58 protein-coding genes are annotated in these 57671 nt (G+C 44.5%); 36 read left to right on the top strand and 22 right to left on the bottom strand.

What is annotated here, in order from left to right; genetic code table 11:
- Window positions 1–52: 52 nt before the first annotated feature.
- The 3 genes from J7E37_RS17670 to J7E37_RS17660 all read left to right on the top strand — a co-directional run bounded on the left by J7E37_RS17670 (window position 53) and on the right by J7E37_RS17660 (window position 2939).
- Window positions 53–2110, top strand: a complete 2058-nt coding sequence (locus tag J7E37_RS17670; RefSeq protein WP_215025773.1) for a DUF4179 domain-containing protein — start codon at window positions 53–55, stop codon at window positions 2108–2110.
- Window positions 2111–2183: 73 nt separating this feature from the next.
- Window positions 2184–2441, top strand: a complete 258-nt coding sequence (locus J7E37_RS17665) for a hypothetical protein (RefSeq protein ID WP_215025771.1) — start codon at window positions 2184–2186, stop codon at window positions 2439–2441.
- A 63-nt stretch (window positions 2442–2504) separates the two neighbouring features.
- On the top strand, window positions 2505–2939 hold the full coding sequence (locus J7E37_RS17660) for a hypothetical protein (RefSeq protein ID WP_215025769.1): 435 nt from the start codon (window positions 2505–2507) through the stop codon (window positions 2937–2939).
- Window positions 2940–2972: 33 nt separating this feature from the next.
- On the opposite strand, the gene J7E37_RS17655 is transcribed toward J7E37_RS17660, so the two are convergent.
- Window positions 2973–3131 (bottom strand): hypothetical protein, encoded by a 159-nt coding sequence (locus J7E37_RS17655; RefSeq protein WP_215025767.1) that lies wholly within the window; start codon window positions 3129–3131, stop codon window positions 2973–2975.
- A gap of 454 nt (window positions 3132–3585) precedes the next feature.
- On the opposite strand from J7E37_RS17655, the gene yiaA reads away from it, so the two are divergent.
- Window positions 3586–4056 (top strand): inner membrane protein YiaA, encoded by a 471-nt coding sequence (gene yiaA / locus J7E37_RS17650; protein WP_215026080.1) that lies wholly within the window; start codon window positions 3586–3588, stop codon window positions 4054–4056.
- A gap of 95 nt (window positions 4057–4151) precedes the next feature.
- On the opposite strand, the gene J7E37_RS17645 is transcribed toward yiaA, so the two are convergent.
- Window positions 4152–5174 (bottom strand): serine hydrolase domain-containing protein, encoded by a 1023-nt coding sequence (locus J7E37_RS17645; protein WP_215025765.1) that lies wholly within the window; start codon window positions 5172–5174, stop codon window positions 4152–4154.
- A gap of 273 nt (window positions 5175–5447) precedes the next feature.
- Between J7E37_RS17645 and J7E37_RS17640 the strand changes: the two genes are divergently transcribed.
- Complete coding sequence (locus tag J7E37_RS17640) at window positions 5448–6032, top strand: nuclear transport factor 2 family protein (RefSeq protein WP_215025763.1); 585 nt, start codon at window positions 5448–5450, stop codon at window positions 6030–6032.
- An 82-nt stretch (window positions 6033–6114) separates the two neighbouring features.
- On the opposite strand, the gene J7E37_RS17635 is transcribed toward J7E37_RS17640, so the two are convergent.
- The gene (locus tag J7E37_RS17635) at window positions 6115–6555 is read right to left on the bottom strand and encodes a YtoQ family protein (RefSeq protein ID WP_215025761.1); all 441 of its coding nucleotides are present in this window, start codon (window positions 6553–6555) and stop codon (window positions 6115–6117) included.
- Between the two features lie 514 nt (window positions 6556–7069).
- On the opposite strand from J7E37_RS17635, the gene J7E37_RS17630 reads away from it, so the two are divergent.
- The 17 genes from J7E37_RS17630 to J7E37_RS17550 all read left to right on the top strand — a co-directional run bounded on the left by J7E37_RS17630 (window position 7070) and on the right by J7E37_RS17550 (window position 22621).
- Window positions 7070–7216 carry an FbpB family small basic protein gene (locus J7E37_RS17630; RefSeq protein WP_215025760.1) on the top strand — a complete coding sequence of 49 codons (147 nt, stop codon included), beginning with the start codon at window positions 7070–7072 and terminating at the stop codon, window positions 7214–7216.
- 29 nt (window positions 7217–7245) lie between these two features.
- On the top strand, window positions 7246–8013 hold the full coding sequence (locus J7E37_RS17625; RefSeq protein WP_215025757.1) for a TerC family protein: 768 nt from the start codon (window positions 7246–7248) through the stop codon (window positions 8011–8013).
- 161 nt (window positions 8014–8174) lie between these two features.
- Window positions 8175–8726: a GNAT family N-acetyltransferase gene (locus J7E37_RS17620; RefSeq protein WP_215025754.1), complete on the top strand. Its 552-nt coding sequence runs from the start codon at window positions 8175–8177 to the stop codon at window positions 8724–8726.
- Window positions 8727–8757: 31 nt separating this feature from the next.
- A complete protein-coding gene (locus J7E37_RS17615; protein ID WP_215025752.1) occupies window positions 8758–9012 on the top strand; it encodes a hypothetical protein in 255 nt (84 codons plus the stop codon).
- Between the two features lie 109 nt (window positions 9013–9121).
- On the top strand, window positions 9122–10099 hold the full coding sequence (locus tag J7E37_RS17610; protein ID WP_251009732.1) for an aldo/keto reductase: 978 nt from the start codon (window positions 9122–9124) through the stop codon (window positions 10097–10099).
- Between the two features lie 147 nt (window positions 10100–10246).
- Window positions 10247–10981, top strand: coding sequence for a sulfite exporter TauE/SafE family protein (locus tag J7E37_RS17605; RefSeq protein ID WP_215025744.1), 735 nt, complete (start codon window positions 10247–10249; stop codon window positions 10979–10981).
- 290 nt (window positions 10982–11271) lie between these two features.
- The gene (locus tag J7E37_RS17600) at window positions 11272–12051 is read left to right on the top strand and encodes an ABC transporter ATP-binding protein (RefSeq protein ID WP_215025739.1); all 780 of its coding nucleotides are present in this window, start codon (window positions 11272–11274) and stop codon (window positions 12049–12051) included.
- A 2-nt stretch (window positions 12052–12053) separates the two neighbouring features.
- Complete coding sequence (locus J7E37_RS17595) at window positions 12054–13667, top strand: hypothetical protein (RefSeq protein ID WP_215025736.1); 1614 nt, start codon at window positions 12054–12056, stop codon at window positions 13665–13667.
- 172 nt (window positions 13668–13839) lie between these two features.
- A complete protein-coding gene (locus J7E37_RS17590) occupies window positions 13840–14409 on the top strand; it encodes a TetR/AcrR family transcriptional regulator (protein WP_215025733.1) in 570 nt (189 codons plus the stop codon).
- Between the two features lie 71 nt (window positions 14410–14480).
- Complete coding sequence (locus tag J7E37_RS17585) at window positions 14481–15326, top strand: SDR family oxidoreductase (protein WP_215025730.1); 846 nt, start codon at window positions 14481–14483, stop codon at window positions 15324–15326.
- Between the two features lie 156 nt (window positions 15327–15482).
- Window positions 15483–16394 carry an ABC transporter ATP-binding protein gene (locus J7E37_RS17580; RefSeq protein ID WP_215025727.1) on the top strand — a complete coding sequence of 304 codons (912 nt, stop codon included), beginning with the start codon at window positions 15483–15485 and terminating at the stop codon, window positions 16392–16394.
- A complete protein-coding gene (locus J7E37_RS17575; RefSeq protein ID WP_215025723.1) occupies window positions 16395–17345 on the top strand; it encodes an ABC transporter permease in 951 nt (316 codons plus the stop codon).
- A gap of 75 nt (window positions 17346–17420) precedes the next feature.
- A complete protein-coding gene (locus J7E37_RS17570; protein WP_215025720.1) occupies window positions 17421–18125 on the top strand; it encodes a response regulator transcription factor in 705 nt (234 codons plus the stop codon).
- Complete coding sequence (locus J7E37_RS17565) at window positions 18122–19504, top strand: sensor histidine kinase (protein ID WP_215025717.1); 1383 nt, start codon at window positions 18122–18124, stop codon at window positions 19502–19504. Before J7E37_RS17570 ends, J7E37_RS17565 begins: the two co-directional genes overlap by 4 nt.
- 124 nt (window positions 19505–19628) lie before the next feature.
- A complete protein-coding gene (locus J7E37_RS17560; protein ID WP_215026076.1) occupies window positions 19629–20387 on the top strand; it encodes a class I SAM-dependent methyltransferase in 759 nt (252 codons plus the stop codon).
- A gap of 596 nt (window positions 20388–20983) precedes the next feature.
- Complete coding sequence (locus J7E37_RS17555) at window positions 20984–21715, top strand: YwaF family protein (RefSeq protein ID WP_215025714.1); 732 nt, start codon at window positions 20984–20986, stop codon at window positions 21713–21715.
- 288 nt (window positions 21716–22003) lie between these two features.
- Window positions 22004–22621 carry an acetate uptake transporter gene (locus J7E37_RS17550; RefSeq protein ID WP_215025710.1) on the top strand — a complete coding sequence of 206 codons (618 nt, stop codon included), beginning with the start codon at window positions 22004–22006 and terminating at the stop codon, window positions 22619–22621.
- A 270-nt stretch (window positions 22622–22891) separates the two neighbouring features.
- Here the strand turns inward: J7E37_RS17550 and J7E37_RS17545 are convergent, their stop codons facing one another.
- The 5 genes from J7E37_RS17545 to J7E37_RS17525 all read right to left on the bottom strand — a co-directional run bounded on the left by J7E37_RS17545 (window position 22892) and on the right by J7E37_RS17525 (window position 27074).
- A complete protein-coding gene (locus J7E37_RS17545) occupies window positions 22892–23524 on the bottom strand; it encodes a class F sortase (protein ID WP_215025707.1) in 633 nt (210 codons plus the stop codon).
- Window positions 23525–23587: 63 nt separating this feature from the next.
- The gene (locus J7E37_RS17540; RefSeq protein ID WP_215025703.1) at window positions 23588–24934 is read right to left on the bottom strand and encodes a copper amine oxidase; all 1347 of its coding nucleotides are present in this window, start codon (window positions 24932–24934) and stop codon (window positions 23588–23590) included.
- 124 nt (window positions 24935–25058) lie between these two features.
- Window positions 25059–25568 (bottom strand): CBO0543 family protein, encoded by a 510-nt coding sequence (locus J7E37_RS17535; protein WP_215025700.1) that lies wholly within the window; start codon window positions 25566–25568, stop codon window positions 25059–25061.
- Window positions 25569–25693: 125 nt separating this feature from the next.
- The gene (locus J7E37_RS17530) at window positions 25694–26515 is read right to left on the bottom strand and encodes an anti-sigma factor (protein ID WP_215025697.1); all 822 of its coding nucleotides are present in this window, start codon (window positions 26513–26515) and stop codon (window positions 25694–25696) included.
- The gene (locus tag J7E37_RS17525) at window positions 26502–27074 is read right to left on the bottom strand and encodes an RNA polymerase sigma factor (RefSeq protein WP_215025695.1); all 573 of its coding nucleotides are present in this window, start codon (window positions 27072–27074) and stop codon (window positions 26502–26504) included. Before J7E37_RS17525 ends, J7E37_RS17530 begins: the two co-directional genes overlap by 14 nt.
- A gap of 221 nt (window positions 27075–27295) precedes the next feature.
- Between J7E37_RS17525 and J7E37_RS17520 the strand changes: the two genes are divergently transcribed.
- The gene (locus J7E37_RS17520; protein ID WP_215025692.1) at window positions 27296–28156 is read left to right on the top strand and encodes an AraC family transcriptional regulator; all 861 of its coding nucleotides are present in this window, start codon (window positions 27296–27298) and stop codon (window positions 28154–28156) included.
- A 191-nt stretch (window positions 28157–28347) separates the two neighbouring features.
- Here J7E37_RS17520 and J7E37_RS17515 read toward each other — a convergent pair whose 3' ends face one another.
- From J7E37_RS17515 to J7E37_RS17505, 3 genes are all read right to left on the bottom strand, one after another.
- A complete protein-coding gene (locus J7E37_RS17515) occupies window positions 28348–28548 on the bottom strand; it encodes a YvrJ family protein (protein WP_215025689.1) in 201 nt (66 codons plus the stop codon).
- Between the two features lie 69 nt (window positions 28549–28617).
- Window positions 28618–28836, bottom strand: coding sequence for a DUF2922 domain-containing protein (locus tag J7E37_RS17510; RefSeq protein WP_215025686.1), 219 nt, complete (start codon window positions 28834–28836; stop codon window positions 28618–28620).
- A gap of 36 nt (window positions 28837–28872) precedes the next feature.
- Entirely contained in the window at window positions 28873–29088 is a 216-nt protein-coding gene (locus J7E37_RS17505; protein WP_215025684.1) for a DUF1659 domain-containing protein, read from the bottom strand.
- Window positions 29089–29791: 703 nt separating this feature from the next.
- Here J7E37_RS17505 and J7E37_RS17500 point away from each other — a divergent pair.
- Window positions 29792–31039: an MFS transporter gene (locus J7E37_RS17500; protein ID WP_251009730.1), complete on the top strand. Its 1248-nt coding sequence runs from the start codon at window positions 29792–29794 to the stop codon at window positions 31037–31039.
- Between the two features lie 41 nt (window positions 31040–31080).
- Here J7E37_RS17500 and J7E37_RS17495 read toward each other — a convergent pair whose 3' ends face one another.
- Window positions 31081–32310 (bottom strand): DUF438 domain-containing protein, encoded by a 1230-nt coding sequence (locus J7E37_RS17495; RefSeq protein WP_215025681.1) that lies wholly within the window; start codon window positions 32308–32310, stop codon window positions 31081–31083.
- A 171-nt stretch (window positions 32311–32481) separates the two neighbouring features.
- Between J7E37_RS17495 and J7E37_RS17490 the strand changes: the two genes are divergently transcribed.
- Complete coding sequence (locus tag J7E37_RS17490; protein ID WP_215025677.1) at window positions 32482–33573, top strand: mechanosensitive ion channel family protein; 1092 nt, start codon at window positions 32482–32484, stop codon at window positions 33571–33573.
- 194 nt (window positions 33574–33767) lie between these two features.
- Window positions 33768–34238: a peptide-methionine (S)-S-oxide reductase gene (locus J7E37_RS17485; RefSeq protein WP_215025674.1), complete on the top strand. Its 471-nt coding sequence runs from the start codon at window positions 33768–33770 to the stop codon at window positions 34236–34238.
- A gap of 613 nt (window positions 34239–34851) precedes the next feature.
- Here J7E37_RS17485 and J7E37_RS17480 read toward each other — a convergent pair.
- The gene (locus J7E37_RS17480) at window positions 34852–36417 is read right to left on the bottom strand and encodes a sodium/solute symporter (protein ID WP_251009729.1); all 1566 of its coding nucleotides are present in this window, start codon (window positions 36415–36417) and stop codon (window positions 34852–34854) included.
- The gene (locus J7E37_RS17475; protein WP_215025671.1) at window positions 36417–36779 is read right to left on the bottom strand and encodes a hypothetical protein; all 363 of its coding nucleotides are present in this window, start codon (window positions 36777–36779) and stop codon (window positions 36417–36419) included. The genes J7E37_RS17480 and J7E37_RS17475 overlap by 1 nt, the downstream gene beginning before the upstream one ends.
- Window positions 36780–36978: 199 nt before the next feature.
- Here J7E37_RS17475 and J7E37_RS17470 point away from each other — a divergent pair, with 199 nt between their 5' ends.
- Entirely contained in the window at window positions 36979–38214 is a 1236-nt protein-coding gene (locus J7E37_RS17470) for a helix-turn-helix domain-containing protein (protein WP_215025668.1), read from the top strand.
- A gap of 86 nt (window positions 38215–38300) precedes the next feature.
- Here the strand turns inward: J7E37_RS17470 and J7E37_RS17465 are convergent, their stop codons facing one another.
- Window positions 38301–40040 (bottom strand): ABC transporter ATP-binding protein, encoded by a 1740-nt coding sequence (locus J7E37_RS17465; protein WP_215025664.1) that lies wholly within the window; start codon window positions 40038–40040, stop codon window positions 38301–38303.
- 483 nt (window positions 40041–40523) lie between these two features.
- Here J7E37_RS17465 and J7E37_RS17460 point away from each other — a divergent pair, with 483 nt between their 5' ends.
- Together J7E37_RS17460 and J7E37_RS22330 are read left to right on the top strand one after the other, a co-directional pair.
- Window positions 40524–40853 (top strand): hypothetical protein, encoded by a 330-nt coding sequence (locus J7E37_RS17460; RefSeq protein WP_215025661.1) that lies wholly within the window; start codon window positions 40524–40526, stop codon window positions 40851–40853.
- Between the two features lie 139 nt (window positions 40854–40992).
- Window positions 40993–41115, top strand: a complete 123-nt coding sequence (locus J7E37_RS22330) for a hypothetical protein (protein ID WP_285290365.1) — start codon at window positions 40993–40995, stop codon at window positions 41113–41115.
- A gap of 37 nt (window positions 41116–41152) precedes the next feature.
- On the opposite strand, the gene J7E37_RS17455 is transcribed toward J7E37_RS22330, so the two are convergent.
- Genes J7E37_RS17455 through J7E37_RS17445 form a run of 3 tightly spaced genes read right to left on the bottom strand, consistent with a single transcriptional unit; the run spans window position 41153 to window position 42550 of the window.
- Entirely contained in the window at window positions 41153–41902 is a 750-nt protein-coding gene (locus J7E37_RS17455; protein WP_215025659.1) for a hypothetical protein, read from the bottom strand.
- A 16-nt stretch (window positions 41903–41918) separates the two neighbouring features.
- Window positions 41919–42344 (bottom strand): hypothetical protein, encoded by a 426-nt coding sequence (locus tag J7E37_RS17450; RefSeq protein ID WP_215025657.1) that lies wholly within the window; start codon window positions 42342–42344, stop codon window positions 41919–41921.
- Between the two features lie 2 nt (window positions 42345–42346).
- Complete coding sequence (locus tag J7E37_RS17445) at window positions 42347–42550, bottom strand: helix-turn-helix transcriptional regulator (protein ID WP_215025654.1); 204 nt, start codon at window positions 42548–42550, stop codon at window positions 42347–42349.
- A gap of 215 nt (window positions 42551–42765) precedes the next feature.
- Here J7E37_RS17445 and J7E37_RS17440 point away from each other — a divergent pair, with 215 nt between their 5' ends.
- The 6 genes from J7E37_RS17440 (at window position 42766) to J7E37_RS17415 (ending at window position 52491) form a co-directional block, all read left to right on the top strand.
- Window positions 42766–43755: a LacI family DNA-binding transcriptional regulator gene (locus J7E37_RS17440; protein ID WP_215025651.1), complete on the top strand. Its 990-nt coding sequence runs from the start codon at window positions 42766–42768 to the stop codon at window positions 43753–43755.
- 162 nt (window positions 43756–43917) lie between these two features.
- On the top strand, window positions 43918–45354 hold the full coding sequence (locus J7E37_RS17435) for a PTS transporter subunit EIIC (protein ID WP_215025648.1): 1437 nt from the start codon (window positions 43918–43920) through the stop codon (window positions 45352–45354).
- 69 nt (window positions 45355–45423) lie between these two features.
- Window positions 45424–46914, top strand: coding sequence for a glycoside hydrolase family 32 protein (locus J7E37_RS17430; protein ID WP_215025643.1), 1491 nt, complete (start codon window positions 45424–45426; stop codon window positions 46912–46914).
- Window positions 46915–46927: 13 nt separating this feature from the next.
- Window positions 46928–47914, top strand: a complete 987-nt coding sequence (locus J7E37_RS17425; RefSeq protein ID WP_215025640.1) for a carbohydrate kinase family protein — start codon at window positions 46928–46930, stop codon at window positions 47912–47914.
- Window positions 47915–48050: 136 nt separating this feature from the next.
- Window positions 48051–50231 carry a bifunctional diguanylate cyclase/phosphodiesterase gene (locus J7E37_RS17420; protein ID WP_215025637.1) on the top strand — a complete coding sequence of 727 codons (2181 nt, stop codon included), beginning with the start codon at window positions 48051–48053 and terminating at the stop codon, window positions 50229–50231.
- Window positions 50232–50319: 88 nt separating this feature from the next.
- Window positions 50320–52491, top strand: a complete 2172-nt coding sequence (locus J7E37_RS17415; protein WP_215025634.1) for a beta-propeller domain-containing protein — start codon at window positions 50320–50322, stop codon at window positions 52489–52491.
- A 97-nt stretch (window positions 52492–52588) separates the two neighbouring features.
- Here J7E37_RS17415 and J7E37_RS17410 read toward each other — a convergent pair whose 3' ends face one another.
- Window positions 52589–53005 carry a VOC family protein gene (locus J7E37_RS17410; protein WP_215025631.1) on the bottom strand — a complete coding sequence of 139 codons (417 nt, stop codon included), beginning with the start codon at window positions 53003–53005 and terminating at the stop codon, window positions 52589–52591.
- 116 nt (window positions 53006–53121) lie between these two features.
- On the opposite strand from J7E37_RS17410, the gene J7E37_RS17405 reads away from it, so the two are divergent.
- Complete coding sequence (locus J7E37_RS17405) at window positions 53122–53316, top strand: hypothetical protein (RefSeq protein WP_215025628.1); 195 nt, start codon at window positions 53122–53124, stop codon at window positions 53314–53316.
- A 53-nt stretch (window positions 53317–53369) separates the two neighbouring features.
- Here J7E37_RS17405 and J7E37_RS17400 read toward each other — a convergent pair whose 3' ends face one another.
- From J7E37_RS17400 to J7E37_RS17390, 3 genes are all read right to left on the bottom strand, one after another.
- Window positions 53370–54716, bottom strand: a complete 1347-nt coding sequence (locus J7E37_RS17400; protein ID WP_215025625.1) for a GntP family permease — start codon at window positions 54714–54716, stop codon at window positions 53370–53372.
- A gap of 165 nt (window positions 54717–54881) precedes the next feature.
- Window positions 54882–56417, bottom strand: a complete 1536-nt coding sequence (gene gntK, locus J7E37_RS17395; protein WP_215025621.1) for a gluconokinase — start codon at window positions 56415–56417, stop codon at window positions 54882–54884.
- On the bottom strand, window positions 56410–57138 hold the full coding sequence (locus tag J7E37_RS17390) for a GntR family transcriptional regulator (protein ID WP_215025619.1): 729 nt from the start codon (window positions 57136–57138) through the stop codon (window positions 56410–56412). The genes gntK and J7E37_RS17390 overlap by 8 nt, the downstream gene beginning before the upstream one ends.
- Window positions 57139–57671: the final 533 nt, after the last annotated feature.

Below are 57671 nucleotides of genomic sequence, written 5' to 3'. Positions count from 1 at the left end.
TAAAGGTAAAATAGAGTTAAAGAGAGAGAGCGTGTTAAAAGGGGGGATGAATATGATTCCGGCAAAAATGGATGCCATTACGATCACCACTGTTCAAGAAAAGGGGATTGGTTCTGTCGTGGATTGGTTCGAACGGCATAAGCAATCCTTTTATGCACTAGGCTGGTTTTATCTCCGCAATCATCAGCAAATGGAAGAGTTATTTTACCGGTCGATCATGAAAGTGCACAGGGAATTGCCTCGGTATAAAAAGGAGACTTCATTCGAATTATGGGTTGCTTCAATTTTCATTGATATCTGCAGGGAGCTTTCGGACGATGAAGTCACGCTGGCATCAGAGGAAGATGCATCCCATCATGATTTATTTAAAGCACTGGATCGACTTGAAGATGCGGAAAAGGAAGCAATGGTCCTTACCTATGGCACAGGGTTCTCCCAGGAGGAAACGGCACATATTTTACGAGTTTCAGTGGATAAAATGAAAGAGCTGTTGTTCTCCGGGACTCAGTCGGTCAGAAAACAATTGTACGGGTCAACCTTCAATGGGTGTAAGGAACATCAGAAGAACTACATTGATTATCTGGAAAAAAGAATGGAACGGCCGGAAAAAATAGAGTTCGAGATTCATCTTTACGAATGCCGGGAATGTCAGGAGGATTTGGCTGCCTTTCAGGATGTCACCCTGATGTTACATCATGCTGAGTGGATGAATGATTTGTCAGTGCCTGAGCATATGATTGCGAATATCAAAGAGCGGTTAGCGAAAAAAGAGCAGCAGAGGCAGCAAAAATTTATAAAGCTTAAAAAAGTTGCATTGGTTTTTACAAGTGTTTTTGCCTTCTTGATTGGGATTGGTTATTTTACTGGCGCTTTTGCAAATGTCTACTATACTTGGACCGAAGAGGATGAGCAATTGCGCACCTTCCTGCAACAGGACCTTGGCCAAAGGGTGAACCTGGAAGCAGAAAGCGAGGGTGTGAAAATCGGAATCAAGGGTGTCGTTGCTGATGATTATCAGACACTTGTTTTTTATCAGATAGAAGATACCAAGGGTGATAATAAATATCTTATGAGCTATGAGGATGGACTCCGTGTTGAGAACGAATATAAAATCATGAAAAATCAAGCGTATCCGAGATATTATTTCCCGGACCTTGATTCCGAGATGAATAAACAAAAAAAGAATGTGTTCTACGGGAAGGTCAGTCTGAAGCCGCTAGAAGAAGATCAGGCGGTAATCAAACTCAAAATTACTCACCTTCAGGAATTGGTATCTGATAATATTGAAGCAGGGATGGAAATGGGCTTAAGGACCAATGGGTATAAATCAGGCGAGTGGAATTTCGAGATTCCGGCAACCAAACAACCTTCCACAGAAATAGCTTTAACTGAACAAACAGTGATCGAAGGGATTCCGATTCGCTTTGAGAAGTTAACCATCGCGCCAACAGTAACTATTTTGCAATATGGCATCCGAGAAGTACAGCTAAAGAAGAGGATCGATTCTCTTAACTTGGGAGACCTTGAAGTGAATGGTAAAAAAGTGAAAGTTGACCAATATGGCAGTGTCTTTTCACACACTCAGGAAGATATGGACTGGCGTACTTATCAAACGCAATTTGATCCGCTTTTTGGTGAGAAGCCTGAAGAGGTAAAAATTCATTTAGAAACTGCCTATTTTACATTTGAAGACCATAAAAGCGTCGGATTGGATGTTAACCAACCACTTCCACAGACCTTTGAATATGCAGGAAGCACGATCAGTATTGATAAAATTGAAGTGGGACAGCCGACAAGCGTTGTTATAAGCAATCATGAAGTTGCCGATCGGGCATTTGAAGCCCTTCATCTGAATATTGTCGGTGAAAATGAACAAGAAACGATGTCAACTGGAATGGAACAAGAAAGCGTACTCGTTGATAAAAACGGGGTCGTATACGATCCGTATTCAGGTTCGTTGGATTATGAAAAAATTGAACAGCCCCGTCATTTTATAACAGTTCAAACCATCACATTAGACGGAGAAAACGTCGTTCCTAAAAGACTTGATATTTATGGATATAATTCAATGAGGTATTTGAATGATGTTATGAAAATCACACTGAAGTGATCAGCGCAAAAGGGACAGTTCTTGTGTAAGCCTGCAGAGCCGTCCCATTTAGAAGTTGTTAGGAGGCAAAAATATGAAGCTATTCATACAAGCGGCCGCTTGGTCCATCACACTTCATATCATCTATTTTCTTAGTATGTTTGGAATTGGCTATATCAAAACAATGAATTATACACCGTATATTGAAGGTTCCTGGAAAAGTGTTGATCCGCTTCAGAATGAGGTGGCATTCGGCATGACGGGTTCTCCGTTTTTCTTCTTTTTTACCTTTATCGGGGTAACATTGTTTTTCGAAGTGGTAATCGTTATTTATAGGCAAATTCGGAATTAGAAGAGCGCAGATTTGAATTTTAATAGGCACCTGTAGATGTACTGCGGATTGAGAGGACAGATGATGAAGAAGATAGAAAAGTCATATCTAGGTTGGGGCATTTCTTTGGTTTCTTTTCTCGTTATTATGGTTGTTGATCAAACGGTATATATCGGCGTTTGGCCTTCGACTCTGCCAGTTATACTCCTCGTTACACATGGTCTTTATTTTAGTGAAGAAGGGAAGAGGAGATGGAGAATTCCTTATTGGGTATTTGCATTGCTTTTCTTAACTGTTCTATATTTCTCTATCCCTCAATTTACCTATAACCAGGCGAAGGAAATCGTTTTGGATAAATATGAAGTCATAAACGAAATAGAGCAGATTATACCTGTGATGGATTCCAGGTTTCATCCCTTCGCATATACACACTTCTACTCCTTTAAGGTCAAAACAATGGATGCAGAGCAACGGGTCATGGTCAACCCGGATACAGGAAGGGTCATCGTCCTGAGATAATTTAGCTATAGAAAAAACCACTTAAAGTGGTTTTTAATCGCGCATGGATCCTGCCTCTCGGGAAGTCATGGCCCCTTGCCCTGCCGCTACATCTTTCTGGATCTGCTGCTTTACTTGTTCAGCATCTGTTCCGGAATAGCCAGGTTGCATCACAGCGCCTGTATTTCCTTTAACTTGTTGATTCTTCTGCATAAAAATCCTCCTTCGTTACCAGTCATATTATTTACAAAGCGCTGTTTTTCATTCAGTTTTATGCAGGTATGAGTGCCCATAAGCGGAGAATTTCCGGTTATTGAATAAGAGGACGCTCAGGAAGCAGAATTAAGCGGAGCTATTCCGGTTAACAGCTATAAATAAGACAAAATTCAACCATTTTGATGAAATAGGCGGAAAAATGACCCTTATTTTTAAAGAAATAGGGGGTGTTTTCAATTTAAGCGGAATTTCTCCGTTTATTTTACTAAGACAGTGAATTCAACAGCCTTTTACAAAAGGATGTTCTATCTTTTGCCCTCTTCTTAGGCGAACTTTTAGAAAAAATAACAATTTTATCTATTATTTGTAAACAACTTCTATATAATGTATTTAGGAATATTACTGCAAACTAAATTTTTGTATATACGTTAAAGGCTGGAGGAGAGACATGATGTCTAATGAGCATGATTTATCATTGGATAAAGCAGCAGAAAGAAAGCCGAAAGTGAAGGTGGAAAGGAAAGAGGGAGAACCTACCTCGGCTTTTAAAGGTGCTTCCTGGGGAGCCTTGTTAGTTGGGGTTTCCGCGTATCTGATTGGTTTATTCAATGCGCGTATGGAATTGAATGAAAAAGGATATTATTTTGCCGTATTGGTATTCGGTCTCTATGCTGCGGTATCCTTGCAAAAGGCCGTGAGAGATAGGGAGGAGGACATTCCGGTTACCAATATTTATTACGGGATCAGCTGGTTTGCTCTGATTGTATCGATTTCACTAATGGCAATCGGTCTATACAACGCGGGAAGCATTATTTTAAGTGAAAAGGGATTCTATGGGATGTCTTTCATACTTAGCATATTTGCAGCCATTACCGTTCAGAAGAATATCAGGGATACTCAGCGAGCGAAAGAAAGAGATTGAAGTACAGTGGGGCATGGGCCCGTAGTGAATACATCACGATCGATCCATATAGACAGACAAGGGACGGTGCCATCTGAGGTACCGTCCCTTTTGCGTTAAGCCTTTACCTGCAAAGTCTCTTCAATTGTCTGCAGGATATCGTAGGCACCGCTTGATTTATTGGAGCACACCACAGCAATGGCCTTGGAAGCTGGATAGTAGGCTGAATGGAAGCTGACTCCCGGGTCATAGCCCATGACATGGTATTTCAAAATTTGTTCGTCCTGCTTCTTGATCCAGACTCCGTATCCATAACAGCCTGTTTCGTTTACTTGTACTTGAGGAGCCAGCAGTGTGTCTATGGTCTCCTCCCTTAGTAAAAGCTGTCCGAGAAGCGCCTTCCATAGTTTGCTCATGTCATCTACGGTGACGTACGCGCCTCCGTCCGAGCCGCCCTTTACCGGCAGTGAGTAGATATTGGTTTTCCAGGTCCCGTCAGGCAGGTCGATATAACCCAAAGCTGTATTTGAAGGCAGAGCATCAAATGAGAAATAACCAGAATCCATCATCCCTGCTCTTTTAAAAATTTGTTCCTGTACATACTCAGTGAATTCAATCTTGGAGGTTTGTTCCACGATCAGGCCTAACAAAATATACCCAGCGTTATTGTAGTGAAAGGATTCCCCCGGCGTGAATTTCATCTGCTCATCCTGGAACATAGGCAGGAAATCCTTAAGGCTTCTAATGTGATACATCGGTCTCTTAATCCACAGCTCCTCAAAATCCTCCATGACGTCTTCATCAAAATAGTCAGGAACACCGGAAGTATGCGTCAGCAAATGATGGATTGTGATTTCACCACTGAAACTAGGAAAATCGATATCAAGGCAATCTTTCAATCTTGTATTGAAAGTGAGCCTACCATCCTCCACAAGCTGGCAAATGGCAATTGCCGTGAAAAGCTTACAGCCAGAAGCGATTCCGAAACGAGTTCCCAAATTGTTTTTTGATTGATCAGCCCGATTAGCATAGCCAAAGCTTGCAGTTGAGGCGTCACCGTCCCCATCTACGACCATGACCACTCCTGAAAAATCTGCCCTGGACTGAATCTCATGAAGGGCTTCTTCAAAGTTCTTCATTTTAATCCTCCTAACCTTATCTACTTTAAGGGTACCATTGACCGTGTATAGATTATAGTAAATTATGACAATTAGTGAATGCGGGAATCCAGACAGGCAGAAGCTCAAAGAGAATAGTCCTTTTCCCAATATCAAAAGAATAATGGAATCGAGATCCCCGAGAATCGAGACTTTGAAGAGTTATAGGAATTATATGGGGAAACTATAGTGATGGCGAAGGACTTTTGGGTGACTTGGCAGAACTATATATGTGAAGGAAAGGGGATGAAGAGGGTGAAAAAATTATTGCTGTTGATCGTTTGTTTCATACCAATCATCACAGCTTGTACCGATACAGAAACTGTCGATCAGCTCATGAGTGAGAAAGAGACATTAGCCATGGAACTTACTGAGAATAAAGAGGAAATTGAAAGGTTAAATGCAAAAATAGAAAAGTCAAACGAGAAAATGTCAGATTTGGAAAAACAGCTTGAAACCTATCAAAAAGAAAATGACCTGTTTTCCCAAATAAGCTACCTATCCAGAGAGTTTGTAAAGGCACATACCACAGGGGACAAAGAAGCCGCGCAAGCTCTTCTGTCTGATGAACTGATCCTGGTGGAAAGAGACAATAAATTATTGGTCAAGGGCAAAGATAATTATGAATGGAATCTGTACTCTGCCGATAATGGCCAGCTGGATGACTGGGTTATTCAGGGATTTCAGTATCTTCCAGACCAGGATTCCTATAGGGTTCATATAAGGGAATTTATCATTGATGCAAACGGTGAGCCAGTCATTCCCCCGACATTCTTGAATCTTACATTTAAATTAGTCAATGGCGAGTGGAAAGTTGACGGAGTGGAATTTGATGTATAAAAGGAGCTGAAGCATAGGGCTGGTTGACCCTATGCTTCAATTATATTCTAGAAGCTCAGGGATGCACCCTGCGCTTCCACTCTTATTCATAAATATAACTGATGACATCCAATGCCTGGTCGACAGTTTCTACCGTTACATTCGCTTTATTGGATAGTTCTTTTAAAGGATGAATCAAGGATTCTGGTCTGACGATAATTGTCGGTTTGTTCATTGTGATCGCGGCACTGGCGTCCATCGCTGTGTTCCATTGTTTGTATTTTTCGCCGAACAGGGCGATGACGATATCGGATTTTTGCATTAAAACCTGTGTCCTGAAATTGTTGATATCAGACGCAACATCGTCCTTATACACATTGCCTGGCTGCTGCCCGAGAATATCCTCCCCAATATTATCGGACCGATCATGGTTCGTCTGCGGTCCGACGAATACCAAAGGCAGGTTCTTCTCCTTCGCCTTTTTGGCCACCTGATCCCGCCAATCATCGTGAATCTGCCCAGCTAAATAAACCGTTAATTCCATCGTAACACCCTCCAATTGAATGTATTGTAATTCAATCATATAAAACTTTACTGATAATTCAAAGGAATTAGGATGAGGCGACCATCGCTAGGGAATATGGTGAAGGTGAATACTAAAGAACCCTTTATGTGCCCCAACTCGTCGGATTTGCGAGCTAACCTAGTCCTAAAGCATAGGGACATACTTGCAATGGAAGAAGCAAGTTTTACGCCCGCATGTTACCTATTGACAGAATGCCTGGCTATGAATTATATTGTATTTACATTATTTGAATAGTTCTCCTAAAGGGGAGTAGCTTTTACAACAGAGTCGTCATTTCGGAGGTTTTGATATCTCCCGGCTTTGTTGGCAGCGTTTGACGTTGTTAGCAAGACCTTTACCGTTTTGGTAAAGGTCTTTTTGTTGTTTTGAGACCTTTACCATGTCTGGTAAAGGTCTTTTTCTATATATGGACCGCAGGCACATAAACAGGAACTTTCAATAATAGCAAACTATTGAAAAGGGGCTGGTGAAGGTGAGTAAGAAAAAAGTGACTTTTGAGGAATTGCTGAAGGCTAATAGGCTCGAGCTGATGGAGGATGAAAAGCAGCTGGAAAAAATCGAGGAGCGGATTGAAGCCAGGCGTTTGAGCAATGTCCATAAATCCGGGAATGCATCTTAATAATCAGAATTTTAAAGGGGGATAAATAATTGGAACTATCGATTTTATTTGAATACGGTTGGGTATTGCTGCTGTTGATTGCTCTTGAAGGACTGCTGGCAGCGGATAATGCATTGGTATTGGCGATCATGGTAAAGCATCTTCCTGAAGAAGAGCGCAAAAAAGCACTATTCTATGGTTTGGCAGGAGCATTTGTCTTCCGATTTGCATCGTTATTCATTATTTCGTTTTTGGTCGATGTCTGGCAGGTTCAGGCAATCGGAGCGCTTTACCTGTTATTCATCGCGATTAACCATATTGTCAGGAAGTTTTATTTCAAAGAATTGGAAGACAACAACAATGCTGCTGAGAAAAAGAAATCAGGTTTCTGGGCTACTGTGTTCAAAGTAGAACTGGCTGATATTGCTTTCGCAGTTGATTCAATCCTGGCCGCTGTTGCCCTGGCGATGACTCTTCCGAACACCAACCTTCCAACTATTGGCGGTATGGACGGCGGTAAGTTCCTGGTCATTTTTGCAGGAGGGTTGATCGGTTTGATCATCATGCGTTTCGCGGCCAACCTGTTTGTAAAGCTGCTTCATTCAAGACCAGGTCTCGAAATTGCTGCTTTTGCGATCGTCGGCTGGGTAGGTGTCAAACTTGCGGTGCTAACTTTGGGACACCCTGATATCGGAGTTTTATCCTACGATTTCGCCCATTCGAAGGAATGGAAGCTGTTCTTTTACGGCGTATTAATTACGATAGCAGCAGCCGGCTGGTTCCTGACGAAGGAAAAGAATCCTCAGGAAGCTGTTTGATCGTATGAAAATCTACAAATGAATGATGCCACCGAAGCGCAGGGACATACCCTGTGCTTCTTTCTGTGGAAAAAGGATTTTTCTGCCTTCTTGTTGAATACATTTCTACCGAGGTATACATCCGCGACATGGATGGTTGATTAAGTTGAGGAGGAATTCCGATGATTTATGATGATACTAAAAAAAATATCACTACCGATAGGCTGATCCTAAGATTATTTCAGGAATCGGATGCTCCGGCCGTCACCAGGATGTGTAATAACTATAATCTTTATAAAAGTACCTTGAACCTGCCTTATCCGTACTCTATCGAGGATGCATTAGGCTGGATCTCACAGCATCAGGAAAATTTTAATGCTGATCGATTTTTTGAGTTTGCTGTAACAGATAAGGAAAGCGGAGAGTTATATGGAGCAGTGGCTCTCTCCAATAACCAAAGGTTCAGCAACGGGGAAATAGCCTACTGGATTGGCGAAGAGTTCTGGGGCAAAGGAATTGCGACGGAGGCAGCACAGGCTGTGGTCGATTTTGCGTTTCAGGTTAAGGGCTATCACAAGGTCTATGCCCGTTACTTTCAGTCAAACCCGGCGTCCGGAAAAGTCATGCAGAAATTGGGCATGAAAGAAGAAGGGGTTTTGATTGAACAGGTGAAGAAAGAAGATCGATTTGAAGACCTTGTTTGTTATGGAATCATTAATTCGGTGGCTGATTAAAGATGGGAGTGAGACGGGGATGAAAGAAAGGTTGCAAGGATTTGTGGTCATTGGTGCTTTACTCATTTTACTGGGTGTGATTTTGACTTTTTACAGTGTGACCTTTGGTACATCGATGGCTGAATCGTGGCTGGTCAGTCGCGGAGGGGCCGACACTGGGTATTATCATATCATTGTCACAAGTTATATCAATGCCTTTTTAGTTGCTGGAGGAGTCGCGCTGGGGCTTGGACTGGTGTTGACTAGTTTGACAGCTTACAAACTCATGGGGATATTGGAGAGCTGAAGCGTGGGGGCGTACCCTGCGCTTCTTTTTTGCTTGGCGGCCTTACATTATAGTCTTTTGTTTTAATATGGTAGAATGTCTTGCAAAGAGTTTTAAGGAGGAAGGAAATTTGAAAAAGCTGCCTATTAATGAAAATGGATTGAATGCCTCACAGCTTGTGTTTGGATGCATGGGGCTTGGCGGGGGCTGGGACCGCAGTCCAATCGAGTCGGAACATGTCAAGCAGGCACATGAGGCGGTCGAGGCTGCGTTAGAGTCTGGAATCAATATGTTTGATCATGCTGATATTTATACTTTGGGAAAAGCAGAGAAAGTTTTCGGGCAGGTTTTAAAAGAAAAGCCCGGACTTCGTGAGGATATCATCATTCAGTCGAAATGCGGTATTCGTTTCGCTGATCAGGAATCTGGCCTGCCCGGCAGGTATGATTTTTCAAAATCATACATACTCGACAGTGTGAATGGCATCCTTTCGAGGCTCGGCATCGAGTATCTGGACATCCTATTATTGCACCGTCCTGATCCTTTGATGGAACCGGCCGAGGTGGGCGAAGCTTTTCATCAGCTAAAAGCTTCCGGCAAGGTGCGTTCATTCGGTGTTTCCAATATGAGTGCTGGTCAGATCCGCTTGCTGCAGAAACATACCGATGAGAAAATCATCGTCAACCAGCTGGAAATGAGCTTGAATAAAATCGGCTGGCTTGAGACGGGAGTCCATGTCAACCAGGACGCCGCGCGCCAAAACACCTTCCCTGATGGGACCATGGAATTCATGCAGATGGAAGGAATCCAGATTCAATCGTGGGGTTCGCTTGCCAAAGGGCTTTATTCTGGAAAAAATATCGAGAATGAAGGCGAAAGCGTCAAGCAGACGGCGGCCCTGGTGCAAAAGCTTGCAGAAGAGAAACAAACCACACCAGAAGCCATCGTACTCGCCTGGCTGATGAGGCATCCGGCCGCCATCCAGCCTGTCATCGGCACGGTCAATCCCGCAAGGATCCGAGCTTGTGGTGATGCAGTCAACATCAGCCTCAGCCGTGAGGAATGGTATTCATTGTATGTAAGTTCCCGAGGTGTAAGACTGCCTTAGTCAATTCAATGTTTTTTAGAGTCAGCAGAACTATTCTGCTGCTCTTTTTTTGTTGCTATATAACTAATTCTTATCGATAATTATTAATTTTATTAAATTTCCTTATTGAAAATAAGCGAATATAATAAACGAAGGAGGTGTAAAAATATGGATTATATCATTCTCTTTTTCATTGGAATCATAGCGACGATGGTTGGGACTTTGGCGGGAGGAGGAGGCTTGATCAACTTGCCTTCCATGCTTGTTTTGGGCATTCCGGTTCATTCCGCAATCGCCGCGAATAAAGTATCAAATACGGTCAGCTCGTTTTCGAGCTTTTATCACCTTTATAGGGAAAAGAAAATCACTTTCAAGGAATCATTCTGGATTATCCCTGTCAGCCTGATTGGCGGGGTCAGCGGCGGCTTCATAGCATCAAAAATTTCAAGTGAAGACATGTATGTGGTGGCGATTGGCTTGCTGATTTTTGCCTTCTTCGCCTCTTTTTTGGGGAAAGGGAGCATGTCGGGTGATGGGGCATTAAAGCCTTCTGGAAAAAGTGTCCCGGGGTTATACGCAATCGGGATTTATGATGGACTTTTTGGGCCGGGACAGGGAACGCTCATGCTCTATTTGTTTGCTCATCTGAACATCGCTTACATCCGGGCGGTCGGGTATGTCCGGCTTGCCACGTTTTCAAGCTGCTTAGGTGCAGCGATTACCTATATATCTACTGGAGCTGTGATCTGGCCAGTGACTATCGCTTTGATGCTGGGGTCAGTGACGGGAGCTCAGATTGGCGTCAGGATTGCCAGCAAACTGAACCCCAACTATGTCAAACCGATTCTGCGGGTGATGACAGTGGCACTTATCGTACAGATTCTTTTCGAAAAAGTAGTGTGAGTGGAACACCTGTTTTTTGGAGGATTATTTGGTGCCCATATTCTGCAAAATCGAGATAAATTGAGTCCAACCGTCGATAAATAGATCCCAACCGTCGATAAATAAATCCCAACTGGAGATAAATAGATCCCAACCGGAATGTTAGTGCCAACTGGTATTGAAATCTGAATTGCTGCCCTTATATTGGATAAGGGTTTTTTAAGTTATACCCCGCTTGCCATTCCAGTAATTTACTATTGTGGTAAGATGGTAATATGGTATTTTAAGCCATTTTTAAAAGGGGGAGAGTCATGTCTTCTGAAGTGTTATCGATCACCGGCCTGACGAAATCGTATGGCAGCAAAGAGGTGCTCAAAGGAATAGATTTAAAGGTTGATAGAGGAGAAATCATTGGATACATAGGGCCAAACGGCGCGGGTAAAAGCACGACGGTGAAACTGATGCTTGGCCTCGAGGAAGGGTATTCTGGCAGGATTGAGATTTTTGGGCAGGATATCGTCCGGCAGGGCGGCGGCTACAAACAGAGAATCGGTTATATTCCCGAGACGTCGGAAATGTATGATTCGCTTACGGCCCAGGAGTATTTAACCTTCGTTGCCGAGCTGTATGGGATGGATTATGACGATGCCGACCGAAAAGCGGAGCAGCTGTTTGAGGTGTTTGGCCTAGGAGATGTCTATCATTCTCGCATTTCGTCTTTTTCGAAAGGAATGAGGCAGAAAACGCTGATTGTTTCGAGCTTCTTACATAATCCTGATTTGCTGTTCCTTGATGAGCCATTGACGGGACTGGATGCAAACAGTGTGATGGTTTTCAAGGAAATCCTTGCGAGGTTTGCGGCTGAAGGAAAAACCATCTTCTACTCGTCCCATATCATGGATGTCGTCGAGAAAATCAGCAACCGGATCGTCCTGCTGCACGGCGGCCATATCGTGGCGAATGGCAGTTTCGAAGAGTTGAAGACTCAGAGCAAAGAGGGCTCTCTTGAAAGCATTTTTAACCAGATGACCGGTTTTCATGAGCATGAGGACCGTGCTGCTGAATTTGTATCCATTGTCAGGGAGGGGTGACGGTGGAGAACTTTTTGATCTTAAGGCTGCTTGATTTGTTCAAGCCTGTCTTTTTAAAAATGGGTGTTGAGTACAAAACAATGCGGCGGATCCTCCAGGTCAAGCTGACGATGGACCAGCGCCGGAAGCCGACGGTGTTCAGCCAGTCTATGAAAAAGAAAGATAAGCCGGAGAAAAATGAATTTTTCAAATCATTGTGGATCTATGGTTTTTTTGGATTGATGCTAATCCCGTTTTTATTTTTAAAAGATAATTATCTGTTCCAGGTTTCCATCTTGTTCAGCATCTTCATGTTCATCATCATGACAACACTGATTTCGGATTTTTCATCGGTCTTGCTCGACTTGCGGGATAAAAGCGTCCTCGACACAAAACCAGTCAAGTCAAAGACAGTGAGCATGGCTAAATTGCTGCATGTTACGATTTATATGCTGTATATTACCCTTGCCACGACGCTGATCCCGTTGGTGGTCAGTGTGATTTTCAGAGGAATTCTGTTCTCGGGGCTGCTGTTTGTTGCTTTCGTGCTTGCGGATATTTTCATCATTGCCTTCACAGCCTTGCTCTATTTGTTTATTTTGCGGTATTTTGACGGTGAGAAGCTGAAGGATATTATCAACTATGTCCAGATTGCCTTATCCATTGGGGTAATGATTGGCTACCAGGTAGTGGCGCGTTCTTTTGAATTGGTGAATCTCGATTATCAACTGGAATTTGCCTGGTGGCAGCTGCTGCTTCCGCCGATGTGGTTTGCCGGCCTGTTCGATGTCCTGCTTGGGGGCAGCAGGAGTTTCGGCAATCTCGTACTGACCCTTTTTGCCGTTCTTGGGCCTGTTGTATCGATTTTGATGTATGTGAAGATGATTCCAGACTTCGAACGCAATTTGCTAAAGCTCACCGCGCAGACCGGCAAGAAAAAAGCGAGCAGCAAGTGGAAGGTGTTTCGATCCATGCCTTTCCTCATCTCCAAAGAGGAGCTGCCATTTTTCCGGTTCACGAGGATCATGATGAAAAACGAGCGAGATTTTAAGCTGAAGGTGTATCCTTCACTTGGCTTTGCCGTGGTGGTTCCGTTCGTGTTCATGTTCAACAGCTATTCGATGATGAGTTTCGAGGAATTCGCTGCGAGCCGTTCTTATTTGACTATTTATTCGGTCATGCTAGTCATCCCGATGTCGGTCATCATGCTCGCTCATTCTGGTTCCTATAAAGGAAGCTGGATTTATCAGGTCGCTCCGGTGAAAAGTTTGGGACTCATCAATAAAGCGGCATTGAAGGCGTTCCTGTTCCAGCTGTTCTTGCCGTTATTCCTGCTCGTATCGATCATGTTCAGCTTCTTGTTCGGACTGAGAATTCTGGATGATCTGATTGCCGTATTCGTGACGGCATTGATCTATACACTTCTGTGCTACCTGGCAGGAGAAGGGGAACTCGCCTTTTCACAGCCTTTTGACGCTGTAAAGCAGAGCGGGGATATCAAAGTATTTCTCCTGTTCCTGATCATCCCGATTTTTGTCGGGCTGCACTTTTTAGCGTTGAAGGTGCCATTTGGTGTTATAGGTTATGGAGTTCTGTTGCTTGTATTGAACTTGGTGTTGTGGAAGAGGTTGAAGTAAAACAAGCACAGGGACGTTCCCCTGTGCTTCGCTTTTCATGTGGACATTGAGCTGGTGGCAGTTGTTTAGTAACGAGAAGAAGAATGTCACTGAAGCTTCCCGAAATTGACATAATCTCGGCTAAATCTCTAGTGTTATATGTAGACCAATTGTTATAAACTAAAAGTGGGGGGTGAGTGACGTAAAGGAGACTTCAAGGGATAAATTGATCAGTGCAGCATCACGGCTGTTCCAGCTGCAGGGTTACCATGGTACCGGCCTGAATCACATTTTGAAGGAAAGCGGTGCTCCGAAGGGTTCTTTGTACTATTACTTTCCCGATGGAAAGGAACAGCTTGCTGTTGAGTCTGTTCAGTTAACTGCACAGCATGTCAGGGACCGCATTAAGCGGGGGCTGGATCAAAAAAAGGATGCTGTTGAAGCGATCCAGGGTTTTATCGAAGAAATGGCAAAGCAATATCAGAATGACGGGAGCCAGGAAGGAGTTCCAATTGCGGCAGTTGCTCTTGAGACCGCTCTTTTCAGCGAACCAATCAGGAAAGCATGCCAGAGTGGATATGAAGGTTTCCAGGAGGCTTTTGCCGAAAAACTGCTTCAATCAGGCTTTGAAGAAAGCAGGGCAAGGGAGCTTGGAATCGTCATTAATTCGATGATTGAAGGAGCCTTTTTGCTGTCGTTTACCACGGGGAACAATGAACCCCTGCTATTGGCAGCCAAGAATATTCCGGCACTCTTAAGGTAAGTAGTGCTGGATTTTTTGAAAGCGAATTATATAGACTGGTCTACAAAAAACTTTGATAAGGTGGAAGGAACATGACGATATTAGTGACTGGTTTCAATGGTAAGGTTGGTTATGAGGTAGCGGTGAAAATAAAGGAAATGCAAATCCCGTTGAAATGTGCTGTTAGGAATGTGGAACGGGCGAGGGAGCGGCATGGTTCCGAGTTTGATTTTGTGGCTCTCGATTTTTCAAAACCGGAAACCTTTGGAAAAGCATTGGAAGGAATAAATGGGGTTTTCCTAATGTACCCGCCTGGAGCCCGTATCGAGTTTGAAACCTTTATCACACAGGCTAAGCAGATAGGCGTCAGCCATATCGTCTACCTTTCAGTGAAGGACGTCCAATTCATGCCATTCATCCACCATTTTAAAAATGAAAAATTGATAATGAGGGCTGGAATTTCTTATACCTTTTTGCGCGCAGGCTATTTCATGCAAAATTTAAATGACTTCTTATATAAAGAGCTGAAAGAGCGGAAACGCATATTTGTGCCTGCCGGAAAAGGCAAAACGAGCTTTGTTGATGCAAGGGATATTGCCGAGGTGGCAGTGATTGCCCTGAGCAACCCGGCAGGGCACAGGAATAAACATTATGTTATTACCGGAAATGAAGCGCTGGATTTTTATGAAGTGGCAAGGATCATATCGGAAGTGATGAATACTAAGGTTGAGTACACAAATCCTTCAGTGAAAGAATTCAAAGATTATATGATTTCCACAGGAAATGATGAAAGTTTTATCAATGTTGTTGCCGGCATCCACATTCCGACTAAATTGGGTCTGGCAAAAGGCATAAAGGATGATTTTGAAAAAGTAACTGGAAGGAAGCCGTCCAGCATCAGGAAATATATCGAGGATTATAAAGAAGTGTGGCTTTAAGGATTTTTAAAAACTTCTGATGATGTAAAGAATGAAGAGTGACCCAATGGGCGCTCTTTTTTTCGTAATCATATTTAATAATTTATTAATAATTTGATAAGAGCATTTTAGGGTTTCCATGGAAAAATAGAGAATGTGAAAGGGAGGCAATGAGCTATGAAAAAACCGATTGTTGAGATAAAGAATTTAAAGAAAGTCATTGGAGATAAAACGATTATCCATGGAATCAGCATGGAGGTGTTTCCTGGTGAGGTGTTTGGGTTCCTTGGGCCGAACGGTGCGGGGAAGACGACGACGATCCGGATGATGGTCGGGTTGATGGGCATTACAGAGGGCCAGGTGCTGATCAATGGGTTGAGCATCGAAAAGAATTTTGAGAAGGCGATTTCGCATGTTGGCGGAATCATTGAAAACCCCGAGATGTACAAGTTCCTTTCTGGTTATGATAATTTGCTTCAGTATGCGAGGATGCTGCCGGTTCCTGTAAAAAAGGAAAGGATCAATGAAATCGTGAAGCTGGTCGGATTGGAGAAACGGATTCATGAAAAGGTCAAGGGTTACTCACTCGGAATGAGGCAGAGGCTGGGACTGGCGCAAGCCTTATTGCATTCACCTTCTTTATTGATTCTCGATGAGCCGACAAATGGCCTGGACCCTGCCGGTATCAGGGAAATCCGCACCTATATCAGGAAAATTGCGCATGAAGAAGGAATCGCCGTTTTTGTATCCAGCCATATGCTTTCTGAAATGCAGCTAATGTGCGACCGGATTGGGATTATCCAGGATGGGCATCTGGTGAGCGTGGAAAGTGTCGGCGACTTTGTCGGTGATAAGGTGAATACGGTGATTGAAGTAGAACCGATTGAGAAAGCCAGGGAATTTGTTGAAAAGACGCTCCCTGAACTCAATCCAAAGGTGAATGGAGCTGAGCTTGTGGTTTCAGCCAGCCGTGAAAAGGTGCCTGCACTTGTTAAGGCACTGGCGGAAAATGAGTTTAACATCTATAAAATCTCTTCCGGGAATAAGACATTGGAGGAAAAATTCCTGGAAATGACGGAGGGGAAATAAATGAGTCATTTTTTCAGATTGATTCATAATGAAAATATAAAAATTTATAAACGTATGGGAACATGGGTGATGATCGGGATCCTGGTTCTCGTCGTGGCCCTTGTTGGCATTTTTACAAAGTTTGTCCTGGACCCTGGCAGCAATGCCGACTGGAAGGCAGAGCTGAGCGCTGAAAATGCACAGCTTTCAGAGAGCCTGGAGTCGGCCCCAATGCTTGAGGCGCAAAAGAGAATGATGAAAGAAAGGATTGCCTTGAATGAATACCGGATTGAAAATGACGTGGCACCAATCGAGCGTGATTCACTCTGGGGCTATATGGTGGATGCAACGACATTCACCGGTATCGCTGCTTTGTTCACAATCGTGATCGCCGCGGGAATGGTGGCGAGTGAATTTTCCTGGGGGACAGTCAAGCTGCTGCTCATTCGCCCGGTCAGCAGGACGAAAATCCTTCTGGCAAAATATGCTTCAACCTTGCAGTTCTCACTATTGATGCTTCTGTTATTGTTCAGCACATCTTTCTTGTTCGGAATTCTCTTTTTCGGCTTCGGCGGTGCGGAAACGCCTTATCTGTCCTACAGCAATGGAAAAGTCGTCGAACAGAATATGGTCACACATATCATCCAGCTGTTCGGTTTCAGAAGCATCGACCTTATCATGATGGTGACTTTGGCTTTCATGATTTCGACTGTGTTCCGCAGCAGCTCGCTCGCCATTGGGATTTCGCTGTTCCTGATGTTCACTGGCCCGCAGCTCGTCCAGCTTTTAAGCCAGTACGACTGGGCTAAATACATCCTGTTCGCGAATACAGACTTGCAGCAATACACAACAGGCACACCGCTTGTTGAAGGAATGACAATGACTTTTTCCATTGTGATGCTGTTGGTTTATTTTGCGCTGTTCGCTTTTCTGTCACTGTACATTTTTAATAAGCGGGACGTTGCGGCTTAAGTTTAACTATGTTATGAAAGAGGAAACTGCTTTTAGTGGTTTCCTTAATTTTTTAAAAATAGGGCGGTAATGAGCATGGAAGAAGATTTGATTCTGATTGTTGAAGACGAACGGGAAATTGCCGAGCTTGTCCGTGATTATCTGGAGGCGGAGGGGTACCGAAGCACCTTGGCTTTTGATGGGCTTGACGGGCTGACCCAATTTATAGAACATCAGCCTGCGGTGGCGGTGCTTGATGTCATGCTGCCAAAAATGGACGGAATCGAGCTTTGCCGCAGGATCAGGGCGGAGTCGAATATTCCGATTATCATCATGAGTGCGAAGAAAAGTGATACCGACAAGATTATCGGACTCGGTATTGGCGCGGATGATTATGTGACCAAACCGTTCAGTCCGGGGGAGCTTGTTGCCAGGGTTAAGGCCCAGCTTAGGCGATTCAAACATTTGTCCGTCCAAAAGAAGGAGCCCGAAAATGTTATCAGGTTCCCGGGGCTAGAGATTAATTTGAAAGAATACACAGTGTCTTCAGCAGGAAACCAGGTCGAGCTTTCGGCAAAAGAGTTCCAGCTGCTCGCTTTTATGGCGGCCAATAAAGGCCAGGTATTCACAAAAGAACAGCTGCTTGAAAACGTTTGGGGCTACCAGCATGTGGGCGATACAAACACGATCACCGTATATGTAAGAAAGCTGCGCGAGAAAATTGAACCTGACCCGTCAGAACCACAATATATAAGGACAATCTGGGGAATCGGCTATAAGTTCGATGGTGGAAGCCAATGAGATGGGGGCTGAAGCCGCGGCTGATTTTTGCTTTTATCAGTATTATCGTACTCCCGATTGTGGCATCGATTTTGTTTATAACATTATTTTCTTCAGATGTGGAACAACAGGCAGGGAACGAGGATGAACTGGATCTTCTCTTGTCTGAGGTCAAAAGTACGATTGACGAGAATGCAGGGTATCTTGCAGAACCAGATTTTTTTTACGAAAAGGTAAGGCCGCTCCTGGAAAAATATGATATTGAGCTGACAGTTTTCTCTGCTGAAGGAGATCCGGTATTTAATTCTGCAGCCCACCAAAGAAGTGGCGAAGCATCTATATGGCCGGATAGGTTCAGGAAGTTCAATATGGACATACCGACACAGGAACATGGCAAATTGTCTGCGGAAATACAGGCTAATTCCTTTTCAGTGCCGCCATTCAGGCAGTTTCAAGAGATGATCTATGCAGTTCTTGGCGGGGCTGCGATCGGGCTGTCCGTCCTGGCCGCCCTCATTTTGCTGTGGACATGGTATATTTCGAGGACGGTCCTTTATCCCTTAAAGGAAATATACAATGCGACTGAGGAAGTAATCGAAGGTAACCTGGATTATAAAATTAGATATGAAAAACAAGATGAAATCGGCCGGTTCATTGAGGGATTTAACCTGATGCGTGTCCACCTGAAAAAGTCTATTGAGCAGCGGCAGCAATATGAACGGGCGCGAAAGCAGTTGATTGCCAGCATCTCGCATGACCTGCGCACTCCGCTTGCTTCGATCAAGGGCTATGTAGAAGGGCTGGAAGATGGGATTGCCAGGAATGAAGAGATGCAGAAGAAGTATTATCGGGTCATAAAATCGAAGACCGATCAGCTGGACAGGCTGATTGAGGACTTGTTTGAGTTCTCAAAGTTCGAGCTTGAGCAGCTCTCGATTGAAAAGACTCTTGTGAACAGCTCCGAGTTTTTCCAGGAAGCCTTTCATAGTACGCAATTGGACTACCCCGATGTTGACCTCGTGCTGGCTGGGCCTCTGCCGTCGGTCAGTCTGAATATCGACAGCGGCAGAATCAAGCAGGTCTTGGCGAATTTGATTGATAATGCCGTCAAGTACGGCGGGACGAAACTCGTCATGAAAATCGAGCAGCAGGTCGGTTTTGTTGAGGTAAGGATAAAGGATAATGGACAGGGGATTCGTGCAGAAGATCTGCCATATATCTTCAATGCATTCTTCCGCGGAGAAAAATCCCGATCGAGAGAATCCGGCGGCACGGGACTCGGCCTTGCTATTGTAAAATATATCATCGAAGCACATGGCGGAGAGATCCGGGCTACAAGCGGATCAGGAATAGGGAGCGAATTTACATTTGCATTGCCTTTGTATCTGAGACAGGGGTGAAGCACGTGAAGCATGGGGAAGTACCCTGCGCTTTTTCTTTATTTTCAGAAAATGGAGATTATCGGGTGGGATGATATGTTAAAATTTGAAGGGTAAATCCTACCTTAAATAAATTGGAGCGATTATATTGTCTATTGAAATTCTTAAACAAAACAAAAAAAGCTGGGATACAGTAGCTCATCATTTTGATGGTAAGGATGCCTTGCCCAGCTACGGTCCATTTGCCCAGACTGAAGAGGAGTTAGGGTTATTTGGCGAAATCAGCAATAAAAAAGTCCTTGATATCGGCTGTGGTAGCGGCCATTCACTTACATATATGGCCGAAAAGGGTGCAAGGGAGCTTTGGGGAGTTGATTTGTCAGAAGCCCAAATCAAAACAGCACGAGAAACCCTTAAGGATGTAAAACACCATTTATTCTGTGCACCGATGGAATCTGATATTGGACTGCCTAAACAATACTTTGACGTGGTGTACTCTATTTATGCAATTGGCTGGAGTACAGATCTTGCTGCCACTTTTGAACTGATTCATTCCTATTTGAAGCCGGGCGGCTCCTTCCTCTTCAGCTGGGACCATCCATTATATGCTCACTTGAAGAGCCGGAATGGTGAAATCTATCTTGATGGGTCGTATCAAAATGAAGGGGTCACGCAGTACCAAAATTTTAAAGGAGAGGAAGCACCGGTAATCATTCCTAACAGGAAGATGGCAACTTACATAAATGATTTAATCAAAGCAGGTTTTACGATTGAGTCTGTGATTGAAAGCGATGTTTCATCTGGGTTTGACGGAGCAAGTGAGGAAATATCCGATCGCTACTATTCTTTATACAAAGCAAGGAGATTTCCCACAACGATGATCATTAAATCCATTAAAGGGTGAATTGCATGACATGAAGCAATTGGAATTCCCTGCGTGGGGGGAGAGAACCATCCCCATGTCCCGAAAGATACCCTTATGAAGAAGGAAGAGTCAACATAAGGGTACGATTAGCGCCGAAAGATACCCTTATGAAGAAGGAAGAGTCAACATAAGGGTACGATTAGCCCTGAAAGATACCCTTATGAAGAAGGAAGAGTCAACATAAGGGTACGATTAGCGCCGAAAGATACCCTTATGAAGAAAGAAGAGTCAACATAAGGGTACGATTAGCCCTGAAAGATACCCTTATGAAGAAAGAAGAGTCAACATAAGGGTACGATTACCCCCGAAAGGTATCCTTATGTAGAAGGAATCGCCCACAAAAGGGAACAGTTAACCCCGAAATGTATCCTCATGTAAGGGAATCAGCTTCATAAGGGTACGATTAACTCCGAAAGATACCTTTATATAGATGGAAACGGCTACATAAGGGTATATTTTTTATCTTCGAAAGGTCAATCTAAATAAAATCTCCTGATTTCCAGAGTCTCAATTCATGATCTCTCGCATACATTTATAGTTAACAGCATTTTAATGTACAGCGAGGTGATGACATCATGTTTTCTGTTACCGGAATGCAGGGCTTTGAACTGTTTTCTGCAGAGCACTTGGTTACACTGGGACTTTTCTTTGCTGTCTATCTTGGGATGGTACTGCTCAGAAGGCGAATCAGGCCCCATAAGAATATCTTGAGATGGGCCATTTTCTGGACTCTGTTGGCATGCCAGGTTTCACATCAATCCTGGCTTATCCTCACCGGCCAATGGCAAATCGGTGACCTTCCTTTACACATGTGTTCGATCAGCTCCTTCCTGGCAATGTACCTCTTTTTAAGGAAGAGCGTGAAAGGATTCTATGTGCTCTACTTCATTGGCACTTTGCCGGCAATTTTAGCCATGGTGACACCTGAAATGTCTTATACCTTTCCTCATTTCGACTATATCGAATACTTCCTCAATCACTCAGCCATCCCGATTGCGGTATTGTATTTCATCCTTTTTGAAGACTGCAGAGTTCCCCGCAAAGCGGTTTTGTTCACCTTCCTTGTCGTGAACCTGATTGCCGTTCCCATCTTCATTTTCAATTTCCTGTTTGATACGAATTTCTTCTATCTGGTGAGTCCAACCGAATCCAAAACGATCCTATCCTTTTTCGGTAGCGGCATCATGTACTATCTGAACCTTGAAGTGGCCGCATTCATTGTGTTCAGTGTCTCCTATATCCCGATGTGGCAGCTGATCAAAATGGAAAACAGGAAGCGGCTAATGGCTTTTTATCGGCAAAAATAGAGAAGCGTTCTTTTTAAGAAGGGTTTTTAACTTCAGAAATTTAGACTAGTCACCTTACTTTAATAAGGTGATTTTTTAATGGATTGATACAGTAAATCACTCCATTCAGTGGAAAATACTTAAGGAATGAAGCAGGCACTTTAAAGTAAGTAAGTAGCAACTGCAGCAACTGACAAATAAATCATATTGACTCAGACACTTGAATCCTATAAAGTACAAAAGTATGTTTTTAAAAATGCAGGGAGTGCTAGAGCAAGGCACTTGCGCATTTATTTATAGGAGGCAGAAATGGATACTCAGAATCAAACACAGATTAAAATTACAACAGCAGATCCATCAGCGCTTGGCTTGTTTGGACTGGCAATGGTTACATTAGTGGCGTCGTCACAGAAACTTGGGTTCACAGATGGCGTTTCATTCATCATTCCATGGGCGATTTTCCTTGGAGGACTTGCACAGCTTTACGCTGCGATTCTTGATGGAAAACATAATAATATTTTTGGGATGACAGCTTTTGGTGCGTTCGGCCTTTTCTGGTTCGGTGTCGGAACGACTTGGCTGATTCAGCTCGGCTTTTTCGGTGAAAACCTCGCAGCAGATGGTGATGGGAAGCAATTAGGAATGGCCTTCATCGGCTATCTGATTTTCAGTGTCTTCATGACAATTGGAGCACTTGAAACCAATAAAGTCTTATTTTTCATCTTCGTATTAATCGACTTCTTATTTATTGGTCTTTCATTAAGTTCATTTGATATCATCCATGAGGCCTCGCATATGCTGGCGGCCGTTTCAGAACTGGGTATTGCGATTCTTTCGTTCTACGGCTCAGCAGCAAATGTGCTGAATACCCACTTTGGACGAGTTGTCCTGCCGATTGGCAAGCCATTCGGGATTTTCAAGAAATAAGGGAAAGGCGCTAAGCATGACTGCTTAGTGCTTTTTTTTTCGAAAAAAAGAAAGAGAGTGGTGAAGGGACAAACTAAATTGGGTGTGACGCGTTCGGTGATGGGAGTATATAAAAAATGCCTGGAGTTTCTCCAAGCAATTTTCTTGGCTAATTTACTCGCCGAATAGCTTGCTTATTCTAGGGCAAATCCTGTGAGAAGGGAACGGGTAATTCGATATTTGTATTTTAGAGCCGAACCCACTTTGGCTACAAAAAAGCAGTTTTAGGCATCAGAGACTATCCTTTTTTTCCTCAACCAATTTGGTATAGATTACGGTCCGTTCAGCCCGTTCGGTTGTTTCGGGGTCATAGTCGCCGCTGCAGGTAATCAGGTTGAGCGTGCTGGCAAATGTGAAACCGAAAATTTCTTCGATTGGGGCATCCAGACGCGGGAAGGTTTTTTGGTCGTAGACTTCGAAGGTCAGTGTCTGGCCATCCGTGTCCGTTACCATGATTTTATCGCCACTTTTAAGTTTGTGAAGCTCATAGAAAACAGCAGGGCTTGTCAGATCGTCTACATGTCCTGCGACGACTGCATTTCCTGGGGCTCCGGGCAAGGTACCAGGCTCATACCAGCCAACATTGTCAGGATCTTTCGGAACATCCATGCGACCATCCTTCAAGGTGCCTACTTGTTCAATTTGGGTTTTGACATTGATTGCAGGAATTTCAATTGTCGCAGGGATGATCCCTGTCCGATTATCTTTAATGATTTCAGTTTTGGTTTCTGAGGAATGAGCAGCTACAGAAGTTTCTTGCTGCTCATTATCAGGAGCCTGGATTCCTTCTGCCGTTTCAGCACCCGGCTGGCTTGAGCAGCCCGCCAGTATCATTGCAGCCATCATTACATAGATTTTTTTCAAGTGGATCACCTCAGTAAAAAGGCAGAAGAGAGAAGGGACAGTGCCTTCTCTCAATCTGGCTTATTATTTTTTGTCAGCAGCGAGACGGCAAACTGTTACGAATCCTGCAGCGACTAACGCTAGAATGGCTGAGATCAGGATTGCATTAAACGGAAGTCCTTGTGAAGCGGTGCCGCCCAAACCAGTCTTAGGCATTTCAGAAGGCATTTCTGCTTTGAACTTGTCAGGGAATTGGTCTACGATTGCTCCCGATAGTCCTTTTGATGTTTCAAACATATGTCCATAAGCTTCCCTTACTGAAGGGTAGGTGCTGGCGTAATCACCAGCAGTGTAGGTATCGAAAGCCGTTACTAATTGGTCAACATGCATTTGCAAGCCTTCTGCCAGGGCAGCTGCCGGCAGTCTGCCATCGGTTGCTGTTTCCAGGAATTTCGCGAAGGAATCCTTGTATTGGGAAAGTGCCGTCAGGGCTGCTTTTTTCCCTTCTTCGTCGTTTGCTCCAGTCGCTTTTACATAGTTGACAAAATGTCCGATGTGATCTGCCCACATCTGTTTGAATTGTTCGCCGGCTTCGGCTCCATATACTGAAGCGATGGCTGCGCTTAAGTCTTCAGTATTGGCGGATAGAGCCGCGGCCGATGCTTCAAAATCCTTTGAGCCGTCAATGCCGTTTTGCATCGCTGACACGGCCAGGCCGGCGTGCTCTGATAGCAGGTAATTCAAATCAGAGCGTAAGTCAGCTGCAGGAGTGACGGCCTGGTGGTTTTCAAATTTATCCGGGAATTGCATGACGATCGCATTGGAAAGTCCCTTGCTCACCATGTACATATGGTGGATTGCTTCCCGTTCGTATTCATATGCTTTTTCATAATCCCCTTCAACATAGGCATTGAATGCGCCGACCAGCTGGTCTACATGCATCTGCAATCCTTCAGCCAGGGCATCGGCTTCCAGTCGCTTTTCTGTTGCCGTGGAAAGGAAGTTCGAGAAGTCTTCTTTGTATTGTGCCAGTTCATCAAGGGCCGCTTTCTTTGCTGCTTCGTCGTTCCCTGCTGTTCCTTTGACATAATCCACAAAGAAACCAATGTGGGCTGACCACATATCCTTGAATTTCGCTCCTGCCTCATCACCGTATACAGAGGCAATCGCAGCGCTTAAATCGTCTGTGTTTCCTTGAAGGGCGGCGGCAGATTGTTCAAAGTCCTTCGCTCCATCGACACCTTTTCTCATTGTTTCAACTGCTAAATAAACATGTTCGCTAAGGAGCTGGTCAAGGGTAGCTCTTAAATCGACTGCTGAATCGGATACCGTGGGTTTTGCGTGATCATGTGCTGCTGCTGAGTTTGCTGCAACAGGAAGTAAGAGGGATAGGCTGAGTGGTACGGCAATCGTTGCTTTTTTAAAATTCATTATGAAATCTCTCCTTTGTTTTTGGTTTTCACTATGCTAACGGGAGAAATTTCAGGATGGATCACTTTTTTTGAAAAAATTTTTTTTATAAAAAGGACAGAAAAAAAGACCAATAAAATTGGCCCTAAAGAACTTTGTCATTGGTGTCTGCAGCAACATCATACTTATGATCAATCATTCGTATCAGTTTAATCGTTCTATTTACAAGAAAAAAAGTAAATGACAGGACAGAAAATGTTATAAAACTGTTCCAGCCCTTTCGGTATGTGACTAAATTCGTCTTTTTTTCAAGCCAGTGCTCCAATACCGTCATTGGGCCGCTAAAAAGAAATACACTCAACACCTCTTTAACTGGCTGCATTTTGTATGTGAATTGATTGTACATCACACAAGCTAAAGGAAATAGTATGTATAAAAATACGATGTTGGAGTCAAAGAGTTTTGGTAAATAACGATGTGGATATTTTACATATTTTCTCTTTACAATAGGGCCATCAAAAATGGTGGAGACAAATGTTTTAATGAAAAAAATAAGAAACCAGTCTTTTACATCACCTTTTTTTCGCGATAAAAAAAATAGGCTTCCTCCAATTCCAGCAACAGTCAATAAATTTAATATTGTCCGGTCTTTCATTTTATATTTACCCCTTTCAAAGAAAGACGCCGATTATACAGCTATTATTAGAAGAAGAAACAAGCGTTATACAAAAAAACAGGCCGGAAACGGATAAACTAAGCCCGTTTCAGGCCTGATGTTTTCTAAAGTTGAGAAGCTAAAACAATATCACCCTTTGGCTGTTTGCTGTCAGGAGTAGGTTCAAGCGTGACCGCAATGGTGGTCCAATTGTGCTCACCTTCGTAATTAACCGAGTACGAGACGGCACCAGTGCCTTCCGAATTAGTACGGAAAGTCCCTGCCCTGAACTTTTCGCCGGCTTCATCGATCAGCCAAACCTGGTAGGCTTCATTGCCGGTTAAAGGCTTGAGGTTGCTTGCCTGGACAACAAGGGCCATTCCTTCTTCTTTTTTGATCATGGCTGCTTCCGCGTTTCCTTCATATCCTTCAGAAACTGCCAATTGGACCTGCTTGACGATTACATCCGTTCCTTCCCGGGATGGATTCCTAAATTCCTGGCTATTTTGGTTCAAATAAAAGTAAGCGTTCGCCGATAAGGAGAGAAGCAATGACGCGGCCAGAAGGGGCTGAAGCCATCGGTAACTCCGGCGTTTGGTTCCTTTAGTTTCTACTGGTTCTTCAATTTCCTCAGTTTTTACTGGTTTCTCAAATTCCTTAATTTTTACTGGTTTCTCAAATTCCTTAATTTTTACTGGCTTCTCAAATTCCTCAGCTTTTTCTGTCTCTTCAAAAACGGAGGCAAGGATTCGGTCCTTCATTCCTTCAATCGGCTCGGCCAGTTCTGCTGAAAAAGGAAGATCAGCTGTCAGCATATTCAGTTCCTCCAGCTCATCACGGCAATCTTTGCAGGTGGCTAAATGGTTTTCAAATAAGGATTTTTCCTCATCGGTCAGTGTGTTATTAAAATAATCCAATAAACATTCACATGTCTTATGATCGGTCATAGCTATGATCCCTCCCTTCTCTGATTCCGCCTATTGTTTTATGCAGATGCTTAAGAGCCAATCGTATTCGTCCTTTTACCGTCCCAAGAGGGATCTGAAATGTATCTGCGATTTTTTGCTGTGAAAGGCCTTTAAAATAGAAAAGTTCCACTATTTGCTGCTGCTCTTCAGCCAATTGATTGATGGCCGCCCTGATCTCACTGCGTTTTTCTTTCCACTCTGCCACATCTTCCACCGAAGGTTCAGAGGATTTCAATGCATCGCGATCCTCAAGCTCGACATGGTTCTCATCCTTTTTACGCAGACAATCAATCGCAGCATATCTGGTTACGGTCAAGATCCACGAAGAAAATTTCCCTTTCGTTTCATCATACATTCCTGGTTTCGTCCACAGTTTGAGGAAAACATCCTGCACAATTTCCTCTGACAGATCACGCCTGCCAGTCATCCTGTATGCGAACGAAAACAGAAGCTTTTCATATCGGTCATATAAGAGTTCAAGTGCCCGTTTATCTTTTGCCTGCAAACGTGCATAAAGCTCGATATCATGTTCGCTCATCACTTTCTCCTTCTATATGTATTTTGTAACATCATAACCTATTTATTTAAAGATGTAATTTTAGAGTTTGCTAAGCTAACGATTTAAAGGCGGATAAAGATCATTTTTTTAAAAAAAAGGGAAACGGCCATTTAGTATAGAAAATACTGACAAACATGAGCAAAAAATGACCGGATTGCACCATGGTAACTTGATAGGATGTTTGTAAGGGAGTGAGTGATATGGCGTGGATTGAGGCTTTGCAAAAGGCGATTGACTATATGGAGGAGCATCTGCTGGATGAGATCACGGTGGAGGACATTGCGAAACAGGCCAATGCATCTCCATTCCATTTTCAGCGTACGTTTGCAATTCTGACGGATATCTCCGTTGGCGAATACTTGCGGCGCAGACGGCTTACGCTGGCAGCAGGTGAACTGTGCGGCAGCGATGCCAAGATTATTGACCTTGCACTGAAATATGGCTATGACACTCCTGAAGCATTTACAAAGGCTTTCCGCCGGCAGCATGGCATTTCGCCAAGTGAAGCGCGAAAGTACACTGGGAAGCTGAAATCATATAGCCGCCTGGGAATCCAGGTGAGTCTGAAGGGAGCGGAACCGATGCAGTACAGAGTGGTAGAACAAGAAGGTTTTGAAGTAGTTGGGATTAAAGAGGGATTCTCTTATGCCAATGGAGAAAATCTGGCGGGCATCCCCAATATGTGGGACAGAGCGAACCAGGATGGAACCTGTGATTTCTTGCTATGTAAAAATAACGGGCCTGTAAAAGGAGTTCTTGGTGTCTGTGTGGATCAAAGCAAAGTGCAGGAAAAGCAGATGGATTATTGGGTCGCTGCGGCATACGATGGGGAAACCCCTGATGGCTATTTGAAAATGGAGATACCTGCATCGAGATGGGCAATCTTCGAAGTCCACGGCCCAATGCCAGAAGCCATGCAAAAAGTGTGGAAGCAAATCTTTACCGAATGGTTTCCTTCAAGTGGATACGAACATGCCGGAACACCAGAACTCGAGGTCTATACAGCAGGGAACTCGGGCGACCCGGATTACTATTCCGAGGTTTGGATACCGGTTAAGTAAAAGTCTTCGCATTAGGAAGGTCGATTGACGGCTTTCCGTTAGAGGAAAATTGATAAGACTCTTGATAGAGCGCATGTTTAAACGATTTAATCAAACGTTTGATTAAATCGTTTTTTGTTTTAGGGAAGCAGCTAGATCAGCTTATGATACTAAAAACCATCCCTCTTTTTAAAAGAGAGATGGTTTCAAAGTTAATTGATTTCACGGATTTGTTGCTGGGTGATATGGGTGGAATGAATTGGCTCGGGTTCGTGCTTTTCCTGCAATCTCGCGGGCAGGCCCTGAATCGATTGGACGACTGTATCCAGCTTTGCTTCAATTCGGTGAAGCAAGTACAATGTCACGACGATCGGGAACCCAACATCACTAATGAACGGAATCAGCTGCTCCATGTGTGCTTCCTCCTTCCTGGAATTTTTAAAACAAGAGCCGGTCTCTGGAAGAAGACCGGCTCAAGCTTATTACACTAGTTCGTATTCGGTTACATTGCGTTCAACAACGCGTGCGCTGTGAACGGAAACAAGGGTTCCATTTGCTGGCAGGAATGCATTGGAAGCGATGATTTGCTCCATTGCCAGCTTGACTGCTGCTGGATCAACCGGCTCCGTCGGATTATCGACTGTCAGCTTAGCATACTTGCCAAGAGCGGTAGCGAATTGCAACTCAAGTGTTTTTGCCATGTTTTTCACCTCCTATTGATTTAGTAGATTGCCAGATTAGATGATTTCGAAGCTGTCGTTACGCTCTACAGAGCTTAACAAGTTTGCGCTAAGGCCACCAAGTGCGACAGCCGCCTGCTGAACCTGGTCAGCAGTAGCTTCCTTTCTCACATAGCGGTAAGTCTTAGGCTTGAAAATCGATTCGCCCTTCTCATCAACACCAGCCTCAAACATCAGCCTGATATTAGAATCCTTCAACATCGCCATTGCCATTTTGCCTCACCTCCTTTCACCTTCTATATACAAGTGAGGAAGGAAAAAGGACAGGGTGGGGGGAGATTATTATTGAAGCCATTCAATCGATCAAGGGTCTATGGACAAAACGGCGGGGAAAGAAGGGGGAATGGTCCGATAGAAGAGCTCTATCGGACAAACCGGAGGGGGAAGAAGGGAAAAGTGTTCCGATAGAAGAGCTTTATCGGACAAACCGGAGGGGGAAGAAGGGAAAAGTGTCCGATAGAAGGGCCTTATCGGACAAACCGGAGGGGGAAGAAGGGAAAAGTGTCCGATAGAAGGGCCTTATCGGACAAACATGGAGGAAAAAAAGAGAAAAGAGTCCAATAGAAGGCCGCTATCGGACAAACGCGGAGGAAAAGAGGAGAAAAGTGTCCGATAGTTCAAAAGCTGCATCATCAAAAAAGGAATTCTTCTTGAGCACCTTCCTCATGCTTCCTACCGTATTGTTTTGGATTTTGTTTTCAGGTAGTATGGTATTACTATTTTATGGAAGGGTGACTTGGGGCGATGATTGACTAATCCTGTTTGAGAATGAATTGGAATACATCGATTTTTCTGGATAGGGTTAGGCCTGCCTTCTTATAACCGAATGTTAAATATGAATATGCCTTGGCGTGTTCTGTTTTCTTTTATGGTTGAAGTGCTGCTCTCTATCCAGTCAGGAATAGGGGGTTTTTTTATGTCTGAAATGACGGATGATCAAAAAGTGGGCATGGGTGCATTGTTTAAAAATCAGGTGATCCGGACGATTTTGCTGTCGGTGCTGTTTCTGCAAATCGGGATCTGGGTCCGGAATTATTCGATCCTGTTGTATGTAATCGAGAAGACGAATGGGAACCCGATTGCGGTTTCTTTGATATCCGTTGCCGAATTTGCGCCGATTTTCTTGTTTTCGTTTATAGGAGGGACGTTTGCGGATCGCTGGCGGCCGAAGAGGACGATGATTTGGTGTGATCTGTTAAGTGCAGTATCTGTTTTCGTGGTACTGCTGACGTTGTTTTTTGGCAGCTGGAAAATGATTTTCTTCGCGACCTTGGTTTCTTCCATCCTGTCGCAATTTTCACAGCCGTCGGGAATGAAGCTGTTCAAGCAGCACGTACCAATGGAGCTTGTCCAGATGGGGATGTCGATGTACCAGACTGTTTTTGCGCTCTTTATGATTCTTGGGCCTATCCTTGGGACCTTTGTATATCAGCGTTTCGGCATTCTTGCGGCTATTGGTATTATGGGAATTGCCTTCATTTGCTCCGCAGCGGTCTTGCTAATGCTGCCGGCAGACAAGGAACCATCTCATGAAAAACAAAAAACAACTTTGATGGAAGAGATGAAGGCGGGGTTCCGCTATGTATTGAATAGCAAGGCGTTGTCGTTGCTGGGCGGCTGTTTCGCGGCAGCAGGTCTTGCCATCGGCTTGACCCAGCCACTCGGCGTATTTTTAATTACCGAGAGGCTGGGACTCCCTAAGGAAGAGCTTCAGTGGCTAATGGCTGCATTCGGAGTGGGAATGATTCTAGGCGGAGGGATCACAGTTGCGATTTCGAGAAAGGTTCATCCGCAGGTGTTGCTGGCGATCGGTATGGCAGCCAGTGCGATCGGGTTCATCGGGATGGGATTATCAACCGTATTCTGGCTGACATTGACGGCACAATTTTTCTCTGGTTTGTTCATGCCCTGCATCCACATCGGAATCAACACGATGATTTTACAAAACACCGAAGAATCCTTCATTGGAAGGGTGAATGGCATCCTCAACCCGCTCTTCATGGGGGCAATGGTCATCACCATGTCAGCGGCAGGATGGCTGAAAACACACCTTTCCATTGTTTACATTTATGAAGCATCAGCCGTTCTGCTCTTAATCGGGATTGTGATTTTGGTTCCGTTAATGAAAAAGAATCCGAAGGCAAGCCTGGAAAAGGGAGTTTAAGTGTTAAAGGAGGTCCTTTTTATAAGGGCCTCCTTTTCTTTTTATGACAAAATCCTCTTTTCACCTTCAAGCGCCTGAATCGGGTTGATGTTCTGTGTGAATTCGAGTGTGCCGATATATTGATTGTTTTCATCGCGGACCGCGAAGTAGCGGATGTACACGAATTTGTCGCGAACTTTGATCCAGAAATCTTCGGTATCTTTTTTGCCAGCTTTGAAGTCGCGCAAAAGATCCTCGACGACATGGACGCTTCTCGGCGGGTGGCAATTCTGGACAGTGCGGCCGATGACGGCTTTTGTGCGGGCGAAAATCCTTTCTTTTCCGTGTGAGAAGTAGCGAACCACATCGTCCTGGTCGATGAAGGTGATGTCGACTGGCAAGTGATTCAACAGCAATTCGAGCTGCTTCAATGACAGGATGCCTGTCTCCATTTTGATATATCCTTCAGAAATTGCATCTGTGTCAAGATGTCTTCGGGCCGGCTTCCATTCCTCAGTTGGCGACGTCAGGCAATAGCCGATCTCATCACTTTCATGGGCGATTTTTACCCATTCATCTTCGGTAAAATTCTGCAATGCCATCGGGAAGAGGATGTTTTCCTCTCTGTAAATCATTTCACTCACTTCCCTGAGGACAAACTGGACCTCTTCGATGACGCCTTTTTTATCGCCGTCATAGTTGGTTAGCTTTTTCTTTGCCAGTTTGATGCCGTCACGGATGAAATCGTCTATGCGCCACATATTGGTTGTTGGGCCGTAAATCCCGTACTTTTCCAGGTAAGGGAAGATCAAGTTCTCCTTGCGGCTGTAGTGCTTGTCAATGTCATAAAGCAGGTTGCAATCCTCCAGGAGCAGAGTGATATTTTCAGCACTATCTTCCATAGCGAATTGCTCAAGGTGAACGCGAAGTCGATATTGTAAAAGCTGCTCAATCTCACGGTTTTCCATTTCGAATGTATGGACGGGGTGTCCAGGCTGATTTTCTGGCCCGTACACTGAGTTGTTCTCATCGATCGCTCCTTTAAAAAGCTCGGAGTGAGCATGATAGATCCTCTGCATTTCCGTAACGGATATATCGCCTTCGATTAGCTCGACATGCTGCAGGCCGGCGATTTCATTGATGGTTATTTTTCCGATAAAAGCATCAAAGTGAGCCTTGACCTCATTCACGTTTTTTCCATCATGCAAATCTTTGAAAAGCTGCTTTAAAGTAGTCTTTCGCCTTGCTGGGTCCATTGCTTTCAATTCACGATTATTTATCATTTCACTCATGATAATCTTTCCTCCTAGAGTGTGTATTGGTTATAACTGATAATGTTTCTCATGCTAAAAATAACACTTATCGAAACACAAAGAAGTGATACAAATCATTCCTTGACGTTTTTTTCATAGAAATTCAATGGTATGATGAAACGAGCAAAAAATAGAGAGGGGAATGACGAAATGACCTGGTGGGAATATCTTTTGTCTTACGAAGTGCTGAAAAACCTGGGGATCTCCATAGGAATCTTCTTCTTGTTCCTTTTGTTTCGAAAGCTTTTCACAAAATATGTGTTCAGGCTGATGTTGAAGCTGGGCCAGAAAACGCCGACTGAACTTTTCACCAGTATGACTGTCGCATTTGAGCAGCCAATCCGATGGTTGTTTATCATTATAGGAATCTATGTTGCCGCGGATTATTTCCCGTTCATGGAGCAATCGAATCCGCTATTCTTAAAGATTGTCAGAGCCTCAATCATCATGCTGATCGCATGGGGCTTCTATAATCTGTCTTCAGGATCATCGCTGCTTTTCATGAAAATCAATGATCGTTTTAATATGGAAATCGACCAGATCCTGATTCCGTTTTTTTCGAAGGCGATCCGGTTCATCATCGTCGCGATAAGCATCAGCATTATCGCGCAGGTTTTTGAGTACGATGTGAATGGATTTATTGCCGGCCTTGGACTCGGCGGACTTGCGTTTGCGCTGGCAGCAAAGGACGCGATCGGGAATCTGTTTGGCGGCATCATCATCATTACAGAGAAACCTTTTACGATTGGTGATTGGATCAAGACGCCGAGTGTCGAGGGGACAGTAGAGGACATTTCCTTCAGAAGCACGAGGGTGCGCACCTTCGCGCAAGCTGTTGTCACTGTTCCGAACGCCATTTTAGCGAATGAATCGATCACGAATTGGAGCAAGATGGGGAAAAGACAAATTACCTTTAAACTTGGCGTAACCTATGACACACCTAGAATGAAGCTGCAAAGAACGATCCACAGAATTGAAGAGATGCTGATATCAAACGACGACATCCATCCGGATACGATTTTTGTGAAGTTTGACGAGTACAATGACAGCAGCCTCGACATCTTCCTTTACTTCTTCACGAAAACCACCGTCTGGGCAGAATACCTGGATGTGAAGGAAGAAATCAATTTCGCGATCATGGAAATTCTTGAAGAAGAAGGGGTATCCGTCGCGTTCCCAAGCCGGACACTTTATTTGGAGACACAGGGAGAGACTGCTGGGAGGGTTGCGGAGTCAATATAGCACAAAGAAAAGCCGGGGAGAATTTCAGGCTTCTCTTTGTGTAAACAGTTGTTAGGAGCATTGATCTTAGAAGGGATTAATGCTCTTTTTATTGAATATTACAAGTAATCCGAAGGTGTTTAAAACAGTAGTTTGAATGAGCACGATCATGTAATGTTGAAAATTTTGGTGTGTAAACAAAGAGGAGAATCATAATGGAAATAGTATATTTTGCAGGTGGATGTTTATGGGGAGTCCAAGCTTTTATAAAAACTTTACCTGGAGTTCAGTTTACAGAAGCGGGAAGAGCGAATGGAACAACTCAATCACTTGATGGTGAGTATGATGGATACGCCGAATGCGTGAAAACAGGATTTGATCCAAAGGTTGTAACGATGAAGGAATTAATGGGATATTTTTTTGAAATTATTGATCCCTATAGTTTGAATAAACAAGGACAGGATGTTGGCAAAAAATACAGAACAGGAGTATATAGTGAAAACCCTGAACACTTAATAGAGGCGAAGGCGTTTCTTAGTGAGAGAGATGATTATGACCTTATAGTTGTTGAAGTATTACCTCTTACAAACTATGTAAGAAGTGCAGAAGAACATCAGGATAGGTTAGCTAAATGTCCAAATGATTATTGTCATATTCCAGAAGAAATCTTAAGTAAATATAAGTAAGGAAGAGCATTAAAAGATGGTGTGTGGACTCTATGCTTTACTATTTAACAAGCATATGATGCAGCTTTCTTATTGTAAAAAAGGTGCAGGATAGTGAAGGAAGGGCTTTTGATAAAGTAGGAAGACTTTTCCTGATTTGAGTTACCAACAAGACTTAAAATAACCGGAGATTCTCCGGTTAGACTGCAGAATAAGGCTCGTTTGGGTGGAAGTAAGCTGAGAATTTCCGATTAAACGGTGCAAAATTGTCCATTTGACTGTTTTTTAGGTCGATAGTCGGAATTTCTCCGGCTATTTGAGCTATTTTTAGAGCTTTTTCGAAATTAAGGGAAATTTCTCCGCTTATTTATCAACCTGCCGCTGATTCCCTCATCCGTGTCCGGGAAGGTCCGCTCTTTTATGGCTGGGCGGGGCAGAAAAAAGGTATTCTTGAATAATCACGAATTGCTTCTTGAACTATTGAGTGCTTATATAAAATAAGGATTGTCTATATTAGATGTGAAAACATCATAAAACAGAAAAATGGCGTGCCAAAACTGATGTCAGTTTTACACGCCATTTTCATTGTCATTTATAGAATATGGACCTGAATTAGAAAGTTATTCTTGAGTTTTTACGCTGCTTCAGACTCTTTGGAGTGAACTTGTTTCATAAATTCGTTCACATCGGATGGTACTTTGCGGTCGAGTTTTGAAACGATATAGACGGACAGGAATCCGATTGGCACAGTGATGATTCCAGGTACGTTGAACTGCAGGAACTCTGGCAGTGTCGTCTTGAAGAAAATCATGTACATGGAGGCAACGAGGCCGAGAACAAGGCCGGCGATGGCTCCTTTTTCGGTCATTCCTCTCCACCAGATGCCAAGGATGAAGATTGGAGTGAACGTACTGGCCGCAACGGTGAAGGCTAGGGCGACCAGGTGGCCGATGGATGCTTCTTTTACCATAAGACCAAGGATTCCGTATAAAACACCTAGCACGATGATGGAGGCTTTTCCAGCGATTACGCGCTCTTTTTCAGTAATGTTTTTACGGAAGAAGGTTGCGTACAAATCATGGGCCAGGGCACCGGAGCTTGCGATGAACAGCCCGGAAAGGTTCGAGAAGACGGCTGCGAACGCGCCGGCGATGACGAGGCCAAGCAGCCATTCTCCGCCAAGGGCCTGTGCAGTTGACGGGACAACCATGTTGTTGCCGCCTGCGATCAGATCTTTCATGACCGCTGGATCAGCGTTGCCAGTCAGGAAGATTGAGCGTCCGACTACACCAAGGTAAACAGCGAACAAGAAGAATGCACTCGCGATTCCAATTGCCATCAAGGCAGATCTGCGCGCAGCTTTTGCACTTGGATTTGTGTAGAAGCGCAAAAGAATGTGCGGAAGCCCGATTGTACCAAGTGAAAGCCCAATTGTCATCGACATCGTCTGCCAGAATGACGGGAAGTAGTTGCCTGTTCCTGTCCAGACAGAACCGTCAAACGGAATATCTTTTCCATCAGAAGTGAAGCTTGCTGTACCTGTAATCGTACCTTTGAACTCATTGATTGATGCAAGGATATCCTGATAATGAAGTCCGCCCCAGATGGCTGCGCCGACCATGAGGAGGAACGCGCCAAGGCGAATCCATAATTCAAGCGCCTGGTTAAGGGTGGTCCCCTTCATGCCGCCGATTCCTACATAGAAAATCATCACGGAGCAGGTAAAAATGATTCCGAATTCATAGCTGGTGCCAAAAAACATGCTTAGAATCTGGGCAGCACCAAGGAGCTGAGGGGCTGCATAGAAACCTGATATTGCGAGTACGACAGCGACGGCTGCAAGGCGGGCACGCCGGCTGTGGAAGCGGTAAGCCAAAAAGTCAGCGACTGTATAGGCCCCAAACCGGCGAAGCGGTCCAGCGACGAAAATCGCCAATAGTGTCAAGCCGATCGAGAAGCAAAATGCATAGTAGGCACCGTCATAGCCTAGCTGATAGGTTAGACCGGCAATCCCGAGGAAAGTCGCAGCGCTCAAATAATCGCCGCCTATCGCCGAGCCGTTGGTGAACCAGCCGAAGCTGCGTCCCCCGACGAAGTAGTCGGAAGCAGTTGCGCTTCTTTTAGTAAGATAAGTGATATAAACAATGGTTCCCATCAGGATCAACGTTAACAGGAATTTAGGCTCGAGGAATGTGGACATCAGCCAATCCTCCTTCCATCAGCAGGGGCTGAGGATTGCTCTGATTGACTTTTCTTCAGGCGTTTTTCATATAAAGTTGTATGGATGAGGGCTATGACGAACGCCATCGCCATCGCGACAATGCTTGTGAAGAACCAGCTGTAGGTCATGCCGCCCCACATCCGGGAGAACATGAACTCTCCTGCATACCAATTTAAAATAGGAATGGAAAGAATGAATACATAATAAAAGACCGTAAGTTTAATGCCAGTACTGAATTCACTTTTCATGATTTGCTTTGTTTCCGGATCAAGCGGCTCTAGCTCGCTGACGTCAATTGTATCAGCCGCTACATAATTATACTCCCGATAGTCCCCTGCCAATTATGATTCCCCCTAGTTAATATTTTGGCTTTACCCGTTATCAAGATTTCCCTCCTTTAGGCAAGCCATGATATGATTAAATTGATTGTACGATAGAGAATTGTCCAATACCTTACAATAAATTATCAGAAATATACAAATATTTAATATAATTTAAATTTTCATTCACCGATGTGAATATTTCAAGGGGGTGGTATGGTTGCATTCAATTTGGCTTGCAGTGGAAGATGAAGGGGAGTATGGTAAGCTGGCTGCGTGGATTCTGGAAGAATGCCCCGATAATTGTAAGCTCGTAGACGAAGAGAATGGTATACATATCGCAATCATTGAAGTGAACAAATGGCATGATTGGGTAAAAATACACCGGTTTCGCAAACGGAATAAAGGCTGCCGGGTCATTCCGCTGCTGGACCCGTCACTTTTGCACACCTCGCCGCTGGCAATCGAGTTCAAGCTTACATACCTTCTGGTGAAATCGGTGAAAAAACGGATTTTTTTACGTACCTTAAAGCGAGCGGTCGACGAGATTGAAAGTGAGAATACCAGATTCGCAGAAAGCGAGGAAGTGTTCCATCATTTCCATTCAGAGCAGGCTCTCGGTAGTAATGCCTTGCCTTTTAAGGAAGCCTTTTTGCGGAAATTGCTTTCCGGGGATGTGAAGACAGAGGAGGAGCTTCTGCAATCCCGTTTTTTCCTGCGGGGGGAAGCCGTTCCGAATGTGGTCTGTTTTATTCAGGGATTCGTCCGCTGTCCGGCTAAACGGATGCAAGAAGACTGGCAGGCGCCGATGGTCATCCAGGAATTTTTTAAAAAGCAGTTTGAGGGGTACCAGCTCACCTTCCTGTCATATAGGAAACATTTGCTGATGCTGCTCCAGGTGCCGTCCGAGCATGGTTCATTGAAGCACTGGAAAGAGGGGGAAGGGCGAATCCTTGAGACAATCGAGTCTTTGGAAAATGAATACGGGATACAGCTTTATATTGGTGTAGGCTCCATTTATCGCGAACCGCTGATGCTGCACCACTCGTACAAAGAAGCTTGTAAAGCAAGACGGACCTCGCCATACGAAAGATTGCAGCTCCGTTATTTTGAGGAAATAACGAAAGACATGCAAATTCAAAAGTGTAGCGAGTATATTGCCCAATACTGTACGGAGGACTTGTCCATCAAGCAGGTTGCCGATCAAATCAATCTCAGCGTCCCATATTTCAGCCGAATTTTTAAACAGGAAACCGGTCGCAGCTTCGTCGAATATGTCACATTCGTCCGCATGCAGCGCGCTGTCTGGCTGCTGCGCCACACTGACCACACTGTCGAAGCCATCGCCGAAGAACTGGGGTATAACACCCCCAACTACTTCAGCGGGACATTTAAAAAATATGTTGGTCTGTCACCAAGGGACTACAGGGCGACTGAGGAGATTATTTTTGTTTAGGGAAAGCTAGGACAATACCGATTAGTGACGGGAAACTATAGAAGGAGGTCCACCTTATATTCAAGGTCGACCTCCTTCTGCTGTACTCATGCGAGCTGCTGCTCAGCAAACTCCCTATACAAGTCATGTGTTTGTATTAATTCCTGATGAGTACCGGTCCCGGTCACTCTTCCTTTTTCGATAAAAACGATTTTATCCGCATTGACGATGGTGGAGAGTCTGTGCGCGATGACGAATGTCGTCCGGCCTTCCATCAGGCGAGTCAGTGCTTGCTGGACAATGCCTTCTGACTGGCTGTCAAGGCTGGCGGTGGCTTCGTCCATCATCAGGATTTTCGGGTCGCGGAGGAAGGCACGGGCGATTGCGATTCGCTGCCTTTGTCCACCCGATAATTTGACTCCTCGTTCACCGACTTCGGTATCAAGACCTTTTGGAAAGTCTGCGATGAATTGGTCTGCATAGGCCATTTTGGCAACTTCCCAGAGGCGTTCATCGGGAATTATATCACCGTTTTCCAGTCCATAGGACAGATTTTCGCGAATGGTTCCGGCCATCATTGCGCTTTCCTGGGACACATAGCCGATCTGGTTGCGCCATGAGTTAAGCGATAGTACCTGAATCGGCGTGTCACCAATCCGGATTTCTCCTTTTGTCGGTTCGTAAAAACGTTCAATTAGCCCGAACATGGTCGTCTTGCCGCCTCCGCTTGGTCCGACAAAAGCAACCATCTGCCCAGGCTGTGCGTCCAGTGAGACCCCCTCAATGACGGGCTCCTCCTCACTGTAGGCAAAGCTGACATTATCAATAATGATTGGCAGATTGCCAATATCTGTTTCGATTCCTTCCTGGCCTTCTTCAAGTGGCTGGTCGAGAATTTCGATGATCCGTTCGGTCGCCCCTTTTGCTTTTTGCAGTTGGGTAAAGAACATCGCGAATGAAGTGATCGGCATGATGATCTGGAACAAATAAAGCAGGAAGGCGATAAGAGACCCTGTCGACATCGTTCCGTTGACAACTCGCATTCCACCATACGCAATAATGATGACGATGACGACCATGATCATCAGCTGCATAACAGGGCCGATCAATGCGAAGATCCGCGCTTCCTTCAAACCAAAGTTGAAAAGCTTATCAATTCCTTTATACCCATTGTCCTCTTCAATCTTTTCAGCGGTTGAAGCTTTCATTAAGCGGATTTCACCGAGAGTCTGGGTGATATGACCGGTGAAGATGGCTGTCTCATCCTGCAGTCCGCGCGCGATCTTAGCCATTTTCCTGCCGAGGGGGATCATGATGGCCAGTGTTAACGGAACAGAGATGAGCATGAGCAATGTCATTTTCCAGTCCATCACGAGCAAAATCACGACTGCACCAATGATAGAAATAATCCCTGTTGCGAAATTCGGAAAATGGCTTGTAATAAGTTCTTTGACAATGCTCGTATCATTCACAATCCGGCTGACTGTTTCTCCGCTGGACTGCTTGTCAAAATAGCGGACTGGCATGCGAATCAGCTTCGACCACATCCGTTCGCGCAGCCTCGCCACGACCTTTTGGCCGACATAACTGAGCAGGTAGATGGAAATTCCGCTGATCAATGCCTGAATAATGAAAGCGGCCCCGATTGCGATCACAAGCGGAACGCTGATCGCCTCAACAGAAAAACCATCAACCAGATTTTTCGTCAGGAGCGGGACTACCAGACCAGCCAGCGTGGTGATGAGACTGGCAGTCAATCCAGTGAAAAGAGCAGCCTTCGGAATATTTGTCGAGAGAATCAGTGAAAGGAAAGGCTTTAAGCTTGTTTGCTGTTTATGTTTATCCATTTTAAAAAAGCTCCCTGTCATGAAAAAATGTGTCAATAACAAACAGTGTACTGAATTCAGTGGCAATTGTTAAGCTTGCAGGATGTAATACGTATTTGGTTAGGGAAATGTTTCAGTTTAATTTCGGCAAGATACTGGCGCTTTGTTCACCAAGGTTTCCATGTAGATATTATTCATTATAAAATTGGAGTTGAAAGACTGGAAAAAAACGAGCATTTTTCCAATTCGCTATATAAATCAGAAACTCGCTATAAAAAGGAAAATCTCGCTATAAAAATAAAAAAGTCGCTATAAAATAGAATTTTCCGCTATAAAAATGAAAAACTCGCTATAAAAAAGTTCTTTAACTCTATAATCAGGATTATTGCTATAAAAATTTGTCAGGCTGGTTTACTTTTTTACTTATCTATTGTTTTTACTGCAGATGAAGAATAAATTTCATAAATAATGAGGCTGCTTTTTAACAAAAAACCGGTGAACACAATGACTTGCCATTACTTTATCGCAACAATGAGACCGGTTGAGGAATTCCATGTTAAGGGCCAGAATTACCCCTTTATAAGCGGTGAAGCTTATAAAAATGAACTTCCGCTTTCGCTTCCATATGTGTATGAATACGGAGGCGAGAATCCCGAGTTTATCTCGTTTCTGGACGACTTTATGGAATTTGGAGATGTTGTTGAGTTTTATATTTATGAAGAAGGAAAGCGGGGACGGCCTTTATCTGTCAATCTCCCTGAAGAAGCCCGGACAATCAATCTATTGAAAAGGCTCTTTTCTCAAACTTTGTTGCTATTGACTACAAAGGATTGAATTGCCTATTTTTCTTGCCAAAGTTGACTCTTTTGTGAGAAAAGAGCATGCAAACTTAATACCGACCAGCAAAATGACATTCTTAATTACGTTAAAATCGGCTTTAGGATTTTAACAACAATCTTTACGAAAACAGCCATTGAAAAAGACCTTTGAAAACGATTATGGTGAGTACCAGCTGGACGAGAAGGAATGGAAGGAAGAGCTCGCCAGAAAGACGATTGCCTCGAAACGGAGTATTATCACTTTCGTAAAATATTGAAATGACTAGCCACTTGAAAGAGTTCAAGTGGCCATCGTTATACCGTTACTAACCGATCATCATTGATATGGTCCAGTTTTTCTTTTATTAAATCAGCGAATTCATCAGGCTGGTCAATGTAGAATAGCACCTTTTGCACTTCGTTTTCCTGGCTGAAATAGCCGCGCGCAATCATGGATTGTTTAAAGATAATTTCATACTTTGCCTCGTCGCTCATCCCGAAAATCCTGGTGAGTGCCCGGGGGAAGGCGGTGGCATGGAATACACCTTTTTCATGGATGATTCCGCCGCTGTTATTGTATTTCAATTTAGCTGGCTGAATTTTTTCAATATCGCTCAAGGAAAAATTCAATTCTCTTCTAACGCCGATTTTAATGTTGATCCGATCCTTCTTCACTAAGATCGGCGTATTCCTCAACAGATTATAATCTCCCATTATGTAAAAGACGCTGTAAATATGAAGCAGCAGCATAACCAGAGCGATTTCGGGCGCTTCTTTTTTTAAATATATATGGAAAACAATCATCTCGATGACCTGTTCATGGACAAGGGCGAGATAGAGCCAGAAGTAGTTCGACTTTTTATGATAGTAAAAAGTATCTCGGGCAGGAGTCGGTATTTTCCATTTGAAAAAAGCGTAAAAAAGGATTTTCATTTCTTTTTTGTAGATCAGCAGCAACGGGTTCTCAGTGATTTTTCCTTTGCGGTATAAAAGAAACAAATACACCAGAAAGCCTTCCAGAAGCACTACAAGAATGATGGCCGTCACAATCAGGCGCGTCTCCATAAAAATCCCTCCCCTTTTACGAGTATCGCTTCATTTGGAACCAATAAATAAAGTACTGCGCAATTCCCATCACGATGAATAGAATGATCGGCAAATACGGAATGTGGCTGAAATAAGCGGTCAGGGCAATCGCGACTGGAATGGACAATGCAAAGAAGATGTAAACCTTTCTCGTTGCCTTAAAAGTCAGCCACTGCATTCCTTCGTCCTCTTCACGCATTTCCATCGGAATGAAGCGTGGCTTTATCGGATTATCGGGGTTGCGTTTATTATAGAGCGGGATAATTGCGATCATGATGAGAATCGGAATTCCCAGCACCATCGGATCAATAGTCAGCCAGGCCGGGACATGCTCGCTATAATAATTGCCAATCATGATGATTCCAAGGCCCAATATCAGGACAATGTTGAATAATGGTGATTGAAAGGTTCTTTTTAACACGGTCAATTCTCTCCTTCTAAGCGAAATAATTCTTCCACTGGTACCTGGAAAGCAACAGCGATCTTCAATGCAAGGGTGACGGATGGGGCGTAGTCGCCTTTTTCAATTAGTCCGATGGTCTGCCTCGTCACGCCGATCTTGTCCGCCAAGTCTTGCTGTGAAAAACGAAATCTCGCCCGGTATTCACGAACAGAGTTTTTCAGCATTTACAAGTTTGCTCCTTTGGAAATATTTGTTTTTATATTTAAAATGTAATATATCCTTTGCATTTTGTAAATGATAATTTACATTTTAACTTCAACAGCATTATTTTAAAGAAGCTGAGGGCAAGTGTTTAGCTGGATTAGGATCTGCCTTTTAACAATCGCGCCCATGCTATATAATGAGGTCAACAAGATTTGCGAGGAATCAGGTGAACGGGATGAACACGACGATTAACGATATTGCTAGGCTTGCGGGCGTGGCGAAGAGTACGGTATCGAGGTATTTGAACGGCGGGAATGTCAGCGAAAAGACGAAGGCCAGGATTCGGAAGGTGATCGAGGAGACGAACTACGAGCCCAATTCTTTTGCCCAGAGTTTGAAGGCGAAGAAGACGAACTTTATCGGGGTGATTGCGCCAACGCTTGATTCATATGTCACGTCAACTGTGCTGATGGCAATTGATGAGGAGCTGCGGAAGCAGGATTATACAACGCTGATCATCAGCACCAGCAAGCATATTGACAGGGAAATCGAAAGCCTTGTCAGCCTGTCGCGCCAGAAGGTGGACGGGATCATCCTGATTGCGACCGGGATGACGGAACAGCATATTGAAACGATTAAAAACATCCAGATTCCTGTTTTGATTGTCGCCCAGGAAGTGGAACAGTTTAACTGCATCATCAATGATGATTATCATGCCGGATTTGAAATGGGCCAGTATATTGCCGGAAAAGGGCATCAGGCTGTTGCTTATCTTGGTGTGACGGAGAGTGACATTGCGGTTGGCCAGAAGCGAAAGCAGGGAATTCTTGATGGATTGGCAAAGGGCGGGGTACAAGAGGTGAAGGTGTACCGCTCTGAGTTTGATTTTCAGGATGCCTCCAGGGTTACGGAGGAAATGCTTGGCCTTTTTCAGCCGACGGCCATTATTGGCGCGACCGACACAATCGCATTTGGTGCGCTGAAAACCTTATCAAGACTCGGTAAAAAAGTTCCTGAAGACATTTCGTTATCTGGATTTGGCGGCTACACTATCTCTGAAGTCATCCATCCAGCACTGACAACCATCCGCTACAATAATACGGAAACTGGAAAACTGGCAGCAAATACCATCATCAGGATGACGAACGGGGAAGAAGTACCACAATTGCAGGTTTCGGGCTATTCCTTTATCGAAGGGGAAAGTGTCAAAAATGTGAAATGCTGATAACGTTTTCAAAAAAGGGTTGCAGAAAATGCAATCCTGTTTTATTATGAATTTGTGGAACCGGTTCCCATCAAGGAAAGAAAAACTGGCGGGAAGAACGTACTTATTTTTTTACTCTTTATTGGAACCGGTTCCGAAGCGAAAAGGGGAGGAATTAGAATCATGGCTAATTCAAATTTAAAGTCCAAATACCTGCCTACCGTCCAACAAATACTTCGATTAATAGGCGGAAAAGAAAACCTTCATGGAGCAGCACACTGTGCAACAAGACTGCGACTTGTTTTAAAAGATAATTCACTTGCTGATACAAAAGCGATCGGCAATCTTGATTATGTAAAAGGATCATTCGTTGCCGGCGACCAGCTGCAAATCATCATCGGAGCAGGTACGGTCAATGATGTATACGCTGTCTTTACCGAAGAAGCGGGAATTAAGGAAATGTCCCTTGGAGATGTAAAAGAACAATCTGCACAGAAGCAGAATGCTTTCCAAAGAGGAATCAAGGCTTTATCTGACGTATTCGTCGAAATCATTCCTGGCCTTTTGGCTGCGGCACTCTTGATGGGTGTGACCGGGCTGTTGAGCCAGCAGGGAATCTTCGGTGAGCAATCTGTTGTGGAAATGTATCCAGCAATCGCCGGTTTTAACCGATTCATCGCCATCATGTCTACTGGAATCTTTACGATTTTGCCATTGCTGGTTGTTTATTCGGCTACGAAACGATTTGGCGGCAACCCTGTTCTAGGTCTGGTTCTTGGGGCGATCATGCTGCACCCGGATCTGGCGAATGCCTACCTCGTTGGTAACGGTACGGTTGAACCAGAAATCATCAGCATCTTCGGCTTGAAGGTTTCACTTGTTGCGTTCCAGGGAGGAATCATCATCGCCTTGATGATGGGTCTGGTCGTTGCGAAGCTTGACCAGTTTTTCAGCAGGAAAGTTCCTGACATCATCAAGCTTTTCCTTGCACCATTTTTAACAATCGTCGTTGCCGGTTTCCTATTGTTCACGGCGGTCGGTCCATTGGGACGTTTGCTTGCAGATGCCATTACATCAGGATTGATGTGGTCTGTAGATAACCTCGGAATCGTTGGTTTCATGCTGTTCGCAGGCATCCAGCAGGTCATCGTCATCACTGGTCTTCACCACGTAATCGGTGCGGTCGAAGCGCAGCTGATTGCTGACACAGGCTTCAACTTCATCATGCCGCTTATGTCAGTTGCCCTTATGGGTCAGGGCGGTGCTGTACTTGGATATACTCTGGCTTTATGGAAAAACGAAAAAGCAAGGCAGATTGGTGTATCAGCGTTCGCTTCTACACTATTTGGAATCTCTGAGCCAGCGCTGTTCGGTGTTAACGTAAAATACAAATTCCCGTTGATCATGGGTATGATCGGCGGCGCGCTTGGCGGTGCATATGTTTACATCACAGGAATCAAGGCCCTTGGTTTCGGTGCGACAGCTGTTCCAGGCTTTGCGATTGTCGCTGCACAGGGCGGCGGCCACGTAAACTATGTGATTGCCAACCTATTGGCGCTTGCAGTCGGCGCGATTTTGACTGTTGCTTATTTGAAAGTTAAAAAACCGATTTTAGAATAAAAAAATCTTACCCTGATGAGAGGAAGCAATTCCTCTCATCGCTATTTTAGCGGGAGGGAAAACAACAACATGACTAGATATACAGAACCAAAATATAGAACGATTTACGATGCAAAGGAAAATGAGCTTGAGGAACTGAGAGGAAAATCAGCGAACTCTCCCTGGAAGCCTGCCTACCATATTCACCCGCAGTACGGTCTGATCAATGATCCGAACGGGCTTGCTTACTATAACGGAGAGTTCCATGTGTTTTACCAGTGGTATCCATTCGATGCGATGCATGGCATGAAGCACTGGGCACATGCGAAATCGAAGGACCTTGTGAATTGGGAGCGGCTGCCGGTCGCGCTTGTGCCGGTCGAGGAGTATGAATCACATGGTGCCTATTCAGGAGCATCGCTTGAAGTCGATGGGAAGCTGTATATGTATTACACTGGCAATATCAAGTACGGTCCGGTCGAACGGTCTGCGAACCAGAACCTGGCGATCATGGACAAGAACGGAACAATCACGAAATATGCGAACAACCCATTGATCGAAGGAGTTCCTGAAGGCTATACCGGGCATGTCCGCGATCCGAAGGTTTTTGCGAGGGATGGCCGTTATTATATGCTTCTTGGTGCCCAGCGCACGGACTTAACTGGCGCAATCATTGTGTATGAGTCTGACAATGCCATTGACTGGACTTTTAAAGGCGAATTGGATCTGAAGATCGAGTTTCCTGAAGACGTGTATATGCTGGAATGCCCGGACTTCTTCGAATTGGATGGCAAGGACGTCATTGTCGTTTCGCCACAGGGGTTAAAGCCGCAAGGACATGACTACCATAATATCTATAACGTGATTTACGTGTTAGGCAAGCTGGATTTGGAAAGCCAGACGTTTGAAGTGGATCATTATCAGGAACTGGAGAAGGGCTTCGATTTTTACGCGCCCCAGACCTTTGCTGGTAAAAACGATGAGCGTCTGCTGATCGCCTGGGCTGGAATGGGTGAGATGGATTACCCTTCCGATGATGAAAAATGGGCACACTGCCTGTCAATCCCGCGTGAATTGGATATTGTGAATGGGAAACTTGTGCAGAAGCCTGTCCAGGAACTGAAGCTGCTAAGGAAAAGTACAAAAGCTGGTGAAGTCATTCTGGAGAAGGCTGGCAGAACTGAAATCGGATCTGCAGATCAATATGAACTGGAGTTTGATTTTACCGATATCGATGCTGACCGGTTTGGTCTGGAGCTGTTTGCGTCTGAAAATGAAGGACTTGTGCTGGAGTTTGACCGGAGCGGACAGACCGTCTCTTTGAACCGGGAAAAGTTTGACGCTGCTTTTGGCGGTAAGTATGGTTTTGTAAGAAGTTCAGAATTAAAAATACATGACAAAGTCAAGGTCCAGGTTTTTGCAGACCGCAGTATCGCCGAAGTTTTCATTAACGATGGCGAGATTGTTTTCACAGCGCGCGTTTTCCCTAAGGAAGAATCAAAGGAGATCAATATTTTCGCTGATGGCAAACTGCGCTGCAAATATGAAAAGCATGAGCTAGCACAGGGAATTTCGTTGTAGGGGTGTGAAGAGAATGGCAAAGCTTTTTTCAATTGGTGAAGTATTGATAGATTTTATCCCCCAGCAAAAGGGTGCTGCGCTGAAGGATGTTGTGTCATTCGAACGGGCTCCGGGGGGCGCGCCGGCGAATGTTGCGGCTGCTGTCGCGAAGTATGGGCATAGTGCAGCGATGATTACCAAGCTTGGAGAGGACGCATTTGGTGATTTCTTGATTGAGCAGCTGGAGAACGCCGGAGTAGAAACAGACAAAATTCTGCGCACAAAAGAGGCTAATACTGGTCTTGCGTTTGTTTCGCTGAAAGAAAACGGTGAACGCGATTTCTCTTTTTACCGCAAGCCGTCCGCGGATCTGCTTTTTGCTGATGAAGAAGTGAAAGCAGAGTGGTTTAGCAAGGATGATATACTCCATTTCTGCTCGGTGGATCTTGTTGAAAGTCCGATGAAGCAGGCGCATAAAAAGGCTATTCTATTCATGAAAGAAGCAGGCGGGCTGGTCAGCTTTGATCCAAATGTACGCCTGCCGCTCTGGGAGAAAGCTGAGGATTGCCGCGCTGCTATACTTGAATTTTTGCCATATGCGCATATCGTGAAAATTTCAGATGAGGAACTTGAATTCATCACAGGAATCAGCAATGCCGATGAAGCGATTCAATCCCTTTTTACAGGAGATGTCCAGGCAGTTGTTTATACAAAAGGAGCTGATGGCGCAGACCTTTATGTAAAAGGTGCGAAATGGGAATCATCTGGCTATGAAGTGGATGTCCAGGATACAACAGGAGCGGGTGATGCCTTTATCGGCGGGTTCCTGTACAAGCTGCTTGAAGCGGGTTCCAATCCTGAAAATCTCGTGGAATTGCTGGCTGAGAAGCACACAGAAATTCTCCGCTTTGCAAACGCCAGCGGTGCGCTGACCACAGCCGGCAAAGGGGCGATTTCTGCTCTTCCTGAAAAGAATGAGGTATACACTCTTATAAAGAACGAACCAAAGGCCCTGGATTAAGGGCCTTTTCTTCTTGTATATGGCAGCTGTCTAGTCTAACAGACCTACATTGTAAAAAAATACCTGTATAACCGTGGGCAGGAAGTGTCGATATCACTTGTATATACTGACAAGTTTAAAGGGACGGGTGATTATAGTGCAGCCAGATTTAAATAGCAGATCTCTTTTTGATGTTTATAAGTCGTTATTTAATTTTAATCATGATGGGTGTTTCGCCCTTGATGTGCAAGGGAATTTCATCGCATTCAATGACGAGGCTGCGGCGATAACGGGTTATTCGGAGGAAGAGGCCCTGGATATGAACTTCATCACGATGATTCATGATGAGTTCGTGGACAATGCAATCCAGCAATTTAAGCATGTCACATCTGGAGGCCGAATAAAGTTTGAAACGGCCATTTTCAAAAAGGATACTGATGAACGGATTGAATTGCTGATCACGGCTGTTCCGATTACGGTAGGACAGGAGATTTTGGGCATTGTCGGTTGCGCGCAGGATTTTACTGAAAAAAAGGAGCTGGAGGCTTTATTGAGCGGTCAGAACCGTATCCTTAAAATGATGGCGAAGGGAGCCTCCTATCAAGAGGTTCTCGATGAGGTAGTTCTTTTTATCGAGAGTTTTACAGACGGAGCGCATTGCTCCATTCTGATTGCTGACCAAGAGGGAAAGAGGCTATTACATGGTTCCTCGCCTCATTTGCCCCCTGCTTATAATGAGGCAGTTGATGGGATGCCGATTGGTCCAATGGCTGGTTCCTGCGGCCCGGCGGCATTTTTGAAGAAATCCGTGGTGGCAACAGATATTGCGTCCGATCCATTATGGGAGGAATACCGCAGCCTGGCATTATCTTATGATTTAAAAGCCTGCTGGTCATCGCCGGTTTTTGATGATGATCAGAGGGTGATTGGTACGTTTGGCCTTTATTATTGCCATACAAGGTCTCCGCGTGAAAAGGATAGGGAAATCATCCAGAAGGCAACCGATCTCGCAAGCCTGGTGATCCAGCATTATCGGGCAAAAGAAAAAATCAATTTCATGGCGTATCATGATGCACTGACAGGACTGGCGAACCGGCGGCTGTTTGATGAGCGGGTTGTAACGGCCTTTACTAAGACAAAAGTGGATGAAGGGGAAAAATTGAGCCTCATGTTTCTCGACCTGGACCGGTTCAAGTATGTCAACGATTCACTAGGTCATTCAATTGGCGACACCTTGCTGGTTTATGTGTCTGACAAGCTGAGAAAAAGCCTTGGAGACGGAGTGTTTTTTTCAAGGCAGGGCGGTGACGAGTTTACAATTTTACTAGAGCATACGACGAAAGAAAAAGCGGAGGCCGTGGCCCGCAAAATCCTGAAGACATTAGAAGAGCCTTTTGTCATCGATGGAACAGATATCTTCATCACAACAAGCATAGGCATGAGTTTTTACCCTGATGATGGTGAAAAGGTTGACGTATTGCTGAGCAAAGCGGATGTCGCGATGTATCAGGCAAAAAAGCAGGGACGGAACAACTACCAGGTTTACGATGTGATGCTGGATCGAAAGGCACTCGAAAAGCTCCAGATTGAGAACGAACTCCGCAAAGCACTCGAGCGGGACGAATTCGTGCTCCATTATCAGCCGATTGTGAACCTGAGCAAAAATGAGATCAAGGGAGCAGAAGCGCTCATCCGCTGGCAGAATGACAGGATTGGTTTTGTATCTCCGGATCAGTTCATCCCGATTGCCGAAGAAACAGGGATGATCATTCCGATTGGGGAATGGGTGCTGAACACCGCCCTGCTGCAGCTCAAGGAATGGCACGCGAACGGATTGGAAGAGCTGACGGTATCGGTGAATTTATCGATCCGCCAATTTTATCAGCCTAATTTAATCCAGATGGTTAAGGAAACACTTGAGCTGACCGGAGTCGAGCCGCACTTCTTGACCATCGAGATCACCGAAAGCATGACGATGGACGTGGAAGCAGCAAGCGTCATCCTGCGTGAACTGAAGAAGCTTGGCGTGAATATATCAATCGATGATTTCGGTACAGGCTACAGCTCATTAAGTTACCTGAAAAGATTCCCGATCGATCATTTGAAAATCGACCGTTGCTTTGTGGAGGACATCGCTGATAATAAAAGCGACGAAAACATCGCTACGACCATTATTTTGATGGCGCATAACCTCGGGTTATCCGTCATTGCAGAAGGCGTTGAAACAGAGAGGCAGCTAGGCTTACTGAAGCAGCATCACTGCAACGAAGCACAAGGGTATCATTTCAGCAAACCTGTTCCGGGAGAAGAGTTTAGCAAAATCAAGGTTCCTTCGTGATACGGGGGAGCCTTTTCATTTTTCATGATAAATAGTGAAACACCTGGAACCATTTTCCGTCTAATTTTTCAAAGGGGCTGAAACAAAGATGAAAAAATGGTGGTTCGTTAGCGGTTTGTTGCTCATTTCAATCGTAGCAGCGGCGTTTTATTCTTTTTCCCAGTTCAAAGTGGTCAATGCGTGGGAAGAGGGGCAGGGGGTCCTGCCGAATAAAGTGTGGCAGCTGCAGTTTTCTGAAAAAATCTCTGAAAAAAGTCTTGATCCGGATTTGATTTATGTGACGAATGACAAGGGAGAGAAGCTTGAAACGAAGCTGGAGCTGGGTGACGACCGAAAAACCATTTTCATCCATCCTCCGGAAAACGGCTATGACCTCAAAGCGAAGGAGTACACCGTTCATTTTAAAAAAGGAATTAAATCTGCGCTCGGCAGGGAGTTGGACTCTGAGCAGACGTGGAAGTTCTTTGTAAAAGAAACACTTCCGACAGTGGGAACGCAGGAGAATCTGGCGAGCTATTTTGAAGAAATCATGAAGGAAGAGAAAAGGGCCCGGGGCTGGCTTGGCGGGTTGAAGGAATCATTCTCCATGAATGACTCGGCGGAGGAGTCAGCGTCAGCCGATAAATCCGGAGGCGGCGGGGATGTTTCCGAAACAAATGTCCAGGTGCAGGGCGTTGACGAAGCGGATATCGTCAAGACAGATGGAAAAAGCATTTTCCAGGCTGAGTATGATAAGGTGCGGATCATTCAGGCTGTGCCCGGCGCACAGATGAAGGTTTTGTCGACTATTCGTTTTGAGAGGGATTTTTCACCTAGCCAGCTGTTCCTGCAAGAAGACCAACTGGTGGTCATTGGCCATCAGTTTAATGAGATATCGAGGTCCTATGAAGAGGTTGCCAAAGATTCGCTGATTGCTCCGATGATGCAGTCGTCGACCATCATCGTCTATAATGTTAAAAATCCTGAGGAACCCAAGCAGGTTCGTGAAGTCAAAGTGGAGGGGCACTATGTTTCGGCAAGGAAGGTGGAGAATCTTGTTTACTTGATTACGCAGCATTATCCCGACTACTGGCTGCTGAAGGAGAACAGGGAAATTGATATCAGGCCGAAGTTCACCGATACAGCAGATGGTCCAAAGGAAAAAACAGTCGGATATGATGATATTCACTATTTCCCAGAATCTCGCCAGCCGAACTATACAGTGATTGCCGCACTTGACCTGGACCAGCCGAAAAAAGAGGTCTCAATGACGACCTATCTGGGCAGCGGCAACCAGCTTTATATGTCAAAGGAGAACCTCTATCTTGCAGTGGCGAATTACGAGGATATGGATTTGAAAGATCGCGGTGTGATGGCACCGGACACCGATGTCCATAAATTCGCGATCAGCGGGATGGATGTCCAATATCACAGCTCCGCAACCGTGCCGGGAACCGTGCTGAATCAGTTCTCGATGGATGAGCACAACGGCTATTTTCGGGTGGTTACGACAAAGGGCTATGCCTGGGACGAGAAGCGACCGTCTTCCAACCATTTATATATACTGGATAAAAACTTGAAGGAAACCGGGAAGATTGAAGAGCTGGCGCGCGGCGAGAGAATCTATTCCGCAAGGTTCATGGGTGACCGGATTTATATGGTTACCTTTAAAGAAACAGATCCGCTGTTCGTGTTTGATGCAAGCGACCCGGCCAACCCGAAAGTGCTTGGCGAGCTGAAAATTCCTGGCTTCAGCAATTACCTGCATCCTTATGATGAGAACCATATCATCGGATTTGGACATGATACAAAAATTGTCGCTGAAAAAGGAGCGTCGCAGCCGCGGATCCTGACAGACGGAGTCAAGATTTCCTTGTTCGATGTCAGCGATATGTCCAACCCGAAAGAGAAATTCACTGAAGTCATTGGCGGGAGGGGCACTTACTCACCGTTGAATCATGACCATAAAGCCTTGCTATTCAATAAAGACAAAGACATTTTCGCTTTCCCGATCACGGTTTACCAGAACAGCGAGAAGAACGAATTTGAATCGATTTTTGAATATCAGGGTGCTTATATTTACGACATTGATCCATCTACTGGAATTCATTTGAAATCGAAAATTACCCATATTAACGGCGACATGCCGTATTACGAAGAATGGGAGCGCCAAATCCAGCGCCTGCTTTACATCGGAGACACCTTGTACGCCCTGTCGGCGGAAAAAATAACGAGCCATAAAATGGGCAGTTATGAGAAGGTTGGGGAGCTGGGGTTTTAGAAGTTATGGGCTTCCGTTTTTTTTAAAAAAGTGGAGTCAGGCTGTCAGGTGCGGCCAGACTCCACTATTTTCCTGAGGAACTGTTCCCGGCAGAAATTCACCCCTGCCCCTCCGTATTCTGCAGCACAATTCTCCAGCCATCCGGATCGGCAATCGTTATGCCTGCCCTTTTCCAATATGGATTTTCCGGCTCGACCTTCGGATACCCCATGTCGTGGAGGCGCTCGGCGATTGCGTCCTGTGCTTCCTTATTCGGGATATAGAAGACTAATAGATTGTCTTCAGTCGGCGCAGGGCAGGGACTGCCGTTTTCATGCTGGGTGAATTCAAGGTGATAGCTCATATCAGGCAGACCGAGCATCACGCCATCATAACCATCATGCTTTTCAAAGCCGCCAACCACTTCAAGCCCAAGTCCATCCCGGTAAAATTCAACAACATTTTCCAATTGATCCGTTGGCCGCGCGATCCGGAACTGGACAGCGGGCAGTGTTTCAGACCAAGGTTTCTTCATATTCAATACCCCGATTCAATATTTTAGTTTTATTATATATGATGGAAACACCACCTGTGGCAGTCTTTTGTTGTTATAATAACAATTATTAAGGATATCGAAATAGAGGTGTATGGATGACTCTGGGGCTAATTTTGGTAATGATCATCATCATTGGAGCACTGCTGGCAACATTGTTGCTGTCCGGCAAGGGAGACGAGGAGTACAGCAAATCCACGAAAAAAAATACTAGGAATCTGTCATTGATTTATATTGTTGTGATTGTTCTATCCTTCCTGGCAGTGGGGATTTATATTAGGTGGTTTGTGTAGGGGCAGTAGAAAAAAAGGTCAGCCTGACTTGTAATCGGGCTGACCTTTTCTTTTTATACAAACTGGTTAAGCAATAAGATAAATCCTAAACCTGCTACTGAAATAATCGTTTCAAGCAGTGTCCATGTTGCGAATGTTTCTTTCATGCTAAGACCGAAGTATTCTTTGAACATCCAGAAGCCTGCGTCGTTTACGTGGGAAGCGATCAAGCTTCCTGCGCCTGTTGCAAGAACAACCAGGGCAAGGTTCACATCTGTCTGGCCAAGCAATGGAATGACGAGACCAGCCGTTGTCAATGCTGCCACTGTTGCTGATCCAAGTGAGATACGCAGGATCGCTGCGATGATCCATGCCAGCAGGATTGGTGATAGAGAAGTACCGTTGAACAGTTCAGCTACATAATCGCCAACTCCGCCGTTGATTAAGACTTGTTTGAAGGCGCCGCCGCCACCGATGATCAAGAGCATCATACCGATGTGAGAGATAGCTGTTGTACAAGAATCCATCACTGTTTTAATAGGAATGTTACGTGCGATACCCATCGTGTAAATTGCTACAAGCAGGGATAGTAACATCGCAGTACCTGCATCCCCGATGAACTGGATTGCCGCAAGGAAGCCGTTGTTCTCAAATCCCATTGTTTTTTGCAGTAAAGAAATGATTGTTGCGATTGACATTAAGATAACTGGCAGTAGTGCTGTGAAAACGCTGATACCGAAACCTGGTGTTTCTTCAAGTTTGAATGTCTTTTGTTCGCCTAATGAAGCAATGTTTCCTGTTTTGTTAAAAGATTCTGGAACAAGTTTCTTCGCGATTTTTGTGAAAACAGGTCCAGCCAGGATGACAGTTGGAATCGCAATGATAAAACCATAAAGCAATACTTCACCAATGTTCGCGCCATACTCACCAGCGATTACTGTTGGGCCCGGGTGAGGAGGCAGGAAGCCGTGCGTTACAGATAAAGCAGCAGTCATTGGAATACCAAGATACAAAATGGAAATCTTTAACTCTCTTGAAATCGCAAATACGATTGGAATCAATAATACTAAACCTACTTCGAAGAATAGAGCAACACCGATAATGAATGAAGCAGCAACGACTGCCCATTGGATGTTCTTTTCACCAAATTTGTTCACTAGTGTCATAGCGATTCGCTGGGCGCCGCCGGAATCGGCGATCAATTTACCAAGCATCGCGCCAAGACCGAAAATCAGAGCAAGGTGGCCAAGCGTTCCGCCAAGTCCAGCTTCAATTGTTTTAACAATTTCATCTAATGGCATGCCAAGTGCTAAAGCGACACCAAATGATACGATGATTAAGGAAATGAATGTGTTGAGCTTGAAGCCCATGATCAATAATAATAAAGCTAAGATACCAATTGCTACAATAACCAATGGCATTGTATTTTCCCCCTAAGCTGTCTATTGTCCCGCTAAAGCGGGATGTTTCTTCTATAAAATAAAGCGCTAACATTTTTGCGTGGGGATCGAGTGTCCCCTAATTGAAGATCTTCTGTGCGGCGATCTCTTATTAAATACATTGTGATTCTTTTATGGAGTGATCACCTATTTAATCAAACTTCTTTGATAGTTTGCGATTCTTGAATAATCCTGTTCCAATGCCCTTGATAAGCTGATGAAAATCGGCACGAGCTGCCTGTATTCTTTTGCCGCTTCTTCATTCGGCGTGTGCTTGTGGGTGCTGCCGATCATGTCAGAGACGACATCAAACGAATCAATTTTGCCAGTTGCATAAAGACCAAGAATGCAAGCACCGAGGCATGAGCTTTCATAGCTCTCCGGAACCACCACTTCGATGTCGAAAATATCGGACATCATCTGGCGCCAAACATCTGATCTAGCAAAACCGCCTGTAGCTTGAATCCTTGTAACCGGGCTCTCCATCGCTTCCGTAAGCGCTAAAAAGACGGTATACAGGTTGAAAATGACACCCTCTAAGGCTGCACGGATCATATGCTCTTTTTTATGGGACATCGTCAGTCCGAAAAAGGAACCGCGGACATCAGGGTTCCATAGTGGAGCCCGTTCGCCTGCAAGGTATGGGTGGAACAACAAACCTTCCGCTCCCGGTCTTACGCGTTCAGCGATTTTCGTTAATACATTGTAAGGATCGATTCCCAAACGCTTTGCAGTCTCGACTTCCGATGCTGCGAATTCATCGCGAATCCAGCGAAGGACCATCCCGCCATTGTTGACAGGACCGCCGATTACCCAGTGATTCTCAGTTAGGGCGTAGCAGAAAATACGTCCTTTTTCATCAGTTTGCGGTTCGTCGATGATCGTGCGGATCGCACCGCTTGTCCCAATTGTGACCGCAATTTCTCCTTTACCAATTGCATTGACGCCAAGGTTGGAAAGGACGCCGTCACTTGCACCGATGACGAAAGGAGTTTCAGGGTCAATTCCGATTTGCTTTGCTAATTCTGGATTGCAATTCGTGAACGTTTTTGTTGTCGGTACAAGCTCGGATAATTGAGTTTTTGTGATTCCTGTAATTTGCAGAGCCTCTTCATCCCATTCCAGCTTTTTAAGATTCATCATCCCCATCGCCGAGGCGAGCGAGTGGTCAACGACATACTGGTCAAAGAACTTTTGAAAAATGTATTCTTTGATACCGATATATTTCTTCGCTTTTGCGGCGATTTCGGGACGCTCGTTCACAATCCAGGCGATCTTGCTTAATGGCGACATCGGATGGATCGGTGTTCCAGTGCGCTTGTAAATTTCGTGTCCGTTCAATTCTGTTTTGATTTTATGTGCCCAAGCTTCACTGCGGTTATCCGCCCATGTAATGCAAGGTGTAAGCGGCTCATCATTTTCATCAATGGCAATGACGCTATGCATCGCGCTGCTGAATGAAATGAATGCTAGCTTTTTGTGCTGATTGTGTTTCATGATTGTTGTAACGGCAGTAAGGACCGCCATATAAATCTCTTCAGGGTCTTGCTCGGCTGTTGAAATATCTGGTGTATAAAGAGGATAGCCAATGTTCTCCTGCTGGATGACTTCACCCTTTTCGCTGAAAAGAACAGCCTTGGTACTAGTTGTACCAATGTCAACTCCTAACATATATTCAGTCACTTTTCTCCACTCCTTTGGAAAGCGTCTGCTGCGATATCCAAAGGTCTTCAACTTTACCTTGAACATCATCAAAATTTTGGTGTAAGGATTTTATCATCAGGTCGCGATTCTTCGTTTTGATGGCTTCAATATAAAGCTCATGATTTTCTAGGATGCGGTCGAAATCCTCGTATTTTTCTTCGATTCTTGCCCGCATCGATAACAAGATGAAAGCTTCCATCACTGGCTTCGTGTTATCCCAGATCATTCTGATGTAGGAATGGTTGATGGCCCGGATAATCGTTTCATGGAAAAGCACATCCTGAAGGCTGAACTCGTCGGCATCCTTGTACTTGATGGCGATTTTCATCATTTCGAGAATTTTGCTCAATTCAACTACCAAATCAGTGGTATCTATTTTAATGAGTCGTTCAAAAACAAATGATTCAATCAATAAACGTACATCGTAAATCTCTTCGATATCTTTTTCAGTCAGGCCGATGACCACAGCGCCCATTCTTTCCAGGCGGATCAGGTTTTCAGCTGAAAGAATTTTAAGCGCTTCACGAATGGGTGAACGGCTTACGTTAAAATCCGAAGCCAGTTTATTTTCCGACAAGATGGCACCGCTTTCAATCAGTCCCGAAATGATTTGCATCCGCAGCTCACTCGCAACACGGTCACCAGTTGAGGCCTTAGAAAGCCATTTTTGGGGATAAAGAAATTCGCTTTTTTTTGTCATTTCCTCACCTTCCTAGTTAATCAAGTATACTTGTATACAAGTATTATAAAATGAATCTGAAAAATTGCAAGCGTTTTCTATTATGATTATTTTGCCAAATGATCAGGGTTGCATTGAGAAGGATTACTTAAGGTGATTTTAGTGTAATTCCAATGGGCTTAATCTATGGGAGGTTCATTTCTTGTTCTATTTCTAACACAATTCCTGAAGACTTCATTCCTAAAACAGCTTCAATTTTGTATAAATCATCGAGTGTTGGTTCATATTTACAAACGACTTTATATATATACTTATTGCATGCTGTGAATCCAGCAATAATTTTCAAGGAATCTTGGACGTCCTTATCAGGAGCTATCATACCACCTGCTAGGAAAGAAAAAACAAGATCAAATAATTAAGCGGATGTGCGGATAAAACAGGAGTAGAGAAGAATATCGTCACATAAAAGGGAATAATGTGGGGATAAAACAGGAGTAGAGAAGAATATCGTCACATAAAAGGGAATAATGTGGGGATAAAACAAGGGTAACAAA

Source organism: Bacillus sp. ISL-39, from assembly GCF_018613295.1.
Classification (GTDB): Bacteria; Bacillota; Bacilli; order Bacillales; family Cytobacillaceae; genus Mesobacillus.
The sequence above is the reverse complement of the archived record's forward strand: the minus strand, read 5'-3'. Positions and strand labels throughout refer to the sequence as shown.

Excerpts from the sequence above, each read along its gene's own strand:
- J7E37_RS17400 (WP_215025625.1), bottom strand. The coding sequence starts at position 54,716 with ATGCCATTGGTTATTGTAGCAATTGGTATCTTAGCTTTATTATTATTG.
- J7E37_RS17525 (WP_215025695.1), bottom strand. The coding sequence starts at position 27,074 with ATGAGCGAACATGATATCGAGCTTTATGCACGTTTGCAGGCAAAAGAT.
- J7E37_RS17530 (WP_215025697.1), bottom strand. The coding sequence starts at position 26,515 with ATGACCGATCATAAGACATGTGAATGTTTATTGGATTATTTTAATAAC.
- J7E37_RS17490 (WP_215025677.1), top strand. The coding sequence starts at position 32,482 with ATGACCTGGTGGGAATATCTTTTGTCTTACGAAGTGCTGAAAAACCTG.
- J7E37_RS17510 (WP_215025686.1), bottom strand. The coding sequence starts at position 28,836 with ATGGCAAAAACACTTGAGTTGCAATTCGCTACCGCTCTTGGCAAGTAT.
- J7E37_RS17515 (WP_215025689.1), bottom strand. The coding sequence starts at position 28,548 with ATGGAGCAGCTGATTCCGTTCATTAGTGATGTTGGGTTCCCGATCGTC.
- J7E37_RS17445 (WP_215025654.1), bottom strand. The coding sequence starts at position 42,550 with ATGCTGAAAAACTCTGTTCGTGAATACCGGGCGAGATTTCGTTTTTCA.
- J7E37_RS17550 (WP_215025710.1), top strand. The coding sequence starts at position 22,004 with ATGGATACTCAGAATCAAACACAGATTAAAATTACAACAGCAGATCCA.
- J7E37_RS17570 (WP_215025720.1), top strand. The coding sequence starts at position 17,421 with ATGGAAGAAGATTTGATTCTGATTGTTGAAGACGAACGGGAAATTGCC.
- J7E37_RS17415 (WP_215025634.1), top strand. The coding sequence starts at position 50,320 with ATGAAAAAATGGTGGTTCGTTAGCGGTTTGTTGCTCATTTCAATCGTA.
- J7E37_RS17565 (WP_215025717.1), top strand. The coding sequence starts at position 18,122 with ATGAGATGGGGGCTGAAGCCGCGGCTGATTTTTGCTTTTATCAGTATT.
- J7E37_RS17535 (WP_215025700.1), bottom strand. The coding sequence starts at position 25,568 with ATGAAAGACCGGACAATATTAAATTTATTGACTGTTGCTGGAATTGGA.
- J7E37_RS17495 (WP_215025681.1), bottom strand. The coding sequence starts at position 32,310 with ATGAGTGAAATGATAAATAATCGTGAATTGAAAGCAATGGACCCAGCA.
- J7E37_RS17635 (WP_215025761.1), bottom strand. The coding sequence starts at position 6,555 with ATGGAATTAACGGTTTATTTAGCTGGGCAGATTCACGATGATTGGCGG.
- J7E37_RS17665 (WP_215025771.1), top strand. The coding sequence starts at position 2,184 with ATGAAGCTATTCATACAAGCGGCCGCTTGGTCCATCACACTTCATATC.
- J7E37_RS17580 (WP_215025727.1), top strand. The coding sequence starts at position 15,483 with ATGAAAAAACCGATTGTTGAGATAAAGAATTTAAAGAAAGTCATTGGA.
- J7E37_RS17500 (WP_251009730.1), top strand. The coding sequence starts at position 29,792 with ATGTCTGAAATGACGGATGATCAAAAAGTGGGCATGGGTGCATTGTTT.
- J7E37_RS17520 (WP_215025692.1), top strand. The coding sequence starts at position 27,296 with ATGGCGTGGATTGAGGCTTTGCAAAAGGCGATTGACTATATGGAGGAG.
- J7E37_RS17555 (WP_215025714.1), top strand. The coding sequence starts at position 20,984 with ATGTTTTCTGTTACCGGAATGCAGGGCTTTGAACTGTTTTCTGCAGAG.
- J7E37_RS17390 (WP_215025619.1), bottom strand. The coding sequence starts at position 57,138 with ATGACAAAAAAAAGCGAATTTCTTTATCCCCAAAAATGGCTTTCTAAG.
- J7E37_RS17440 (WP_215025651.1), top strand. The coding sequence starts at position 42,766 with ATGAACACGACGATTAACGATATTGCTAGGCTTGCGGGCGTGGCGAAG.
- J7E37_RS17655 (WP_215025767.1), bottom strand. The coding sequence starts at position 3,131 with ATGCAGAAGAATCAACAAGTTAAAGGAAATACAGGCGCTGTGATGCAA.
- J7E37_RS17405 (WP_215025628.1), top strand. The coding sequence starts at position 53,122 with ATGACTCTGGGGCTAATTTTGGTAATGATCATCATCATTGGAGCACTG.
- J7E37_RS17600 (WP_215025739.1), top strand. The coding sequence starts at position 11,272 with ATGTCTTCTGAAGTGTTATCGATCACCGGCCTGACGAAATCGTATGGC.
- J7E37_RS17425 (WP_215025640.1), top strand. The coding sequence starts at position 46,928 with ATGGCAAAGCTTTTTTCAATTGGTGAAGTATTGATAGATTTTATCCCC.
- J7E37_RS17430 (WP_215025643.1), top strand. The coding sequence starts at position 45,424 with ATGACTAGATATACAGAACCAAAATATAGAACGATTTACGATGCAAAG.
- J7E37_RS17480 (WP_251009729.1), bottom strand. The coding sequence starts at position 36,417 with ATGTCCACATTCCTCGAGCCTAAATTCCTGTTAACGTTGATCCTGATG.
- J7E37_RS17455 (WP_215025659.1), bottom strand. The coding sequence starts at position 41,902 with ATGGAGACGCGCCTGATTGTGACGGCCATCATTCTTGTAGTGCTTCTG.
- J7E37_RS17585 (WP_215025730.1), top strand. The coding sequence starts at position 14,481 with ATGACGATATTAGTGACTGGTTTCAATGGTAAGGTTGGTTATGAGGTA.
- J7E37_RS17410 (WP_215025631.1), bottom strand. The coding sequence starts at position 53,005 with ATGAAGAAACCTTGGTCTGAAACACTGCCCGCTGTCCAGTTCCGGATC.
- J7E37_RS17505 (WP_215025684.1), bottom strand. The coding sequence starts at position 29,088 with ATGGCAATGGCGATGTTGAAGGATTCTAATATCAGGCTGATGTTTGAG.
- J7E37_RS17485 (WP_215025674.1), top strand. The coding sequence starts at position 33,768 with ATGGAAATAGTATATTTTGCAGGTGGATGTTTATGGGGAGTCCAAGCT.
- J7E37_RS17465 (WP_215025664.1), bottom strand. The coding sequence starts at position 40,040 with ATGGATAAACATAAACAGCAAACAAGCTTAAAGCCTTTCCTTTCACTG.
- J7E37_RS17540 (WP_215025703.1), bottom strand. The coding sequence starts at position 24,934 with ATGAATTTTAAAAAAGCAACGATTGCCGTACCACTCAGCCTATCCCTC.
- J7E37_RS17435 (WP_215025648.1), top strand. The coding sequence starts at position 43,918 with ATGGCTAATTCAAATTTAAAGTCCAAATACCTGCCTACCGTCCAACAA.
- J7E37_RS17670 (WP_215025773.1), top strand. The coding sequence starts at position 53 with ATGATTCCGGCAAAAATGGATGCCATTACGATCACCACTGTTCAAGAA.
- J7E37_RS17645 (WP_215025765.1), bottom strand. The coding sequence starts at position 5,174 with ATGAAGAACTTTGAAGAAGCCCTTCATGAGATTCAGTCCAGGGCAGAT.
- yiaA (WP_215026080.1), top strand. The coding sequence starts at position 3,586 with ATGTCTAATGAGCATGATTTATCATTGGATAAAGCAGCAGAAAGAAAG.
- J7E37_RS17660 (WP_215025769.1), top strand. The coding sequence starts at position 2,505 with ATGAAGAAGATAGAAAAGTCATATCTAGGTTGGGGCATTTCTTTGGTT.
- J7E37_RS17620 (WP_215025754.1), top strand. The coding sequence starts at position 8,175 with ATGATTTATGATGATACTAAAAAAAATATCACTACCGATAGGCTGATC.
- J7E37_RS17460 (WP_215025661.1), top strand. The coding sequence starts at position 40,524 with ATGACTTGCCATTACTTTATCGCAACAATGAGACCGGTTGAGGAATTC.
- J7E37_RS17605 (WP_215025744.1), top strand. The coding sequence starts at position 10,247 with ATGGATTATATCATTCTCTTTTTCATTGGAATCATAGCGACGATGGTT.
- J7E37_RS17575 (WP_215025723.1), top strand. The coding sequence starts at position 16,395 with ATGAGTCATTTTTTCAGATTGATTCATAATGAAAATATAAAAATTTAT.